52 protein-coding genes and 5 riboswitches (2 of these 57 only partly in view) are annotated in these 56950 nt (G+C 66.1%); of the genes, 27 read left to right on the top strand and 25 right to left on the bottom strand.

The window, feature by feature from the left end; translation table 11 throughout:
• Positions 1-963, bottom strand: the 5' portion of a protein-coding gene (locus tag Q7514_RS26170; protein WP_330136179.1) for a VWA domain-containing protein. Its footprint begins 933 nt before the window's first position; the window shows 963 of its 1896 coding nt (coding positions 1-963); it begins with the start codon at positions 961-963; the stop codon falls past the left edge of the window.
• Between the two features lie 34 nt (positions 964-997).
• A riboswitch (cobalamin riboswitch) is annotated at positions 998-1189 on the bottom strand.
• A 56-nt stretch (positions 1190-1245) separates the two neighbouring features.
• Here Q7514_RS26170 and cbiE point away from each other — a divergent pair.
• A complete protein-coding gene (gene cbiE, locus Q7514_RS26165; RefSeq protein ID WP_330136178.1) occupies positions 1246-2445 on the top strand; it encodes a precorrin-6y C5,15-methyltransferase (decarboxylating) subunit CbiE in 1200 nt (399 codons plus the stop codon).
• A complete protein-coding gene (locus tag Q7514_RS26160) occupies positions 2442-3197 on the top strand; it encodes a cobalt-precorrin-4/precorrin-4 C(11)-methyltransferase (protein ID WP_330136177.1) in 756 nt (251 codons plus the stop codon). The genes cbiE and Q7514_RS26160 overlap by 4 nt, the downstream gene beginning before the upstream one ends.
• On the opposite strand, the gene Q7514_RS26155 is transcribed toward Q7514_RS26160, so the two are convergent.
• From Q7514_RS26155 to Q7514_RS26140, 4 genes are read right to left on the bottom strand one after another with little or no spacing between them, the layout of a single operon-like run.
• A complete protein-coding gene (locus Q7514_RS26155) occupies positions 3190-4026 on the bottom strand; it encodes a mycofactocin-coupled SDR family oxidoreductase (RefSeq protein WP_330136176.1) in 837 nt (278 codons plus the stop codon). The two genes, Q7514_RS26160 and Q7514_RS26155, sit on opposite strands and share 8 nt — an antisense overlap.
• Before the next feature lies 1 nt (position 4027).
• Positions 4028-4513 (bottom strand): (2Fe-2S)-binding protein, encoded by a 486-nt coding sequence (locus Q7514_RS26150; protein ID WP_330136175.1) that lies wholly within the window; start codon positions 4511-4513, stop codon positions 4028-4030.
• A complete protein-coding gene (locus tag Q7514_RS26145) occupies positions 4510-5400 on the bottom strand; it encodes an FAD binding domain-containing protein (protein ID WP_330136174.1) in 891 nt (296 codons plus the stop codon). Before Q7514_RS26145 ends, Q7514_RS26150 begins: the two co-directional genes overlap by 4 nt.
• On the bottom strand, positions 5397-7721 hold the full coding sequence (locus Q7514_RS26140) for a xanthine dehydrogenase family protein molybdopterin-binding subunit (protein ID WP_330136173.1): 2325 nt from the start codon (positions 7719-7721) through the stop codon (positions 5397-5399). The genes Q7514_RS26145 and Q7514_RS26140 overlap by 4 nt, the downstream gene beginning before the upstream one ends.
• 237 nt (positions 7722-7958) lie before the next feature.
• Here Q7514_RS26140 and Q7514_RS26135 point away from each other — a divergent pair, with 237 nt between their 5' ends.
• Positions 7959-9398 (top strand): MFS transporter, encoded by a 1440-nt coding sequence (locus Q7514_RS26135; RefSeq protein WP_330136172.1) that lies wholly within the window; start codon positions 7959-7961, stop codon positions 9396-9398.
• A gap of 7 nt (positions 9399-9405) precedes the next feature.
• Positions 9406-9954 (top strand): TetR/AcrR family transcriptional regulator, encoded by a 549-nt coding sequence (locus Q7514_RS26130; protein ID WP_330136171.1) that lies wholly within the window; start codon positions 9406-9408, stop codon positions 9952-9954.
• Between the two features lie 20 nt (positions 9955-9974).
• On the opposite strand, the gene Q7514_RS26125 is transcribed toward Q7514_RS26130, so the two are convergent.
• Positions 9975-10541 carry a TetR/AcrR family transcriptional regulator gene (locus tag Q7514_RS26125; RefSeq protein WP_330136170.1) on the bottom strand — a complete coding sequence of 189 codons (567 nt, stop codon included), beginning with the start codon at positions 10539-10541 and terminating at the stop codon, positions 9975-9977.
• A gap of 133 nt (positions 10542-10674) precedes the next feature.
• Between Q7514_RS26125 and Q7514_RS26120 the strand changes: the two genes are divergently transcribed.
• Positions 10675-11067, top strand: a complete 393-nt coding sequence (locus tag Q7514_RS26120; protein WP_330136169.1) for an SPW repeat domain-containing protein — start codon at positions 10675-10677, stop codon at positions 11065-11067.
• Here Q7514_RS26120 and Q7514_RS26115 read toward each other — a convergent pair.
• Genes Q7514_RS26115 through Q7514_RS26105 form a run of 3 tightly spaced genes read right to left on the bottom strand, consistent with a single transcriptional unit; the run spans position 11064 to position 14340 of the window.
• Positions 11064-12581 carry a precorrin-2 C(20)-methyltransferase gene (locus Q7514_RS26115; protein WP_330136168.1) on the bottom strand — a complete coding sequence of 506 codons (1518 nt, stop codon included), beginning with the start codon at positions 12579-12581 and terminating at the stop codon, positions 11064-11066. The genes Q7514_RS26120 and Q7514_RS26115 overlap by 4 nt on opposite strands.
• Positions 12578-13228, bottom strand: a complete 651-nt coding sequence (locus Q7514_RS26110; protein ID WP_330136167.1) for a precorrin-8X methylmutase — start codon at positions 13226-13228, stop codon at positions 12578-12580. Before Q7514_RS26110 ends, Q7514_RS26115 begins: the two co-directional genes overlap by 4 nt.
• Positions 13225-14340, bottom strand: coding sequence for a cobalamin biosynthesis protein CobG (locus Q7514_RS26105; RefSeq protein ID WP_330136166.1), 1116 nt, complete (start codon positions 14338-14340; stop codon positions 13225-13227). Before Q7514_RS26105 ends, Q7514_RS26110 begins: the two co-directional genes overlap by 4 nt.
• 13 nt (positions 14341-14353) lie before the next feature.
• Positions 14354-14570, top strand: a riboswitch (cobalamin riboswitch).
• Between the two features lie 54 nt (positions 14571-14624).
• Between Q7514_RS26105 and cobN the strand changes: the two genes are divergently transcribed.
• Together cobN and cobF are read left to right on the top strand one after the other, a co-directional pair.
• On the top strand, positions 14625-18221 hold the full coding sequence (gene cobN, locus Q7514_RS26100; protein ID WP_330136165.1) for a cobaltochelatase subunit CobN: 3597 nt from the start codon (positions 14625-14627) through the stop codon (positions 18219-18221).
• On the top strand, positions 18218-18967 hold the full coding sequence (cobF, locus tag Q7514_RS26095; RefSeq protein ID WP_330136164.1) for a precorrin-6A synthase (deacetylating): 750 nt from the start codon (positions 18218-18220) through the stop codon (positions 18965-18967). The genes cobN and cobF overlap by 4 nt, the downstream gene beginning before the upstream one ends.
• 45 nt (positions 18968-19012) lie before the next feature.
• Here the strand turns inward: cobF and Q7514_RS26090 are convergent, their stop codons facing one another.
• On the bottom strand, positions 19013-19531 hold the full coding sequence (locus tag Q7514_RS26090; RefSeq protein ID WP_330136163.1) for an Rv2732c family membrane protein: 519 nt from the start codon (positions 19529-19531) through the stop codon (positions 19013-19015).
• A 99-nt stretch (positions 19532-19630) separates the two neighbouring features.
• A complete protein-coding gene (locus tag Q7514_RS26085) occupies positions 19631-19801 on the bottom strand; it encodes a hypothetical protein (protein ID WP_330136162.1) in 171 nt (56 codons plus the stop codon).
• Positions 19802-19923: 122 nt separating this feature from the next.
• Here Q7514_RS26085 and Q7514_RS26080 point away from each other — a divergent pair, with 122 nt between their 5' ends.
• From Q7514_RS26080 to Q7514_RS26065, 4 genes are all read left to right on the top strand, one after another.
• Positions 19924-20817, top strand: coding sequence for an SDR family oxidoreductase (locus tag Q7514_RS26080; protein ID WP_330136161.1), 894 nt, complete (start codon positions 19924-19926; stop codon positions 20815-20817).
• A gap of 24 nt (positions 20818-20841) precedes the next feature.
• A riboswitch (cobalamin riboswitch) is annotated at positions 20842-21016 on the top strand.
• Between the two features lie 54 nt (positions 21017-21070).
• Positions 21071-22117 (top strand): ABC transporter substrate-binding protein, encoded by a 1047-nt coding sequence (locus tag Q7514_RS26075; protein WP_330136224.1) that lies wholly within the window; start codon positions 21071-21073, stop codon positions 22115-22117.
• Positions 22117-23166, top strand: a complete 1050-nt coding sequence (locus tag Q7514_RS26070; RefSeq protein WP_330136223.1) for a FecCD family ABC transporter permease — start codon at positions 22117-22119, stop codon at positions 23164-23166. Before Q7514_RS26075 ends, Q7514_RS26070 begins: the two co-directional genes overlap by 1 nt.
• A 22-nt stretch (positions 23167-23188) precedes the next feature.
• Positions 23189-23965 (top strand): ABC transporter ATP-binding protein, encoded by a 777-nt coding sequence (locus tag Q7514_RS26065; RefSeq protein WP_330136160.1) that lies wholly within the window; start codon positions 23189-23191, stop codon positions 23963-23965.
• On the opposite strand, the gene Q7514_RS26060 is transcribed toward Q7514_RS26065, so the two are convergent.
• Both Q7514_RS26060 and Q7514_RS26055 read right to left on the bottom strand, forming a co-directional pair.
• Positions 23932-24228 carry a WhiB family transcriptional regulator gene (locus tag Q7514_RS26060; protein ID WP_330136159.1) on the bottom strand — a complete coding sequence of 99 codons (297 nt, stop codon included), beginning with the start codon at positions 24226-24228 and terminating at the stop codon, positions 23932-23934. The genes Q7514_RS26065 and Q7514_RS26060 overlap by 34 nt on opposite strands.
• Position 24229: 1 nt before the next feature.
• Positions 24230-25654 carry a short-chain fatty acyl-CoA regulator family protein gene (locus tag Q7514_RS26055; protein ID WP_330136158.1) on the bottom strand — a complete coding sequence of 475 codons (1425 nt, stop codon included), beginning with the start codon at positions 25652-25654 and terminating at the stop codon, positions 24230-24232.
• Between the two features lie 145 nt (positions 25655-25799).
• Between Q7514_RS26055 and prpD the strand changes: the two genes are divergently transcribed.
• From prpD to Q7514_RS26040, 3 genes are read left to right on the top strand one after another with little or no spacing between them, the layout of a single operon-like run.
• A complete protein-coding gene (gene prpD, locus Q7514_RS26050; RefSeq protein ID WP_330136157.1) occupies positions 25800-27302 on the top strand; it encodes a 2-methylcitrate dehydratase PrpD in 1503 nt (500 codons plus the stop codon).
• 1 nt (position 27303) lies between these two features.
• Positions 27304-28218, top strand: coding sequence for a methylisocitrate lyase (prpB, locus tag Q7514_RS26045; RefSeq protein WP_330136156.1), 915 nt, complete (start codon positions 27304-27306; stop codon positions 28216-28218).
• Positions 28218-29342 (top strand): bifunctional 2-methylcitrate synthase/citrate synthase, encoded by a 1125-nt coding sequence (locus tag Q7514_RS26040; protein ID WP_330136155.1) that lies wholly within the window; start codon positions 28218-28220, stop codon positions 29340-29342. Before prpB ends, Q7514_RS26040 begins: the two co-directional genes overlap by 1 nt.
• A gap of 104 nt (positions 29343-29446) precedes the next feature.
• Here Q7514_RS26040 and Q7514_RS26035 read toward each other — a convergent pair whose 3' ends face one another.
• The gene (locus Q7514_RS26035; RefSeq protein WP_330136154.1) at positions 29447-30406 is read right to left on the bottom strand and encodes an HpcH/HpaI aldolase/citrate lyase family protein; all 960 of its coding nucleotides are present in this window, start codon (positions 30404-30406) and stop codon (positions 29447-29449) included.
• A gap of 60 nt (positions 30407-30466) precedes the next feature.
• Between Q7514_RS26035 and Q7514_RS26030 the strand changes: the two genes are divergently transcribed.
• Complete coding sequence (locus tag Q7514_RS26030) at positions 30467-30979, top strand: flavin reductase family protein (protein WP_330136153.1); 513 nt, start codon at positions 30467-30469, stop codon at positions 30977-30979.
• Between the two features lie 6 nt (positions 30980-30985).
• Here Q7514_RS26030 and Q7514_RS26025 read toward each other — a convergent pair whose 3' ends face one another.
• Positions 30986-31696, bottom strand: a complete 711-nt coding sequence (locus Q7514_RS26025; protein WP_330136152.1) for a GntR family transcriptional regulator — start codon at positions 31694-31696, stop codon at positions 30986-30988.
• A gap of 107 nt (positions 31697-31803) precedes the next feature.
• Here Q7514_RS26025 and Q7514_RS26020 point away from each other — a divergent pair, with 107 nt between their 5' ends.
• Genes Q7514_RS26020 through Q7514_RS26010 form a run of 3 tightly spaced genes read left to right on the top strand, consistent with a single transcriptional unit; the run spans position 31804 to position 35337 of the window.
• A complete protein-coding gene (locus tag Q7514_RS26020; RefSeq protein WP_330136151.1) occupies positions 31804-33207 on the top strand; it encodes an LLM class flavin-dependent oxidoreductase in 1404 nt (467 codons plus the stop codon).
• Between the two features lie 22 nt (positions 33208-33229).
• Positions 33230-34435, top strand: a complete 1206-nt coding sequence (locus tag Q7514_RS26015) for a CaiB/BaiF CoA transferase family protein (RefSeq protein WP_330136222.1) — start codon at positions 33230-33232, stop codon at positions 34433-34435.
• A gap of 5 nt (positions 34436-34440) precedes the next feature.
• Entirely contained in the window at positions 34441-35337 is an 897-nt protein-coding gene (locus tag Q7514_RS26010; RefSeq protein ID WP_330136221.1) for an HpcH/HpaI aldolase/citrate lyase family protein, read from the top strand.
• Between the two features lies 1 nt (position 35338).
• Here Q7514_RS26010 and Q7514_RS26005 read toward each other — a convergent pair whose 3' ends face one another.
• The 7 genes from Q7514_RS26005 to Q7514_RS25975 form a co-directional block, all read right to left on the bottom strand.
• Positions 35339-36109, bottom strand: a complete 771-nt coding sequence (locus Q7514_RS26005) for an SDR family oxidoreductase (protein ID WP_330136150.1) — start codon at positions 36107-36109, stop codon at positions 35339-35341.
• Between the two features lie 130 nt (positions 36110-36239).
• A complete protein-coding gene (metE, locus tag Q7514_RS26000) occupies positions 36240-38540 on the bottom strand; it encodes a 5-methyltetrahydropteroyltriglutamate--homocysteine S-methyltransferase (RefSeq protein WP_330136149.1) in 2301 nt (766 codons plus the stop codon).
• Positions 38541-38688: 148 nt separating this feature from the next.
• Positions 38689-38893, bottom strand: a riboswitch (cobalamin riboswitch).
• Positions 38894-39077: 184 nt separating this feature from the next.
• On the bottom strand, positions 39078-39638 hold the full coding sequence (locus tag Q7514_RS25995; RefSeq protein ID WP_330136148.1) for a DUF7676 family protein: 561 nt from the start codon (positions 39636-39638) through the stop codon (positions 39078-39080).
• Positions 39635-40282: a (2Fe-2S)-binding protein gene (locus Q7514_RS25990; RefSeq protein ID WP_330136147.1), complete on the bottom strand. Its 648-nt coding sequence runs from the start codon at positions 40280-40282 to the stop codon at positions 39635-39637. The genes Q7514_RS25995 and Q7514_RS25990 overlap by 4 nt, the downstream gene beginning before the upstream one ends.
• The gene (locus tag Q7514_RS25985) at positions 40275-41135 is read right to left on the bottom strand and encodes an ABC transporter ATP-binding protein (RefSeq protein ID WP_330136146.1); all 861 of its coding nucleotides are present in this window, start codon (positions 41133-41135) and stop codon (positions 40275-40277) included. The genes Q7514_RS25990 and Q7514_RS25985 overlap by 8 nt, the downstream gene beginning before the upstream one ends.
• Positions 41132-42232, bottom strand: coding sequence for a FecCD family ABC transporter permease (locus Q7514_RS25980; RefSeq protein WP_330136145.1), 1101 nt, complete (start codon positions 42230-42232; stop codon positions 41132-41134). Before Q7514_RS25980 ends, Q7514_RS25985 begins: the two co-directional genes overlap by 4 nt.
• A complete protein-coding gene (locus Q7514_RS25975) occupies positions 42229-43431 on the bottom strand; it encodes an ABC transporter substrate-binding protein (RefSeq protein ID WP_330136144.1) in 1203 nt (400 codons plus the stop codon). Before Q7514_RS25975 ends, Q7514_RS25980 begins: the two co-directional genes overlap by 4 nt.
• 36 nt (positions 43432-43467) lie before the next feature.
• Positions 43468-43599: riboswitch (cobalamin riboswitch) on the bottom strand.
• A gap of 70 nt (positions 43600-43669) precedes the next feature.
• Here Q7514_RS25975 and Q7514_RS25970 point away from each other — a divergent pair.
• Positions 43670-44248, top strand: coding sequence for a TerD family protein (locus Q7514_RS25970; RefSeq protein ID WP_330136143.1), 579 nt, complete (start codon positions 43670-43672; stop codon positions 44246-44248).
• A 76-nt stretch (positions 44249-44324) separates the two neighbouring features.
• Here Q7514_RS25970 and Q7514_RS25965 read toward each other — a convergent pair whose 3' ends face one another.
• Positions 44325-45893, bottom strand: coding sequence for an ABC transporter substrate-binding protein (locus tag Q7514_RS25965; RefSeq protein ID WP_330136142.1), 1569 nt, complete (start codon positions 45891-45893; stop codon positions 44325-44327).
• A gap of 209 nt (positions 45894-46102) precedes the next feature.
• On the opposite strand from Q7514_RS25965, the gene Q7514_RS25960 reads away from it, so the two are divergent.
• The 3 genes from Q7514_RS25960 to Q7514_RS25950 are packed head-to-tail and all read left to right on the top strand — an operon-like array spanning position 46103 to position 50086.
• A complete protein-coding gene (locus Q7514_RS25960) occupies positions 46103-46846 on the top strand; it encodes a TetR/AcrR family transcriptional regulator (protein ID WP_330136141.1) in 744 nt (247 codons plus the stop codon).
• Positions 46843-49077 carry an arylsulfatase gene (locus Q7514_RS25955; RefSeq protein ID WP_330136140.1) on the top strand — a complete coding sequence of 745 codons (2235 nt, stop codon included), beginning with the start codon at positions 46843-46845 and terminating at the stop codon, positions 49075-49077. The genes Q7514_RS25960 and Q7514_RS25955 overlap by 4 nt, the downstream gene beginning before the upstream one ends.
• Positions 49078-49105: 28 nt before the next feature.
• On the top strand, positions 49106-50086 hold the full coding sequence (locus tag Q7514_RS25950; protein WP_330136139.1) for a TauD/TfdA dioxygenase family protein: 981 nt from the start codon (positions 49106-49108) through the stop codon (positions 50084-50086).
• A 14-nt stretch (positions 50087-50100) separates the two neighbouring features.
• On the opposite strand, the gene Q7514_RS25945 is transcribed toward Q7514_RS25950, so the two are convergent.
• Entirely contained in the window at positions 50101-50751 is a 651-nt protein-coding gene (locus tag Q7514_RS25945; RefSeq protein WP_330136220.1) for a hypothetical protein, read from the bottom strand.
• Between the two features lie 246 nt (positions 50752-50997).
• On the opposite strand from Q7514_RS25945, the gene Q7514_RS25940 reads away from it, so the two are divergent.
• Entirely contained in the window at positions 50998-52287 is a 1290-nt protein-coding gene (locus tag Q7514_RS25940; protein ID WP_330136138.1) for an adenylosuccinate synthase, read from the top strand.
• 67 nt (positions 52288-52354) lie between these two features.
• Positions 52355-52837: a hypothetical protein gene (locus Q7514_RS25935; protein ID WP_330136137.1), complete on the top strand. Its 483-nt coding sequence runs from the start codon at positions 52355-52357 to the stop codon at positions 52835-52837.
• A 27-nt stretch (positions 52838-52864) separates the two neighbouring features.
• On the opposite strand, the gene Q7514_RS25930 is transcribed toward Q7514_RS25935, so the two are convergent.
• Positions 52865-53752 carry an alpha/beta fold hydrolase gene (locus Q7514_RS25930; RefSeq protein ID WP_330136136.1) on the bottom strand — a complete coding sequence of 296 codons (888 nt, stop codon included), beginning with the start codon at positions 53750-53752 and terminating at the stop codon, positions 52865-52867.
• 99 nt (positions 53753-53851) lie between these two features.
• Here Q7514_RS25930 and Q7514_RS25925 point away from each other — a divergent pair, with 99 nt between their 5' ends.
• The 3 genes from Q7514_RS25925 to Q7514_RS25915 all read left to right on the top strand — a co-directional run.
• Positions 53852-54436 (top strand): TetR/AcrR family transcriptional regulator, encoded by a 585-nt coding sequence (locus Q7514_RS25925; RefSeq protein WP_330136135.1) that lies wholly within the window; start codon positions 53852-53854, stop codon positions 54434-54436.
• Between the two features lie 167 nt (positions 54437-54603).
• Positions 54604-56058: a MocR-like transcription factor YczR gene (gene yczR / locus Q7514_RS25920; protein WP_330136134.1), complete on the top strand. Its 1455-nt coding sequence runs from the start codon at positions 54604-54606 to the stop codon at positions 56056-56058.
• 148 nt (positions 56059-56206) lie between these two features.
• Positions 56207-56950 carry the start of a protein kinase domain-containing protein gene (locus Q7514_RS25915; protein WP_330136133.1) on the top strand. It continues 2529 nt past the right edge of the window, so only the first 744 of its 3273 coding nucleotides appear in the window; it begins with the start codon at positions 56207-56209; the stop codon falls past the right edge of the window.

Here is a 56950-nt window from a genome sequence, read left to right as displayed (position 1 = left end):
GGGGTTGTCGAACGGGTTGCGGCGCCGCCGATGCGGCAGCGCGAGCTTCGCGGCGACCGCAACGTCCTCGCGGGTCACGTCGTCACGACCGGCCCATGCCGCGTGCGCGACCGCGGTCTTGGCGGTGACGAGATCGGCGCGCATGCCGTCGACGTCGAACGCCGCGCAGATCTCGGCTATCGACACCAGAGCGTCGTCGCCCAGGCGCACCGTCGACACGCGTTCGCGCGCCGATGCGATCCGCCGGGACAAATCCTGCTCGGCCGCGGACCACTGCGCGACGAACGAGTCGGGGTCTGCGTCGAATGCCAGGCGGCGGCGCACGATCTCGACGCGCAACTGCGGGTCGCGGGGCGCTGCGACGTCGACGGCGAGCCCGAACCGGTCGAGGAGTTGAGGACGGAGCTCACCCTCCTCGGGGTTCATGGTTCCCACCAGCACGAACGTCGCGGCGTGACTCACGGACACGCCGTCTCGCTCCACCGTCGACCGCCCCATGGCGGCGGCGTCGAGCAGCAGGTCGACGAGGTGGTCGTGCAGCAGGTTCACCTCGTCGACGTACAGCACGCCGCGGTGTGCGAGCGCGAGCAGGCCCGGCTCGTACTCGGCGGTGCGAGCCGACAGTGCCTTGCCGAGGTGCAGCGATCCGGTGACGCGATCCTCGCTCGCGCCGACGGGGAACTCGACGAGCCGTGCGGGCCGGATGTGCGACGGCGCGTCGGCCGGATGCGGACCGTCGGGGCAGCGCGGATCGGGGGAGGACGGGTCGCAAGCGAACCGGCAGCCGTCGACTTCTGCGACCTGCGGCAACAGCCCCGCTTGCGCCCGCACCATCGTCGATTTGGCGGTGCCCTTCTCACCGCGCACCAGCACACCGCCGATCGACGGCGACACCGCGCACAGGGTCAGGGCCAGCGCCAGGTCGTCGGAACCGACGACAGCGCTGAACGGATACACGAGCACTCCAACCTCCACAGGCTCCCGCTGGGATGTCCACTTCGGCAACCGATCGAAGGCCGGTCTTCGGACTTCCCGGTCGAGCGTCGTGCGATCGCCTTCCCGAAATTCTCCGGTGGCTGCGCTCACGCGCATGATCGACGACTCCCGGGTCACCGCAGCGGGCCTGTGCCGGATTCTCACCGGCTTCCCGATTATCCCTGTGAAGGGCACCTTCGATGTGTCTTGCCGCGGCCGAGTCTATCCACACCCGCCCGTCTCCCGGGCCACGGGCTATCGTTCACGGCCATGGGTTCACGGATCACCGTCGTCGGAATCGGCGCCGACGGCTGGAGCAGCATGTCGGCGACCGGCCGCGAGCACGTGCTCGCTGCCGACGTCCTGCTCGGCGGCGAGCGGCACCTCGCGATGATCCCGCCGACCGACGCGGCCCGCGAGCAGTGGCCGTCCCCGCTGCTCAGCAGTCTCGACGACCTGCTGGCCCGGCACCCCGGCAGGGTCGTGGCGCTTGCCTCCGGCGACCCCTTGGTATCGGGTATCGGCTCGACCCTCATCCGTCGTCTGGGCAGGGACGCAGTCGAGGTGATCCCCGCCGTGTCGTCCGTGGCACTCGCCCGGGCCCGCATGGGGTGGTCGGCCGAGGAATGCGACACCGTCACCCTCGTCGGCCGCGACGTCGACGCGCTGCGCCGTTACCTGAGTCGAGGTCGCCGGCTGATCGTCCTGACCTCGAACTCGTCGAGCCTTCCGGAGATCGCGCGGCTGCTCGTGGGGGAGGGATTCGCCGATGCGGCAGTGACGGTGCTCGGCAACCTGGGGGCTGACGAAGACCGAATCGCCAGCACCGCAGGTGATCTCGTGGACACCGCGGGTCCGCAGCTCGGTCTCCTGTGCATCGAGTGCGTCGGGGCGGAGGGGCTGTCCACGACACCCGGACTCCCGGACGAATTCTTCGAGAACGACGGTCAGCTCAGCAAGCGACCGATCCGGGCTGCCGCGGTGTGTGCACTTGCGCCGCGACCGGGGGAACTGTTGTGGGACGTGGGAGCCGGTGCCGGATCCGTCGGGATCGAGTGGGCCCGCACCGATCCGCGTTGCCGTGCCATCGCGATAGAGAAGGACCGGATGCGCGGCGACGCGATCGCGCGCAACGCCGCCCGCCTGGGTGTGCCGTCGCTGCGGGTCGTGACCGGTGGTGCGCCCGACGCGCTGGCCGGGCTCGACGTCCCCGACGCGATCTTCGTCGGAGGTGGTGGAAGCAGGGACGGAGTACTCGAGGCCTGCTGGCATGCGTTGCGGCCGGGTGGTCGTCTCGTCGTGCATGCGGTGACCCTGGAGACAGAGGCCGTGCTGGTGCAGTGGTGGAAGAAATGTGGAGGCGAACTGTCGCGGTTGTCCGTCGAACAGGCCTCATCGATCGGAACATTCACCGGGTGGCAGTCGCTGCGACCGGTTGTGCAGTGGAGTGTCACGAAAGGCGAAAAATGACAGTACATTTCGTGGGATCCGGCCCTGGTGCCGCAGATCTGTTGACGCTGCGGGCAGTCGATCTGCTCCGCGCAGCCCCGGTCGTGCTCTACGCGGGGACGTATCTCGACGCCGAGATCCTCGAGCACTGCAAGGGCGACGCCGAACTGATCGACACCCAGCATCTCGACCTCGATCAGATCACTGCACACCTCGTCGACGCCGATCGTCGCGGACTCGACGCGGTGCGGTTGTGCTCCGGCGACCCGTCGCTGTATTCGGCGCTGACCGAACAGACCCGGCGCCTCGACGCCGAAGGCGTTGCGTGGGACGTGACGCCGGGGGTCCCCGCCTACGCTGCTGCCGCAGCGACGCTCGGTACAGAGCTGACCGTGCCGGAACTCGTTCAGACTGTCGTCCTCACGCGCACGCAAGCGCGGTCGACCTCGATGCCCGACACCGAAGCGCTCGCGCGCGTCGCGGGTCTCGAGGCGAGCCTGGTGCTGCACCTGGCCATCACCCGGATACGCGTGCTCGCCGCCGAACTCTCCGAGACCTACGGCTCGGACTGTCCGGCGGCGGTGGTGGCGTTCGCGTCGCGCCCGAATCAGATCGTGCTGCGCGGCACACTCGCCGATATTGCAGAGAAGGTCGAGGTCGCGGGGTTGAAGCACACCGCAGTGATTATTGTCGGGCGTGCCCTCGGGGTCCGGGACACACCCGACGTGGCGTGTTCACATCTCTACGATCCGGCGCGCGACCGGTCTATTTGAGCATCGCGCCGGCGTCGACCGGCAGCGAGACGCCGGTGATGAACCGCGATTCCTCGGACGCGAGGAACAGCACTGCGTTGCTGATGTCGATCGCGTCGACCCACGGGGTGGGCAGCACGTGCATCATCTGCGACAGGGGCGCGAAATCCTCCTTGGTCGGGTTCTCGAGGTCGGGTCGGAACATCTTGAACGTCGACTCGTTGAGAAGCATCGGGGTGCTCACCTGCGTCGGGCAGATGGCGTTGACGCGGATGCTCTCCTCGCCGAGCTCCATGGCGAGGGTGCGCATGATGCCGATCATGCCGTGCTTGGCGGAGACGTAGTGCCCGACGCTCGGGAGAGCCCGCAGGCCACCGACGGAGCTGGTGAGGATGATCGAGCCACCGTTGCCTGCTTCACGCATGTGCGGCACCGAGACACGCGTGGTCGCCCATACTCCGGTGAGGTTGACGTCGATCATGTCGCGCCAGCCCTTTTCGTCGAGGGCATCGAGACGATCACCCGAGCTCGCGAGACCCGCATTGGCGCAGATGATGTCGAGGCGACCGAACCGCGCGACACCGTCGTCGACGATGGCCTGCATCGCGGCCATGTCGCGGACGTCGGCCTGCGCGGCGTAGATCTTGCCGCCCGCCTTCTCGACCAGCGACACGGTCTCTTCGAGATCCTCGGGCGTCGACATCGGGATCGGCACCCCGTCCAGCTGCTTACAGACGTCGACCGCGATGATATCGGCACCTTCTTCCGCCAATCTCACCGCGTGACTGCGTCCCTGTCCGCGTGCTGCGCCCGTGATGAACGCGACCTTGCCTTCGACCCGTCCCGTCATGTCACTCCCCTGTGCTCGTTGTGGTGGCCGCGGCAGCTTTCACTGCCGCGATGATGCCCTGATATCCGGTGCATCGGCAGATGTTCCCGGACAGTGCTTCCCGGATCTCTCCGTCGGTCGGAGACGGGTTCTCATCCAGGAACGCCGTGGCCGAGACGATGAACCCCGGTGTGCAGAAACCGCATTGGAGACCGTGATGATCGCGGAATGCGGCCTGGACCGGCGACAATGTGCCGTCGTCGGACGCCATTGCTTCGATGGTGGTGACCTCGGCGCCGTCGGCCTGTACCGCGAAGACGAGGCACGCGCGTACGGCCTCGCCGTCGAGCAGGACCGTGCACGCACCGCACACGCCGTGTTCGCAGCCGAGATGTGTTCCGGTGAGGCCGCAGTCGACGCGTAGGTAGTCGGCGAGAGTCAGCCGCGGCGGCACCGAGTGGCGACGCGGGCTACCGTTGACATGAACTTCGATGTCTACATTGGTCATTCGGACCCCTCCCGGGCAGCAGTTGCCTCGTCCACCGCGCGACGCCACGCACGGGCTGTGATCGTCGCTCCCACCCGCCGGCGGTAGGCGGCGGGGCCGTGCAGGTCGTCGGAGACCGTGTCGAGCGAATCGAGTGCGCGCCGTCCGATCTCGTCGGCGTCGATCTCGCGGATGGTCCGACCGAGGAGTTCCGACTCCACCGCGGTGACGCGGACGGGCGTCGGGGCCACACCGAACAGCGTGATCGCGCATCGGTCGAGTGTCGACGCGGCATCGAGGCGGATCGCGATTGCTGCGCCGGCAAGTGCGAAGTCGCCGGCGCGTCGGGCGAATTCCTCGATCGCGAACCCGGATCGCCCGTTCCACGTCGGGAAGCTCACGCCGGTGAGCAACTCGTCGGCTTCGAGATCGGTGGTCCACATCCCGGTGAAGAACTCCGAGGCCGGGATGGTGCGGCTGCCTCGAGGTGACAAAGCCTCGATCTCGGCGTCCAGCGCCAATGCAACCGCGGGGTATTCGGCTGCGCCGTCGCCGTGCGCAATCGACCCTCCGAGGGTGCCACGGTTGCGGATCTGGAAGTGGCCGATCAACGGGGTCGCGCGGGACAGCAGCGGGACTGCGGTCGCGAGCTCGGTGGAGCGGCCGACTGTCGAGTGTGTGGTGCCCGCGCCGATCCACACCGCGTCGCCGCGCCGTTCGATGCCGCGCAGTTCTGCGAGTTTGCGCAGATCCACGAGGTGATCGAACACGGCGAGCCGCAGGTTGAGCATCGGCATCAGACTCTGCCCGCCCGCGATGAACTTTGCTTCGTCGCCCAGCCCTGCGATGAGCGCGACCGCGTCGGTAGCGGTGCCGGGTGCGTGATAGTCGAACGCCGAGGGCTTCATGCCTTCACCGCCTGGACCTCGTCGAGCATCTTGATGATCGTGGCGGGGGACAGGGGCAAGCTGGTCACTTCCACTCCGAAGGGTGCCAAGGCATCGGCGACCGCGTTGACCACGGCCGGGGACGCTCCGATCGCGCCGCCCTCACCGACGCCCTTGTAGCCGCCGGGTCCGGCGCTGGGGGATTCGACGTGCCCGATCTCGATGTCGGGAACGGTGTCGGTGGTGGGAAGCAGATAGTCCATGAACGTGGTGGTCACAGGGTTGCCGTCGTCGTCGTACGCGAGGTGCTCGTAGAGAGCGCCACCGATTCCCTGGACGGTGCCACCGTAGATCTGGCCTTCGACGATGTCGGGGTTGATCATCGGACCGCAGTCTTCTCCGACGATGAATCGGAGGATCTTCACGGCCCCGGTCTCGATGTCGACCTCGCACGTGCAGACGTGGCTGGCGTTGGCCCACAACATCATGGACGGCGAATGGTAGCGGCCGCTGGATTCGAGTCCCGGCGGCACACCCTGCGGCAGTGTCTCGGCCTGGAAGTAGGAGATCTCGGCGATCTCCTTCAACGTGATCCCGACGTTCGGGACGCCCCGCACCGTCGCGCGACTGTCCACGAACTCGATGTCCTCGACCGCGGCTTCGAGCTTGTGTGCGGCGATGGCGAGGATCCGGTCGCGCAGCACCGACGCGGTTTCCCGGACTGCTCCCGCAATCATCGACCCGGAGCGACTACCACCGGTTCCGGCACCGAACGGGGTGATCGCGGTATCGCCCTGGATGGTGTGGACATCGGCGATGTCGACACCGAGCGCATCGGCAGTGAGCTGCACGGCGGTGGTTTCGAGGCTGTTCCCCGACGACCCGCCTGCAACGTAGACATTGACCTTGCCCGAGGGTTCGATGCGAATCGTCGCACCCTCTGTGGCGTGGAACGGCGTTGCACCCGTGGTGGGTTCGATGTAGGTGCAGGTGCCGACCCCGATGTAGCGCCCTTCGGCGCGTGCGCGTTCCTGCTCCCGCCGGAATGCGTCGTAGTCGAGGATCGACAGAGCATGCTCGAACGTCTCGAGCGGCGTCGAATCGTTGTACGGCATACCCAGTGGGTTGGCGAGCGGCAGATCTGCGGCGCTGAGCATATTGCGTCGCCGGAGTTCGACGGGATCGATGTCCATCTGACGTGCCGCGACGTCGAGCAGCATCTCGCGCGCCAGGGATTCGAACTGCCACGGCCCGCGATACGCGACCCGGCCGACGGTGTTCGTGTACGTCAGCTTCATCGAGAACGCGGCGGCGGGCACTCGATAAGGTCCGGGGAACAGCATCCCGACGACCGCCCCGGACGTCACCGGCGAGGGAATCGGGTAAGCGCCGACGTTCTGGACGTGGTCGATCGAGGCGCCGAGCAGCTTGCCGTCGGCGTCGAACGCGAAACGCGCGTCGCCGCATTCCTGGCGGGCCATGCCGGCCGACATCATGTGTTCCTGTCGGTCTTCGATCCATTTCACCGCGGCCGGAAGTTTTCTTGCGGCGAGCAGCACGGCGATGTCCTCGCGCTGCGGAACGACCTTCTGGCCGAAGCCGCCACCGGTGTCTCGCATGATCACCCGGACGCTGTGCTCGTCGAGCCCGAGCAGGCGGGCGGTGAAGCCGCGGACCTCGTGCGGGGATTGAGTGGAGGCCCAGACGGTCATCTCGCCGGCCGACCATTCGGCGACGAGGCCGCGGGTCTCCATGGGGACCGCGATGTAGGCCTGCTGATGGATGGTCCGGGAGACCACGTGGGCTGCCTCGTCGAATGTCTTCGCCAGCTCGTCGGGGAGTGGACCGCCCATGGCCGCGGCGATATTCGCGGGGTGCGCGGCGTGGACCAGCTCGTCGGCCCGATCGGCGGCGGTGTAGTCGACGACCGGTGTCAGCGGGTCGTAGTCGACGGCGACGAGCTCGACCGCGTCCTCCGCGATGTACCGGTCGTCGGCCACGACCAGTGCGACGGGATCGCCGACGAAACGCACTTCGTCCTCGGCGAGCGGGGGCCAGTTCAGGGCCGGCATGTACGGCCCGTCGAGCGCGTAGGTCTGCTCGTGGATTCCGGGTGCCAGGTCGGCGGCGACGTACACCGCGTGGACCCCGTCGAGTGCGAGAGCCTCGGAGATGTCGATGTCGACGATCCGGGCGCGTGCGAACGGGCTGCGCACGAAGCATGCGTGGAGCATGCCGGGACGTGTCACGTCGTCGACGAACATGCCGGCGCCGGTCAGGAGTCGGGGGTCTTCGACTCGCTTGATGCGAGTCCCGACGTAAGCGGAAATGCTGGGCCTCATCACAGAAATTCTCACCTCGGCCTTCGGTGGATGCTGAGCAAGTGTCTAGCACCCCCCGAAGTGAGGTGTCAATCACATTCTCTTGAAGAGAGCATGTTCTTCTCGCAGGTGCGGGGCCCGGGTGTGCCGTGTGACGTCGCAGAACGGCGATGTGCGGGGTGGTTGACAGTCGCCCGGTGAACGTCGTTCACTGCGTGGGGTGAACGACGTTCACCGAAGTGGCGATGGAGGATCGGGATGGATACAGCGACCCCGTCGCGAAGTGCGGCGTCCAGCGGTGTGATCACGGCACTGTTGAGCGTCGCGGGTCTCGTCGTGGCTCTCCAGACCACTCTCGTGGTACCCCTGCTGCCGGATCTCCCGGAGCTGCTCGATGTCACCGCGGGTGATGTCGGCTGGCTCATCACCATCACCTTGCTGACCGGAGCGGTGGCCACGCCCATCGTCTCCCGGATGGCCGACATGTACGGCAAGCGCCGGATGATGGTGCTTTCGCTGTCGATGATGGTCGCCGGTGCGCTGATCGCGGCGATCGGAGGCGACTATCTGTTCGTTCTCATCGGACGCGGGTTGCAGGGGTTCTCGTCGTCGCTCATTCCGGTGGCGATGGCGGTCCTGCGCGATGTGCTTCCTCGCGAGAAGGTCGCCGGGGCTGTGGCGCTCACCAGCTCCACGATGGGAATCGGTGGTGCACTGGGCATGCCGGCGGCGGGCGCGTTGTACGACAACTTCGGCTGGACGTCCGTCTTCTGGGTGTCTGCGGCAGTCGGCACATTGCTCATGCTGGGCATCCTGCTCGTCGTTCCGGCCTCCGCGACGGGAACCCGGGGCCGGTTCGACATTCTCGGTGCGCTGTTGCTGTCGCTCGCCCTGACGGCTCTGCTTCTGGGGATCTCGAAGGGCCCGACGTGGGGCTGGTCGAGCGCGCAGACCGTCGCGTGCTTCGTCGCGGCCATCGCCATCGCGGTGGCCTTCGTGCCCTACCAGTTGCGAGTGAAGGCCCCGATGGTCGACCTGCGCGTGTCGGCGAGGCGCACGGTGCTCCTTGCCAACCTTGCCGGACTCTTCATCGGATTCTCCGCGTACGCCAGCCTGTTGGCGACCACACAACAGTTGCAGCTACCCGAGATTACCGGCTTCGGATTCGGGCTCAGCGCCGCAACGGCCGGGCTGTGCATGATCCCCGGCAGCCTGGCGATGTTCATGACCGCGCCGGTGGCCGGGAGACTCACCATGCGCTTCGGTGGGCGCTTCACCCTCATGCTCGGGACGATCGTCATGACCGCGGCCTACAGCTTCCGTATCGCCTGGGACGACACCGTCGCCCTGATCATCATCGGTGCGGCGATGGTGAGCATCGGCAACGCCTTGGCCTATGCGACCCTGCCGGCACTGATCATGGCTGCTGTTCCGGTCACCGAAACCGCGGCCGCGAACGGCCTCAACAGCCTCCTGCGCACCATCGGGATGTCGAGCATGAGCGCGGTGGTCGCCGCGTTGCTCGCCAGTATCACCATCGAGGCGTCCGGCGCGACCTTCCCCGCGCACGGCGCCATCATCGTGATCTTCGTGATCGCGGGTTCCTCCACATTCGTCGCCATGGTGTGCGCCGTGCTCCTGCCGAGGCATCGGCCGGTGCGCACGCCTCCGGTCGCCGATCCGACCGAGGCGGCGTGAGGCGGCGATGATCGAACGGACGACTCGCGACACCATTCTCGACGCTGCCCGGCCGCTGTTCGCCGAGCGGGGCTTCAACGGCACGACCATCAGGGATATCGCCGAGGCGGCCGGTGTCTCACCCGCCCTGGTGATGAAGCTGACCGGCAGCAAGGCGGAACTCTTCCAGGCCGCTGCGCCCGAATCTCCGGGACTCGCCGACCTCGATCCCGCTGAGGAACCGCCCGGATACCGGCTGGTGCGGGCCATCGTCGAACGCCGGAATTCGGGCGACTACGAATTCTGGGCAATGGCCCCGTATCTCGTACAGGAAGCCCCGGATCCCGAAACTGCCCGCATGAAGATGACGGAACGAGTGGTGCCTCGGATCGCAGCGGTGATCGGAGAGCAGACGCCCGACAAGGCGCGTGCCCGAATGGTCGTGACCCTGCTGCTGGGCCTGGCGAGCGGCCTGCGGACCTTCGAGATCCTGACGCCCCAGGCGATCGACAGCGCGAAGTTGATCGAGGCCTACGGTGCGCTCGTGCAGCAGATCATCGACGATGACGGATTGTGACCGCCTTGTCGCTCGGGGGGCTACCCGGCCGATGTCGAAGCGGCGAAGGTCGGGAGCAGGGTGTCGACGATCCGCTGTGCTCGGTTCGGTTCGAGTTCGGGACTGCGGGCGCGCTCGGCGGCGTAGGCGCCCACGAGGCAGTCCAGGAAGGCATCGAGGTCGAGGTCGGCGCGCACTGTTCCCCGTGCGATGTGGTCGCGGATGACGGCCGAGAGATTTCCGCGGTGCCGGACGAGGACCGCGCGGATCAGATGCGTGAATGAGGGGTCGGGATCGGTGAGGAGAGCGGAGAATCCGCCGAATCCGATGCCGATATCGATGGACTTCCTGGACTCGCGCACAAGCCAGGTCAAGACTTCGCGCGGTGTGGAGTCTGCTGCCGGCGGCTCGGGACGAGCAATCGGTTCGAGACCTGCAGTGAGCATCTCGTCGCGGTCGCGGTAGCGACGGTAGATCGTGGTGCGCGCCATTCCCGTGCGGTTGGCGACGCCTTCGATGGTGACGGCAGTGGGGCCCTTGATACGCAGGAGATCGCGGACGGCCTCGGCGATGCGCTGCTCGACGGACCCAGTTTCTGTCGCTGTCACGTCGGCCTCCTCGTCGGGTTCCTGGCGCGGGAATGTTTCCGTCACCGGGAACGCTACACTAGGTGTAGCTACACAACATGTAGCGAATCGAACCGCCCTCGTCGCGGGCCGACCACACGGAAGGAATCCAGCCATGATCGACACCCGAAAACCGGCCGGGGGAGCAGCTGTACTCCTCGGCCTCGTCACCATGTCTGCAGGGATCTGGGCAGATACCACACCGATCGGATCCGGGCTCACCCTCGGCTTCGGTGCCCTCGCGACGCTCTACGCACTGTGGTCGCTCATCGCCCGCAATCCCACGAAGGATCACTGGGCGCTGTCCGTCGTCGGTCTCGTCCTGTTCGTCCTGCCGTGGGTGGGCCAGTACGCCGGTGACGCCGCCGCGTGGACCTCGTGGATCTCCGGTGCCCTGATCATGCTGATCGCTGGAACCGCCTACGTGCAAGACGAATCCGACGATCTCACCGAGAAGGCCGAACGTCACGGCCGCGAAACCTATCGGGCTGAACACGCACGTGTCTAGGCTCCCACCGAGCGCGACGTCCACACCGAGCCGGACGGCAATGTGGAGGTCCCTGCCGCGCCGATGATGAGCAGGCACTTCATGTCGATGCTCGCGGGATCCAGTTTCTCGAGGGTGGTGACCTCGAGCGACTCACCCGGCCTGCCCACGTCCCGCCCGATCACGACGACCGTGGCGCCCGGCCGATGCCGCAGGAACAGTGAACGCGCGTCGGCGACCTGCGTCGTCCGCGACCGGGACGCGGGATTGTAGATCCCCAGCACGAGATCGGCTTCTGCAATTGCGGTGAGCCGCTTTTCGATCACGCTCCACGGCTTGAGCCGATCCGACAGGCTCATGACTGCGAAATCCCCGCCGATGGGTGCCCCTGCGCGGGCTGCGACGGCCTGCACTGCCGACACTCCCGGCAGCACGCGGATCGGCACGGACGAGTACTTCTGATCCTGCGCGGCCTCGAACACCGCCGACGCCATCCCGAACACCCCGGCGTCACCGCCGGACACCACGGCCACCTTCTCACCGGACAATGTCAGGTCGAGCGCGAACCTGGCGCGATCGACCTCGACGGTGTTCCCACTCGAATGTCGCTGCAGGCCGTTGCGAACCGGAACTCGATCGACGTAGGGACCGTATCCGACGACATGATCGACCGACGCGAGAGCCGCCGATGCCTCGGGAGTGAGCCATCTGTCGTCGGCGGGGCCGAGTCCGATCACCAGCAATTCGTGCGTCTCGACCGAGGTCTCGGCCTCGGGCGTGACGGGGCGGGATCGGTCGATCACTCCCCGGTTCCGAGGAGCCTTGTCTCCGGCTGTGAGGATCACCGAAAAGTACGGAACCGTATCGGGATCCACGTCTGCGGCTGCGACGATGCGTTGCCCGTCCATGGTTGCACGCTCGACGTACACGGCATCGTCGAGTCGTCCGGACTGTTCCAGGGCGCTTCGCACCGATCCGAAGGTGCGGCCCAGCTTCATGATGACCGCGCCGTCGGTATCGGCCAGTCGCCTCGCCAATTCGGGCTCGGGAAGGGTTCCCGGGAGGATGGTGAGTACATCGGTGCGGCGCACAAGGGGCTCGGCGGCCGCGGCTGCCGCAGCCGAGAACGAGGTGACCCCGGGGATTACCTCGGCAACATACTCTTTCGACAACCGGTCGTGGAGGTACATGTACGACCCGTAGAACAACGGGTCGCCTTCGCACAGAACGACGACGGTGCGATCGGCGTCGAGGTGGGTGGCAAGACGCGCAGCGCACTCGTCGTAGAAATCGGCGATCGCCCCGTCGTATCCGCCGGGGTGGTCAGTGGTGCCGACGGTGACGGGATACACCAGCTTCTCCTCGATCACGCCGTCCGGGATCAGTCCGGCCGCGATGCCGCGCGCGATCGACCGGCCATGCGTGCCCGAGTGGTAGGCGATGACGTCGGCCTCCGCGATCAGGCGAGCGGCCTTGCGGGTGATGAGTTCCGGGTCGCCGGGTCCGAGCCCGACCCCGTAGATCCTGCCGGTCATTCCGCCTCCTGAGCCAGTGCGTTGAGCGCCGACGACGCCATGGCCGACCCGCCCCGCCGACCCCGCACCACGAGATGGGGGATCTGCAGATCATGTGAGATCAAGGCATCCTTGGACTCGGCGGCGCCGATGAATCCCACTGGCACACCGACGATCGCTGCCGGACGCGGTGCGCCGGCATCGAGCATCTCCAACAGATGGAACAGTGCGGTGGGAGCGTTGCCGATCGCGACGACCGCGCCCTCGAGTCGGTCGGCCCACAGCGACACGGCTGCGGCCGAGCGCGTGGTATTCCATTGCTGCGCGAGTTCCGGCACCCGGGGATCGCCGAGGAGACACAGCACGTCGTTGTCTGCCGGAAGCCGTGTACGGGTGACCCCGGCGGCGACCATATTCGCATCGGCCAGGATCGGTGCGCCCGCGTTCAGGGCCGTGCGGGCCGCGGACACCAGATCGGGATGGATCACCAGATCCTTCGCCAGGTCGGTCTGCCCGCTCGCGTGGATCATCCGCACCGCGACCTTCTCGGCATCGTCCGGGATCGCCGCGAGGTCGGATTCGGCTCGGATCGTCGCGAACGAGCGGACGTAGATATGCGCGCCGTCCGTCTCGTACTCGTAACGGCGAGGTGGTGGCTGAAGGGTCACGTCGAGCTCCTGTGTGACGTCGAGCGGCTGGCGAAAACAAGGGTGTGCGGGGAATTCGGTGCACCGCAGGCACGTTCGCAGCCGACAATATGTAGGCGGTCTGCTGTGGTGCCGGAAGTGACGGTGCGACGGGCCAGAGCCCGGGTATCACCTCGGGCGAGGCTACACCCGGGAGATCCGGTGCACGCGGTGACCCGGGGCCACGCGGAGTCGTCCGACAAAACGAATCCGGCGTCGGACAACGCGGCCGGATCGGCGCCGGAGGGGAGTACCAGGCCGCGCCACGGGGTGACGATCACGTCGTCGTCGGGCAGGGCTGAAGCCATGGACGGCGATAGGATTCCCAGCGGGACCAGCGCCGATACGACACCGGCCAGCACTCCGTAGGGCATCGCATACGACGGGAGCGCGGGAACTCGGCCGGCACCCCCGAGTTCGGCGCCGCGCCCGGGGAGCTGCCGCACATGCCAGAGCGTCCCGCGTGTCTGCAGGAATCTGAGCGCCAGGTCGATCAGGGTGTCGATGACCTGCGATATCGGTACGGTCGGGCCGTCCAGTCCGCCGATCACGATTCGCATCGTCCGGCCAGTGTCGTTCCCCGTCGCTCCGCTGGCCTCGTCCGCAATGGCCGCGAGATCGCAGCGGAGCCCTGCGACGTCGCCGCGGCCGTCGTCGAGACCGAACAGGAACCGGCCGGGCAGCTCGGCGAGGGCCGGTTCCGCGCACAGCGCAGTATCGAGCGCACCGATCAGAGGCCTGATGTCGGCGACCCCGCCGACGAGCCCCGACAACGGCGATGCGACCACGTTGCGGACCCGCTCGTGCGAAGGTGACGGCAGGAAACCGGCGGCCACGATCGCGTCGGTGAGACCGGCGGGCACATTGCCGCAGTCGTCGAGAGAGATACCTCTGATCTGCAGGTTTCCGCGAGATGTGAGGTGCACGTCACCGTCGGCGAATTCCTGCGACGCGGCCGAGAGTCGCCCGAGCCCGCCGGACGGAACACGGCCTCCGGGAGCGCGCAGACGCACCAGCGCCCCGTCGGCTGCGACGTGCGGTCGCAGCAGCCCGGGGCAGCGGTCGGGGGGAAGATCGGGCGAGACGTGCTCCACGGGACCACATGGTTGCACATCCTCAGAAAATGGTGCGCTACGCTGGCGACGCCGTGGTTACGGGAAGCCGGTGAGAAACCGGCGCGGCCCTCGCCACTGTGAGCGGGTAGTTGCTCGCCCTCGTCCGTACCGGCCTGCCGGAACGGAGACCACTGGACGACAGTCCGGGAAGGTCGGCGCAGTAGCGATGATCCGTCAGCCAGGAGACCGGCCACGGCATGAGTACGTCCACGAGGGTTTTGGAGACTGAACATGGCCGTGTGCCTCGAGTTTCGGGTTGCGTCGTGACGCGCCTCGCTTTGCTGTCGACATCGGACACCGACCTGTTGTCGGCCCGTTCGAGCGGCGCCGACTGGGTGGTCGGGAACCCGTCGCGCCTCGACGTGGACGCAGATCTGGGCGGACTCCTCGACGGCGCCGACCTGGTCATCGTACGGATTCTCGGTTCTGCCAGGTCCTGGCAGAACGGGCTCGACGCCGTCCTCGGACGGGGTGTGCCGGTCGTCGTCCTGGGTGGTGAACAGACACCGGACGCCGAGCTCATGAGTTACTCGACGGTGCCGATCGGGACCGCTGCCGAGGCGCATCGCTATCTCGCCCACGGCGGCCCCGCCAACCTTGCGCAACTCCACGCGTTCCTGTCGGACACCGTGCTGCTCGGCGGTGAGGGCTTCGAGCCGCCCGCCGAACTACCCGAATGGGGTGTACTCGACCGGCCCACGCCGGCCGACGAGTCGCTGCCGCGGGTGGGGGTGCTGTTCTACCGCGCCCACCACACCAGCGGAAACGTGCAGTTCGCGCATGATCTGGCCGACGCGATCGACGCGACGGGTAAGGCCCAGGGAGTGGTCGTGCACTGCGCATCGCTGCGTGGTGCTTCCGACGACCTGCTCGCCGAACTCGGCAGCCTCGACGCGCTCGTCGTGACCGTCCTCGCCGCCGGTGGCACCAAGCCCGCAACGGTGAGCGCCGGCGGTGAGGACGAGGCGTGGGATGTGGGAGCCCTTGCCGCGCTCGATATTCCGATTCTGCAGGCCCTGTGCCTGACGTGGAGCCGCGACAGCTGGGCGGACTCCGACGACGGTGTGTCCCCGCTCGACTCCGCGACCCAGATCGCGGTTCCCGAATTCGACGGCCGCATCATCACGGTGCCGTTCTCGTTCAAGGAACTCGACTCCGACGGCCTGCCTCGCTACGTCACCGATCCGGAACGATGCCGTCGCGTGGCGGGCATTGCGGTCGCGCACGCCCGGCTGCGGCATGTCCCGCCTGCGGACCGGCGCATCGCGATCATGTTGTCGGCATATCCCACCAAGCACTCACGCGTCGGCAATGCCGTCGGTCTCGACACCCCCGTGTCGGCGATCAAGATGCTGCGAGCACTGCGCGATATCGGATACGACCTCGGCGCCGGATTCCCCGGGATGGACCTCGAGGACGACACAGAAGCCGGAAATACCCTGATCCACGCGCTGATCGACGCAGGCGGGCAGGACGAGGAATGGCTCACAGCCGACCAGCTGGCCGGTAATCCGGTGCGAGTCACCACATCCGATTACGTGGAGTGGACGAAGGACCTGCCCGACGAGCTCACCGACGCGATGACCGAGGCATGGGGGCCCGCGCCCGGTTCGTTGTTCGTCGATGGTGATGCGATCGTCCTGGCCACGTTGCAGGCCGGCAATGTCGTCCTCATGATCCAGCCGCCGCGCGGATTCGGTGAGAATCCGGTTGCGATCTACCACGATCCCGACATGGCACCGTCGCACCATTATCTCGCCGCATACCGATGGGTCGAGCAGGGTTTCGGTGCCGACGCCGTCGTCCATCTCGGCAAGCACGGCTCGATGGAGTGGTTGCCCGGCAAGAATGCGGGTATGTCGGCGTCGTGCGCGACCGATGCCGCCATCGGGAACCTGCCGCTGATCTACCCGTTCCTGGTCAACGATCCCGGCGAGGGCGCGCAGGCCAAGCGCCGCGCACACGCCACGATCGTCGATCACCTGATCCCGCCGATGGCCCGCGCGGAGTCGTACGGCGACATCGCGCGGCTCGAGCAGCTGCTCGATGAGTACTCCAATATCGCGGTGATGGACCCCGCAAAGCTGCCCGCGATCCGCGCGCAGATCTGGACGCTGATCCAGGCCGCGAAACTCGACCACGACCTCGGGCTCGACGACCGGCCGCACGACGCCGAATTCGACGATTTCCTGCTGCACGTCGACGGGTGGCTGTGCGAGGTCAAGGATGCTCAGATCCGCGACGGGCTGCACGTGCTCGGCGCCGCCCCCGAAGGCGAAGCACGCGTCAACCTGGTGCTGTCGATCCTGCGCGCCGCACAGGTATGGGGTGGTAAGAGCCACGCGGTGCCCGGGCTGCGGACTGCACTCGGACTGAAGACCGATGCGCCGCTGACCGAGGTCGATGCGATCGAGACCCAGGCTCGCGCGCTCGTGCAGGCGATGGAAGACGGCGGCTGGAGTGTCGATACCGCTCCGGCCACAGTCGAATCGGTACTCGGCCACGCCGACAGCGAGGTGTCGCGGGTGCTGACCTTCGCAGCCGAACAGGTGGTTCCGCGCCTCGCGCAGACCACCGATGAACTCGATGCCGTACTGCATGCCCTCGACGGCGGGTACATTCCCGCTGGTCCGTCGGGTTCGCCGTTGCGTGGTTTGGTCAATGTGCTGCCCACGGGCCGGAACTTCTACACCGTTGATCCCAAGGCAGTGCCGAGCCGACTCGCCTACGACACGGGTGTGGCGCTCGCGAACGCACTGATCGAGCGGTATCTCGCCGACGCCGGTGAGTACCCGCAGTCCGTGGGGCTGTCCGTGTGGGGCACCTCCGCGATGCGCACCGCAGGCGACGACATCGCCGAGGTACTCGCACTCATCGGCGTCCGCCCCGAGTGGGACCCCGAATCCCGTCGTGTCCGTGAACTCACCATCGTGCCGCTCGAGGAACTCGGCCGACCGCGCATCGACGTCACCGTGCGCATCTCCGGATTCTTCCGCGACGCGTTCCCGCACGTGATCGGCATGCTCGACGACGCGATCCGCATGATCGCAGCGCTCGACGAACCCGACGAACTGAACTACGTACGTGCCCACGCCACGCGCGACGAGGCCGAGCACGGCGACTCCGACCGCGCGGTGCGCCGAATCTTCGGATCCAAGCCGGGTTCGTACGGTGCCGGAATCCTCCAGCTCATCGACTCCGGAAACTGGCGCACCGACGCCGACCTCGCCGAGGTGTACACAGCGTGGGGCGGATTCGCGTACGGGCGCAACCTGCACGGCGTCGCCGCTGCCGACGACATGCGTGCCAATTACCGCCGGATCGCAGTGGCCGCCAAGAACACCGACACCCGCGAACACGACATCGCCGACTCCGACGACTACTTCCAGTACCACGGCGGCATGGTCGCCACGGTGCGCGCGCTCACGGGCAACGATCCGAAGGCGTACATAGGGGACTCGACGATCCCTGACACCGTGCGCACCCGCTCGCTCAGCGAGGAGACCGCACGTGTGTTCCGTGCGCGCGTCGTCAACCCGCGCTGGATATCTGCGATGCGCCGACACGGCTACAAGGGCGCGTTCGAACTCGCCGCGACCGTCGACTATCTGTTCGGGTACGACGCCACCGCCGGTGTTGTCGAGGACTGGATGTACGAGTCGCTTGCGCAGAACTACGCACTCGACTCCGAGAACCAGGAGTTCCTGCGCGAGGCCAACCCGTGGGCGCTGCGTGGCATCGTCGAACGTCTCACCGAAGCAGCCGATCGTGGATTGTGGGCGGATCCCGATCCGGAGACCCTGAAGGCGCTGCAACAGGCCTACCTCGACGTCGAAGGTGACCTCGAGGATCGCGGATGAGGTTGCGGCTGATCGGGATCGGGCCGGGTGGTCCGGACGACCTCACAGTCGCGGCGGTCAAGGCGCTCGAGAGCGTCGACGTGTTCCTCGTCGCCGACAAGCAGCGCGGTGTGGACGATCTCGTGTCGGTGCGCGAACAGATTCTCGGTCGCCACACCACCGGACGGTATCGCACCATCGTGGTGCCCGACCCGCCGCGCGACCGCGCACCCGAGCAGTACGGGACGGAGGTGCGCGACTGGCACGCGGCCCGGGCGCACGCGTACGAGGCGGTGCTGCACGCAGAGGTCCGCGACGACGAGACGGTCGGATTCCTCGTGTGGGGCGATCCGAGCCTGTACGACAGCACCATCCGAGTCGTCGAACGCATCCGCGATCGTGGTGTGCTCGACATCGACTACGACGTCGTTCCCGGCGTGAGCAGCATCCAACTTCTGGCCGCGCGACATCGGCTGGTGTTCAACAGGATCGGCGGACCGATCACGATCACCACCGGTCGGCGCCTCGGCACGGAAGTCGCGTCGGGCGCCGACAATATCGTCGTCATGCTGGACGGGCAGCTCGCCTGCCGCGACCTCGACGGCGACTGGGACATCTGGTGGGGAGCGAATCTGGGGACGAGCGACGAGGAGGCCGTCGCGGGACGCTTGAGTGAGGTGCTCGACGCCATCGACTCTGCGCGGGCTCGGGCCAAGGCCGCACGCGGCTGGGTGATGGACACCTATCTGCTGCGCCGGGCAGAATGAGCTGCGCAGCAGCCGGGCAGAATCAGTCGCGCACAATGATCGGGGTCAGTGAGACCGGATCAGCGTGGGTCGCGGCCGTGTGTCGGTGGGGGACCTGCTGAGTACGATCGGTAGCCACTGCGAGGTCATCGCGATCATGACGAGCCAGTTCAGGATCATGCCGATGCCCGGTGCATGTGGTCCGTCGGCGATCATCCCCGCCTGCGACCAGTAGCCCAACAGCCCGAACAACGACGCGAGCCCGGAGCCGAGCATCGCCGCCGACGCGAGCCGCCAGCGGCGCAGGCACAGCGCGGCAGAAGAGACCAGCACACCGAACACCACGGTCAACGTCATGAAGACCCGCATCAGCATCGAGACCGCGGCACTGTCGCCGTACCAGCCCGCGAGAACTGTCCACGACCAGGCCGACGACGTCTGCGGAAGAACAAGCCCGACGATCAGCAGCGCGATGCACCCGGCGAGCACCCAGCGCCGTCGCCCTGGGTCGAACTCCCCGGCGATCCTCTTCTCGATCCGCGCGAAGTCTCTCCGATACGCCGACAGGTTCTCACTCACGTGCATGCCTCCTCGTTCGACCACACGAGAAGCCATTATGGCCGCCCACACCCGAGTCGGTAGAAGGTGTCGGTTACCAGGGTAAACCCCGGGTGGGTAGAGGCGTCAGTCCTTGTCCGTATCGGTTGCAGGTCCTGATGGTGTCGCGCCGCCCTCATCCGTCCAGTCGGAGGAGCCGTCCTCCGTCGACTGCGCGGGGTCGGATACCACGTCGGGCGCTGTACCGTCCTTGTCGCGCGCGGTGCCGGCCGTTTCCGGATCCTTGTGTGCGCTCACGCCGGTGTCCTTCCGTCGAGGTGTGCCTGCCTCGCATACCCCGAAGCTGCCGTCTCCAACCGTGTGTGCCGCCGCGGTCGACCGGGTACGGAGAAGGCACACGCGATGTCCGGGAGGATCCGATGTCAGATCAGTACCGCATGCAGCACCCCGGGAAGCAGTACCGGACGCCACCGCTCGCCGAACAGGAAGAGATCCCGTATCCGGGGCGCACCTCCGAGATGGTGTCGGAGCCGGACCACGGAGAGCGAACGTATAAGGGCGGCGACCGCCTCGACGGCAGACGCGCCCTCGTCACCGGCGCGGATTCGGGCATCGGCCGTGCCGTCGCCGTGGCGTTTGCACGCGAAGGCGCCGACGTCGTCGTGAGTTTTCTCGACGAGGATGATGATGCGCGCCGCACGACGGAGTTGGTCGAGGAAGCGGGGAGCAGAGCAGTGACGGCACCGGGGGACATCCGGTCCGAGGAGTTCTGCCGCGAACTGGTCGGCACCACCGTGTCCGAACTGGGTGGGATCGACATCCTCGTCAACAACGCCGCCTACCAGCACATGGAACCTGGCGGTATCGCAGACATGACCACCGGCCAGTTCGATCGCGTGATGAAGACCAACCTGTATGCGCTGTTCTGGCTCTGCAAGTACGCGGTGGCGGAGATGCGTCCGGGTTCGGCGATCGTGAACACCACGTCGATCCAGGCCACCACACCGTCACCCGGACTGCTCGACTACGCGACCAGTAAGGCCGGGATCGTGAACTTCACCAAGGGCCTGGCCGCGGATGTCGCACCCAGGGGGATTCGCGTCAATGCGGTTGCACCGGGACCGATCTGGACGCCGCTGATCCCGGCGACGATGACCCGCGGCGCCTACGAGCAGTTCGGCGCCGATGTTCCGCTCGGTCGTCCGGGACAACCTGCCGAGCTTGCTCCCGCGTACGTCTTCCTCGCGTCGCAGGAGGCGAGCTACATCACCGGTGCTGTCGTCGCGGTGACCGGTGGCGTGCCGTTCACCTGACTGCGCCTCGCGGTGCGCATGCTCGGGTCTTGTACTGTTCGACGCGACGTAGGGAACGCCGGTGCGAATCCGGGGCTGTCCCCGCAACTGTCACCGAGGAGCGATCTCCCACATCGTGGTCACGGCCCGCACGGGTTGGAAGGCCGGGAGAAAGCGTCGATCCGGGAGCCAGGACACCTGCGCCGACCGAGGCAGTACCACGAGGATGGATATGAACAATTCGATTTTCGCCGCCCGTAAAGGGCGGCGCACAATGCTGTGCACCGGTATTGCTCTGGTGGCAGCGGTCGTGACCGTAGCCGGCTGCTCGTCGAGCGCCACAGACCCGGACGCCACCGATCACCAGGACACGAGCGCCGCGTCGGGGTCGACGAACTACCCGCTGAGCATCCAGAATTGTGGCCGCGAGGTCACCGTCGACGCGCCACCGCAGCGGGCCGTGTCGCTCAACCAGGGGTCGACGGAAATCCTGCTGTCGCTCGGCCTGGCCGACCGCATGGTCGGCACCGCGACCTGGACCGACCCGGTGCGCGAGAACCTCGGCGCCGAGAACGAGAAGGTGCCGCGCCTCGCCGACAACAATCCTTCCTTCGAAGTCGTGCTCGACACCGAACCCGACTTCGTGTCGGCTTCCTTCGGGGGCACCCTCGGCGAGGGCGGCGTCGCGACATCGGAGCAGTTCGAGCAGCTCGGAGTCCCGTCGTACCTGTCGCCCACCGATTGCGACGGTAAGGACGACAACAGCGTCAACTCCGACGGCAACCGGACCGAGCCGCTGACGATGGATGCGGTGTACAAGGAGATCCGCGAACTAGCAGCGATCTTCGATGTCACCGAGCGCGGTGACGAGTTCGTCGCCGAGCTTCGGCAGCGGTACGAGACCGCCGCGGGTGATGTCGACGGCGCCGGGGTGTCTCTTGCATACTGGTTCGCCGACACCGCCACCCCGTATGTCGCGGGGTGCTGCGGTTCGTCGGGCATCATCACCAACTCCGTCGGCGCGAAGAACGTCTTCGACGACACCACGAACGAGTGGCCGCAGGTGAGCTGGGAGTCGATCCTCGATCGTGATCCCACGGCACTCGTACTCGGCGACCTGAGTCGGCGCAGCATCGCGGGCGACGCACTGGACAGCAAGATCGAATTTCTCGAATCGAATCCGGTCACCCGGCGTCTGACGGCTGTGCAGAACAAACGGTACATCGTCGTCAATGGTGCCGACATGAACCCGTCGATCCGCACGGTCGACGGAATCGAGAAGGTGGCCGGCGCTCTGCGCGAGTGGAATCTCGCGGGCTGATGGTGTCGGCGACGAAGTACCGGTCGCCTGCCGAAGGTGCCCCTGTCGCAGCGGTCGTCGTCGTGGTCGGGCTGGTGGTACTGGCGTTCTCGATCGCAGTGACCGTCACGATCGGCCCGGCCGAACTCTCGGTGCCGGACGTCTACGCTGTCATCTTCGACCGGTTGGGGTTGGCAGACAGTTCGGTCAGCGCGATCCGTGAGGGGATCGTCTGGGAGCTGAGGCTGCCACGGACCCTGCTGGCCGCGGTGTGCGGCGCGGGTCTCGCGGTGTGCGGTGTGATCATGCAGTCGCTGCTGCGTAATCCGCTGGCGGATCCGTTCGTGCTGGGGATCTCGTCGGGTGCGTCGACCGGTGCCGTGATGATCGCGGTGCTGGGCATCGGTGGTGGCGCCGTGTCGTTGTCGGGCGGTGCCTTCCTGGGCGCACTCGTGTCGTTCGCGCTGGTCCTGTTGCTCGCCACCGGCGCGGGCGGAGGTACTTCGCGCGTGGTGCTCGCGGGTGTGGCGGGGACTCAGCTGTTCTCGGCGTTGACGTCGTTCATCGTCATCTCGTCTGCCGATGCGGAGCGGACCCGCGGGGTGCTGTTCTGGTTGCTGGGGTCGCTGTCCGGGGCCACCTGGAGTGATGTGGCGCTCTGCGGCGCGGTGTGTGCGCTGGGCATCGTCGTGTGTCTGGTCAAGGCGTCCTCTCTGGACGCATTCACGTTCGGTTCGTCGACCGCGGCGACACTCGGCATCTCGGTGGCACGTACCCGGCTGATGTTTCTGTTGGTGACCGCTCTTATCACCGCCGTGCTGGTGAGTGCCGCGGGCGCGATCGGATTCGTGGGTCTCGTCCTGCCGCACGCGGCACGATTCCTGGTGGGCCCCCGGCACAGTCATCTCGTGCCCGTCACCGCTGTGGTGGGTGCAGTCTTCATGGTGTGGGTGGATGCGGTGGCCCGCACCGTGTTCGCACCGCAGGAGGTGCCGGTGGGTGTGGTGACCGCTCTGATCGGCGTGCCCGCCTTCGCGCTGATCCTGTTCCGTACGAGGAGTACGCCGTGACATTCCGTACGAGGAGTACGCCGTGACACTGTCCGCAAAGTCGCTGCGGTGGAGCCGCGGTGGGAATCTTGTCGTCGACGACGTGACGATCGAACCCGTGCAGGGGGAGACGATCGGGCTGTTGGGGCCGAACGGGTCGGGTAAATCATCCCTGCTGCGCGTGCTCGCCGGCATCGATCACCCCGATGGTGGGACGGTGGCTCTCGATGGAAGGGACATCGGGAGTCTCGGGCGCCGCGCTCTGGCACGCCGGGTCGCGATGGTCGGGCAGCACGCGCACACCGAGGTCGACATCCGTGTGCGGGATGTGGTGCGACTCGGCAGGATTCCGCACGCCGATGTGTTCGGGCGCGACGACGGCGGCGCGGACGCCATCGACCGTGCCCTTGCCGTGACGGGGATGGCCGAGTTCGCCGACCGGTTGTGGCGTTCGATGTCGGGTGGTGAACGTCAGCGTGCGCAGATCGCCCGGGCCCTAGCTCAGGAACCGGAAGAACTGCTGCTGGACGAGCCGACGAACCACCTCGACATCCAGCACCAGCTCGACATTCTCGAACGAATTGTGTCACTTCCTGTCACGAGTTACGTGGCGTTGCACGACCTCAATCTTGCGGCGATGTTCTGCGATCGGGTGGTGGTGCTCTCGAAGGGGCGCATCGTCGCGCACGGGACACCGACCGAGGCGTTGACGGCCGAGCTCATCGAGCAGGTGTACGGCGTGCGTGCCACCATCACCGATGACGCCGGGACATCCGTGATTCGTTATCACCGGCTGTGCACCTCTGTAGCCCGTCCGTGATTCACGCGGGTGCGAAGGTTTTTCCGCTCCCGCTCGGAGGTACCACCCCAGATCCCGAACGGCTCGCCCGCGTCGAGTGCGTACCGTAGGCATTCGTCGGCGACGGTGCAACCGGCGCAGATCCGTTTGGCGTGATTCTCGCGACGGAATCGCTCGGTGGGAGTTTCGGTGTCGGGTCCGAAGAAGGGTGACGGCCCGAAGAATCGACAGTCGGCCTGCGCCCACCAGCGAACGTCGTGATCGAGGTGCCGTTCGTCGCGCATCTCACAGCTCCTCTGCGGCGGAGTAGGGCGCGAGGCCCGCGTTGTTCTCGTCGATCCGGATGGTGCGGCCCAGATGTGGGAACGCCCGCTGGGTGCAGGACGGGCGGTCGCACACCTTGCAGCCCGCGCCGATGGGTGTGGTCGTGTCAGGATCGTCGAGACGCAACCCTCTCGAGTAGACGAGTTTGTCGGCGTAGCCGAGATCGCAGCCGAGACCGATCGCGAAATCCCTTTTGGCGGCGAGATACCCGGGCGTGCCTTCATGGGTGGTGCGGGCGATCCAGAGGTAGGTGCGACCGTCCGGCATCTGCGACACCTGCGTCAGGATGCGACCCGGTGAGGTGAACGCATCGTGCACAACCCATAGTGGACAGCTACCGCCCACACGGGAGAAGTGGAAAGCGGTGGCGGACTGACGCTTCGAGATGTTTCCGGCGCGGTCGGTGCGGACGAAGAAGAACGGCACCCCGCGCTGCCCGGGTCGTTGCAGTGTCGACAGCCGATGGCACACGGTCTCGAAGCCCACCTCGAACTTCGCGCCGAGAAGATCGATGTCGTAGTGCAGGGCCTCGGCGGAGCGAAGGAACTGGGTGTACGGCAGGATCAGCGCTCCGGCGAAGTAGTTGGCCAGGCCGACGCGAGCAAGGGCACGTGACCGTTCGGGCAACGTCTCGGCGTCCGCGACGATGGCGTTGATGGTGTCGGCGTGCGCGATGAACGCGAGTTGTGTCGCCAGCTGGAATGCGCGTTGGCCCGGGGTCAGGCGTCGCGCGAGGGTCAGGACCTTCGCAACCGGGTCGTAGGCGCGTTTCGGTCCGATGCGGTCGGGTTCGTCGGTGCGGATGATCACGGTGATGCCGTGTTCATCCTGCAGCAGACTGCTCAGCTGCAGATCAAGCCCGCCAACGGTCAGTCCCCGAGCGGTGAACAGTTCCTCTGCGGCATCGTCGAGTTCGGCGATGTGGTTGCGGCGGTCGTAGAAGAAATCGCGGACCTCCTCGTAGGGTGTCGTCGCGGACTGGTCGGCGACGACACCGGGATCGTCCGGGGCGAGCTGCTCGAGCTGTTCTGTGGCGCCGCGCAGCCGCCGGTGCATCGACACCAGTGCGCGTGCCGCGAACGGAGTGCGTGACAACAGTTCGTCGATCTCGGCGGCCGTGACAGCAGCGGTATCGGGGTTCTCCGCGAGTACCTCCTGGAGGTCCGCGAGGAGGCGGGCATCGGTGTCGGCAGCGAAGAACGCCATGTCGAGGTCGAACATCGAGTTCAAGCGCAGCAGTACCGGAACGGTGAGGGGCCGGTGGTCGTTCTCGAGCTGGTTGACGTAACTGGTGGACAATCCGAGCGTGGTCGCCAGTGCGGTCTGGGTCATCCCACGCTCGTCCCGTAAGCGGCGCAGACGAGCCCCGGCATACATCTTCTGCATGGCTGTGAATCTAACATCTTCGACTTACACAACATTTACAAATTTGCTCGATGTGCTTCGCAAAAATAGGCATATGCAAGGCATTTCCAACTTTGTGAAGTCTGCGTAGCGTGCAAATCGAAGCACCAACGTTCGGAGGATTCCAGTGAAAACACATCTCGTACGCACTCGTCGGTCCGCGGAAGAATTTCCGAAGGAAGAGCACCTCGCGTGGCGGATCGCCGAGGTGGCCACCGACTCGGTGGAGGTTCCGGACGACACGGCGGGCATGATCGTCAATCGCATCATCGACAACGCCTCGGTCGCGGCCGCATCGCTGACCCGTCGTCCCGTGTCGAACGCTCGCGCCCAGGCGCAGGCCCACCCCTACACCGCCGGCTCGGCGGTGTTCGGTGTCGACGGCACCTTCTCTCCGGAGTGGGCGGCATGGGCAAATGGTGTGGCCGTGCGCGAACTCGACTTCCACGACACGTTCCTCGCCGCGGAATACTCGCATCCCGGCGACAACATTCCGCCGATCCTCGCTGTGGCCCAGCACACCGGACGCAGCGGCGCCGATCTGATCCGAGGTCTCGCCACAGGATACGAGATCCAGGTCGACCTGGTCCGCTCGATCTGCCTGCACGAACACAAGATCGACCACGTGGCGCATCTCGGCCCGTCTGCCGCGGCCGGCATCGGGACGCTCCTCGGGCTCGACACCGAGACCGTGTACCAGTCCATCGGACAGGCCCTGCACACGACGACGGCCACCCGCCAGTCCCGTAAGGGGGAGATCTCCAGCTGGAAAGCCTACGCACCGGCGTTCGCAGGCAAGATGGCCGTCGAAGCCGTCGACCGTGCCCTGCGCGGCGAGGGTGCACCGTCGCCCATCTGGGAGGGCGAGGACGGCGTCATCGCGTGGCTGCTCGGCGGACCGAACGCCGAATACCACGTGCCGCTCCCCGGCCCGGGCGAGGCCAAGCGCGCGATCCTCGACACGTACACCAAGGAGCACTCGGCCGAGTACCAGAGCCAGGCCCCGATCGACCTCGCCCGCCGCATGCGAGAGCGCATCGGCGACCTCGAACAGATCGAGTCGATCGTGCTGCACACCAGCCATCACACCCATGTCGTGATCGGCACCGGTTCGAACGATCCTCAGAAGTTCGATCCGTACGCGTCCCGCGAGACCCTGGACCACTCGGTCATGTACATCTTCGCGGTGGCGCTGCAGGACGGTACTTGGCACCACGAGCGGTCGTATTCGCCCGAGCGCGCGCAGCGCCCCGACACGATCGAACTGTGGAACAAGATCTCCACCGCGGAGGACCCGGAGTGGACGCGCCGCTACCACTCCACCGACCCCGCGGAGAAGGCATTCGGCGCCCGCGCCGAGGTCACGCTGAAGAACGGCGAGGTCGTCGTCGACGAACTCGCCATCGCCGACGCACATCCGCTCGGCGCGCGCCCGTTCGCTCGCGACCAGTACATCGAGAAGTTCCGGATCCTCGCCGAGGGCGTTGTTGCTCCCGCAGAACAGGACCGCTTCCTCGACGCGGCGCAGCGCGCCCCCGAATTGAAGGCCGGCGATCTGCATCAGCTCACCTTCACCGTGTCCGATGACGTGCTCGCCCGTGCTCCGAAGTTGCAGAAGGGACTGTTCTGACATGACCGGTCTCATCGCCGCCACCACGTCGGCTGCGGACAAGCGCATCGCGTTCCGTGCCGGACTGACCTCCGGGAAGATCCAGCGTTTTCCCGGAGCAATCAATCCGCTGACGGCAAAGCTCGTCCAAGAGATCGGCTTCGAGGGCGTCTACGTCTCCGGTGGGGCGTTCTCGGCGGGGCTCGCCCTACCCGACATCGGGTTGACCACGCTCACCGAGGTCACCGCGCACAGCGCCCAGATCGCTCGGGTCACCGACCTGCCGGTGCTCGTCGACGCCGACACCGGGTTCGGGGAGCCGATGTCCGCGGCGCGCACCGTGACAATCCTCGAGGACGCCGGGATCGCCGGGTTGCACCTGGAGGACCAGATCAACCCGAAGCGGTGCGGTCACCTCGACGGCAAGGCGATCGTCGGCACCGACGAGATGGTGCGGCGTCTGCGCGCCGCGGTATCGGCGCGCCGTGACCCGAACTTCGTGATCTGCGCTCGCACCGATGCCGCAGGAATCGAAGGTATCGATGCGGCGATCGATCGCGCCACGGCCTACGCGGAAGCAGGGGCCGATCTGATCTTCACCGAAGCTCTGTACACCACAGCCGATTTCGAGAAGTTCCGCGCTGCAGTGGATGTGCCGTTGCTCGCGAACATGACCGAGTTCGGCAAGTCGCAGCTGATCCCCGCACAGGTTCTGGAGAAGATCGGCTACAACGCGGTGATCTACCCTGTGACCACGCTGCGGTTGGCCATGGGTGCCATCGAGAAGGGACTGCGGGTCATCCATGAGGAGGGAACGCAGGAGACCCTGCTCGACGAGATGCAGACACGCTCGCGGTTGTACGAGGTGCTCGAGTACGAGCGCTACAACGAATTCGATTCCGGGATCTTCAATTTCACCCTCGACAGGAGGCAGTGATGACAGACACCGCTGTTCCGACGACTTTCAAGGGATTGGCCGGCGTCGTCGTCGACACCACCGCGATCTCCAAGGTGGTGCCCGAGACGAACTCCCTGACATACCGCGGCTACGCTGTGCAGGATCTGGCCGCCCACTGCAGTTTCGAACAGGTCGCCTACCTGTTGTGGAACGGTGAGTTGCCGACCGACGCCGAACTGACGTTGTTCATGCAGCGCGAACGCGCCGAGCGGAGGGCAGATCGCTCGCTCCTCGGGCTCGTCGCGAAGCTACCCGAGAGTTGTCACCCGATGGATGTGGTGCGCACCGCGATCAGTTATCTCGGGGCCGAGGATCCCGCCGAAGCCGACGCGTCGCCCACCGCGAACCGTGCAAAGTCGTTGCGCATGATGGCGGTACTGCCGACCATCGTCGCGGCCGATCATCGTCGACGCCGCGGTCTCGACCCGGTAGCGCCGCACCACTCGCTCGGGTTCGCCGAGAACTTCCTGAACATGTGTTTCGGGAAGGTTCCCGATGCGGAGATCGTCAAGGCGTTCGAGGTCTCGCTGATCCTGTACGCGGAGCACAGCTTCAACGCCTCGACCTTCGCGGCGCGCGTCGTGACGTCGACGATGTCGGACATCTACAGTGCCGTCACCGCGGCGATCGGAGCGCTCAAGGGTCCGCTGCACGGCGGTGCCAACGAGGCCGTCATGCACGACATGCTCGAGATCGGCGAACCGGACCGTGCCGAGGAGTGGATGCGCGGCAAGCTCGCCCGCAAGGAGAAGGTGATGGGCTTCGGTCACCGCGTGTACAAGCACGGTGATTCGCGCGTCCCCACCATGAAGGAGGCGTTCCGGGATGTCGCCGCTCACACCGACGGTGAGAAGTGGGTGCGCATGTACGACATCCTCGAGAAGACTATGGGTGACGCCACCGGGATCAAGCCGAACCTCGACTTTCCCACCGGACCTGCCTACTACTTGATGGGCTTCGACATCGAGGTGTTCACACCGATCTTCGTCATGAGCCGCATCACCGGCTGGACGGCACACATCATCGAGCAGAGTGAATCCAACGCACTGATCCGTCCGCTCAGCGAATACACGGGTGTCCCGCAACGGTCCGTCGTGGCCTGACACTCGCACAGCGGCGCCCCCGGGCTGTTTCCGTCACCGTCTCCTGTCCCGGGGCGCGCTTCTGAGGTAACCCGCACCGACGACCCGGTGCGGGTTACTTCACGTCATTGCGGAGGTTGCCACACCGACGTTCGCGTCATACCCGCCGCGCGTCCTTTGCCGGAGATCACCAGTGCCATCTTGCGGGAGGCCTCGTCGATCATCTCGTCGCCGAGCATCGCCGCGCCGCGGGACCCACCCGCTTCGGACGTGCACCAGTCGTACGCGTCGAGGATGTTCTCGGCATGGTCGTAATCGTCCTGGCCGGGGTTGAAGACCTCGTTGACCACGTCGACCTGGGAGGGATGCAGCACCCATTTGCCGTCGAAGCCGAGTGCGGCGGCTCGGCCTGCCACACGTCCGAGGCCATCGAGGTCCTTGATCGCGAGATACGGGCCGTCGATGGCCTGCTTACCGTGGGCGCGGGCCGCCATGAGGATCGACATGAGGATGTGGTGGTAGGCATCGCCCACGTCGTATCCGGGTGGTTGCTCGCCGACGACGAGTGACTTCATGTGGATCGACGCCATGAAATCGGCGGGCCCGAAGACGAGCGTTTCGATTCGTGGGCTCGCCTGGGCAATGGCATCCAATGCGATGAGCCCCGAGGCAGTTTCGATCTGCACTTCGAGGCCGATCCGGCCGACCTCGAGTCCGACCGACTTCTCGATCTGCGTCAGGAGCATGTCGAGCGCGTGGACCTGTCCGGCGTTCTGGACCTTGGGGAGCATGATGCAGTCCAGGTTCGCGCCGGCACCTTCGACGACGTCGACGACGTCGCGGTACGTCCAGGGTGTGGTCCAGTCGTTGACACGCACGGTCCGGATCTTGTCGTCGAATCCTCCCTCGTTGAGGGATTTGACGATGATCTCGCGGCCGTCGGCCTTGGCGTTCGGTGCGCAGGCATCCTCGAGGTCGAGGAACAGCGCATCCACGGACAACCCGCGGGCCTTGTCGATCATCTTGGGATTCGATCCGGGTACCGCGAGGGTGCTGCGCCTCGGGCGGATGGTGCGGGTGCTCATAGGACACCTTTCGTATATCGAGACTGTACTGATGTATCTGATTGTGATTAATATACGTTTGTGCCCACGACTTCAACCCCGCTCCGTTTCACGGCTGCTTTCCGCGCGCACCCGGCAGGTGTCGCGCTCGTCACCGCGGACGCGGGAGCCGGGCCTGCGGCGCTCACGGCCACGTCGGTGGCATCGGTGAGCGTCGATCCTCCGATGCTGATGTTCTCCGTCTCCGACGCCTCGTCGAGCTCGCCGACGGTTGCTGCGGCCGACACCGTCGTGGTGCACCTACTTGCGGCGGAACAGCTGCACCTGGCGAAACTCGGCGCCACCAGCGGGATCGACAGGTTCGCCGACGCCTCCCTCTGGAGCCGGCTGCCCACCGGGGAGGTGTACTTCCTGGACGCGCCGATCCGGATCCGTGCCCGGGTGGTGGAACGGCTGAGGGTCGGCACCTCGTCGGTGATGGTTGTCGAGGCGCTGGATATCGACGGATTCGGGACCGATCCCGGGTCGACCGCTCCGCTGGTCTATCACGACCGCGGGTGGCACAGTCTGGGCGACCATTCGCGGATCGAGTAGGCGGCGCTACTTCAAGGGCGTGCCGTTGCGGGTGGCCTGGGCGATGTAGGTACTCAGCATCTGTGAAGCTCCGGCGAAGTGCTGCTCGGTGATGCGCCGGGCCTCGGCTCCGTCGCCACGCGCGAGTGCCCCGATGAGGGCATCGTGTTCGTCCAGGCTGCAGGGAACACGCTCGGGGAAGAGTTCGAAGTATCGCTGCGGGATCATCCGTCCGGCGTCGCCGAGCATTCCCTGCAGGCGCGTCGACCCGCACGATTTGTTGATCTCGCGGTGAAACAGCCAGTTGAGCGTGGCGATGTCGTCGCCGGAGGCTGCGGCCACGCGGATCTCGCGATGCAGCTCACGTACACGAAGAAGCTGTTGGTGGGTGATCCGACCCGCGGCCCACTGCGATGCGACCCCGGACAAGGCGGCCATCAGCGCGAAGTTCTCGACGATCGTCTCGGGGGAGACTCCGATGACGGTGATGCCGCTGCGCTGTGCGACGCGGACCAGGCCTTCCTGCGCAAGGGCCAGGCAAGCCTCTCGTACCGGAGTGCGGCTCGTCCCGAACTCCTCCGCGACGGCGTCCAGGTCTATGCGGTCGTTGGGGGAGAGATCGCCGGACAGGATCCGATGACGTAGCGCTGCGCGCACACGTTCACGGCCCGTCTGCTTCGACGATGTCTCGTCCGATGTCTCGCCGACGATCCACGGACCCCGGTCGGTCTCCGTCATCGCGACCTCTTTTCCTGACACGCATTCTCGGTGTTGACAATCTATCACCGAGCATTAAATATATCAGTTGACATCAGATGTGTTTATTTCGCTGAGGGAGTCTTTCCATGACAGAGCGCAGAACCGACCAGATGACGCTCGTGGCGTTCATGCAGGCGTCGAACGTGTCCGTGTACTCGGGGTCATGGCGATACCCGAACGCGGCGCAGGACTACTTGAGCCTGGCCTACTACCAGCGGATCGCCCGGGTCCTCGAAGAAGGCAACTTCGACCTGATGTTCTTCGACGACCGGCTCGCGATGCCCGGGATCTACGGCAACTCCGTCGCCGACGCCGTCCGCTACGGCGCGCGACCGATCAAGCTCGATCTCACCGCGATTCTCGGCGCTGCAGCGGCCGCGACCACGCATCTGGGGCTCGGAGCCACCTACTCCACCACCTACTACCAGCCGTTCCACGTCGCACGTACCTTTGCGACACTCGATCATCTCAGTGGCGGACGCGCCGCCTGGAACATCGTCACCTCGGTGAACGACGCCGAGGCGCGCAACTTCGGTGTGGACAAGCACTTCGATCACGACAAGCGCTACGACCGCGCCGAGGAGTTCGTGGAAGTGGTTGCAAAGCTCTGGGATTCGTGGGAAGACGACGCGATCATCGGCGACAGGGAATCGGGGATCTTCGCCGACGCAGAGAAGGTCCACGAAGTCGATCACCACGGTGAGTTCTTCGACGTCCAGGGCCCGCTCACCGTGCCGCGAACGCCGCAGGGCCGGCCGGTCCTGATCCAGGCGGGCCAATCCGGACGCGGGCGACAGTTCGCCGCCAAGTGGGCCGATCTGATCTTCACCGGCGACCCCAGTCAGGCCGTCGCAGCCGAGCATTACGCGGATCAGAAAGCATTGGTCGCTGAGCACGGCCGGGCGACCGACTCCGTGCGGGTTCTTCCGATGGTCTACGTCATCCCGGGGGAGACCGAGGAGATCGCGCAGCAGAAGGAAAGCATCTTCCTGCACGAGCTCGTCCACCCCCAAGCGTCGCTGACCCTGTTGTCCGAGGTCACCAACCACGATTTCGCGGGTCACAGCCTCGACGACGTCGTCACCGACGAGCTGATCGAGAGCGTCTCGGGCATTCGGGGCCTCGTGCAGGGCGTCAAGCGCCACATCGGCGATCAGGTATTGACCCTGCGCGTCCTCGCCAACCACCGCGCCACCCTGCTGCAAGGCCCTCGTTTCGTGGGCACCGGGGCCCAGATCGCGGAGCAGATGGAGGGGTGGTTCCAGTCGCGTTCGTGCGACGGATTCGTCATCGCCGCAACTCATTTCCCCGGAGCATTCGAAGACTTCGTGCGGCTCGTCGTGCCGGAACTCCGTGCTCGCGGGCTCGTTCGTGAGGAGTACACCGGTTCCACACTGCGGGAGAACCTCGGCCTCGAGCGCCCCGAGAACCTCATGACGGCAAGTGCGCAGACCGAACTCGTCGACGACCGGGTGGTCGAGCATGCCTGACCCAGAACCGTCGCGCAGCACGATGCTGCACGGTATCCGGGTTCTCGACCTCGCAACCCTGGCTGCCGGACCACTCGCGGCCACCTATCTCGGCGAGTTCGGCGCCGACGTGATCAAGGTCGAGCAACCGCAGGGCGGCGACCCGATCCGAGGATGGGGAGTCCAGAAGGACGGTATCGGGCTCGTCTGGAAGAGCATCGGACGCAACAAGCGATCCGTCACGATCGATCTCCGCACCGACGACGGCCAAGAGCTCGTACGACGTCTCGCGGCGGAATGCGACGTCGTCGTCGCGAACACCCGGCCGCATACTCTCACCCGGTGGGGCCTCGACTACGACGCACTCCGCAGGATCAACCCCAAGATCGTGATGCTGCATGTCACGGGATTCGGTCTCACCGGTCCCAAGTCGTCGCGCCCGGGATTCGGTACCCTCGGTGAGGCGATGAGCGGATTCGCGCACACCACAGGCGAATCGGACGGGCCTCCGACGCTGCCCTCCTTCATGCTCGCCGACGGCGTGGCATCGCTCAACGCCGCGTATTCGATCATGATGGCGCTGTATCACCGGGACGTGCACGGTGCGGACGGTCAGCTGATCGACGTCAACCTGGTGGATCCGCTGGCGCGGCTGCTCGAACAGTCGCTGCTCGCCTACGACCAGACCGGCGAGATCGCACAACGGACCGGAAACCGGTGGGGTATCTCGGCGCCCCGCAACACCTACCGGACGAAGGACGACAAATGGCTCGCGATGTCGGCCAGCTCACCGAGCATCGCGTTGCGGGTGTTCAAGGCGATCGGACGCCATGACCTCGTCGACGATCCGGACTTCTCGGATGCGCAGCGGCGCCTGAAGCGGTTGGACGAGGTCGACGAGCTCGTCGCAGAGTGGGTAACGCAGCACACCCTCGACGACGCGATGGCCGTGTTCGAAGCGGGGGAGATCGCTGCGGCGCCCGTCTACGATGTCTCCCAACTCGTCGAGGACGAGCAGATGATCGCTCGCGAGGTGTTCGTCCGGGTCGAGGATCCGGATCTCGAGAGCATGCTCGTTCAGGCTCCGGTGCCGCGATTCTCGGGAAATGCCGGAATCGTCGACAACCTGGGGCCCGCACTGGGGGCGCACACCGCGGAAGTCCTCACCGAGGTGCTCGGCCTCACCGACGCGCAGATCGCCGATCTGTGCGACCGACACATCATCACGTCCGGAAGGAACGCTTCATGACCTCGATGCCACGTCCGATCCGGCGGTCGGAACTCGCGACACCTGCGTCGAACGAGCGGATGTTCGCGAAGGCTGCCGCCTCCGACGCCGACCTCGTGTTCCTCGACCTCGAGGACGCCTGTGCCCCGGCTGAGCGGGAAGGAGCCCGCGGCAAGGCCGTTCGCGCACTCAACGAGTGCGACTGGGGGCGCACGGCCCGGGCGATCCGTATGAACGGCATCGATACCCGCTGGGCGTACGGGGACGTCGTCGAGGTGCTCACCGGCGCCCGTGAGAACCTCGACGTGATCATCGTGCCCAAGGTGACCGCCGCACGGGATGTCTGGTGGGTGGACACCCTCCTCACGCAGGTCGAGGACACGCTCGGGATGACGAAACGTATTCGGCTCGAGGTGCTCATCGAGGATGTCGCGGGGGTGGCGAACGCAGAAGAGATCGCCACGTCAAGCGGTCGTCTCGACGCACTCATCTTCGGTGCCGGTGATCTGTCGGTGTCGCAGGGCGCTCGCGTCGACACGAATTTCCGGCCCCGCGACGACTACCCCGGTGACTTCTGGCATTACGCGCGGATGAAGGTGCTCACGGCTGCTCGGATAGGGGGCCTGCGCGCGATCGACGCGCCCTACCCGGACTTCAAGGACGAAGCAGGGTACGAGCAGGATGCACGGCATGCCGCATCGCTGGGATTCGACGGGAAATGGGCCATCCATCCGTCGCAGATCGCGATCGCCAACACCGTATTCTCGCCGACCGAGGAGGAGATCACGCGGGCGAAGCGCAATCTCGAAGCCTATCGGGAGGCCGAAGCGCGCGGGCTGGGCGCCACCAGCGTCGATGGCCGGTTGGTGGACGCCGCACATGTGAAACTTGCCGAGGCAATCTTGGCGCAGGCAGGGATGTGACTCACGGTCGGAGGGTCAGGTACTCGCGGAAGGTCCGGACTCCGACCGCCCGCTCCGGGGTCAGGTTGTTTCCGGCACGAAACGCCGCAAATGCGCGCCCGGGGAGCCGGATCGGCCAGATCCTCTTTCGTGCACCGATCGACGCGGCGTAGGTTCGGGCGAGATCGCGGGCGTCGATGATGTCGGGTCCGCCGACCTCCGGTACCCGACCGGCGGGTGGAGCCGCTGCCAGCCGGGCAAGCTCGTCGGCAACTTCGGCAGCGGCGATCGGCTGGATCCGGATATCCGGGGTGAGAAGAACGGGTAGGCGCCTCTGGCGGGTGAACAGGCCGGCCACCAGCTCGTGGAACTGTGTGGAGCGCAGGATGCTGTAGCCGAGCCCGGATCGTTCCAGCAGGTGTTCGACCTCCACTTTGCCCGTGTAGTACCCGAAGGGTATTCGGTCCACACCGACGATCGAGATGAGCACGACGTGCTCGATTCCGGCGACTCGTGCAGCCGAGAAGAGGTGCCGAGCGGCGCGGACATCCGCACGTCGGGAGTAGCCGGTCGCGCAGTGCACCACGGTGTCTGCTCCTGTCAGTGCGCGCTCGATGCCATCGTCACGTACCAGGTCGGCGACCGCCCACTCGAGGGCGCTTCTCGTGTCGCCGGATCGGTCGTGACGGCTGACGACCCGCACCTGATGCCCTACCCCGAGCAGGCGCTCGACGACATGGTGGCCGACCGTACCGGTGCCGCCTGTGACGACAATCGGTGAGGTTGCATTCATCAGGATCCCTCCGCTCATCCGACACGCATCCGAAACAAAGTTTCCTCCCTTCACCCGGGTTGTCGTCGGTTCTGAACCAACGACAACCCGGGTAGGTGGAGGAAATCTCTCGACTGCCGCCTGGGAATCGTTATCGGTCCAGCTCGGACCGAACCTTTGCCGCCGCGGCGACGAGGTTCGTCAACGACGCCGTGACCTCGTCGGTGCTGCGCGTCTTGAGTCCGCAGTCCGGGTTGACCCACAGTCGCTCGGCCGGAACGGCTCGCAGCGCTTCGCGAAGAGACTCGGCGATCTCGTCCGCGCCCGGAACTCGCGGTGAGTGGATATCGTAGACCCCGGGCCCGACGCCGAGATCGAACCCGACCGCATTGAGGTCGTCGAGCACCTCCATGTGCGAACGTGCAGCCTCGATGGACGTGACGTCGGCGTCGAGCTCGGCGATCGCCTCGATGACCTCGCCGAATTCCGAGTAGCACAGATGGGTGTGGATCTGGGTCGAATCCGCTACGCCCGACGTCGCGAGCCGGAAGGCCCCCACGGCCCACCTCAGGTACTCCGCCTGCTGGGAGGCGCGGAGCGGCAACAGTTCTCGCAGAGCGGGCTCGTCGACCTGGATGATACGGACTCCCGCGGCCTGCAGGTCCACCGTCTCCTTGCGGATGGCCAGGGCGATCTGATCGGCGGTGTCCGCGAGGGGCTGGTCGTCGCGGACGAACGACCACGCAAGGATGGTCACGGGACCGGTGAGCATGCCTTTGACCGGCTTCTCGCTGAGCGACTGCGCGTAGGTGATCCAATCGACGGTCATGGCGTCCGGGCGCGCGACATCGCCGTAGAGGATCGGCGGACGCACGCAACGGCTGCCGTACGACTGGACCCAGCCGTTCTCGGTTGCGAAGAAACCGTCCAGCTGCTCGGCGAAGTACTGCACCATGTCGTTTCTCTCCGGCTCGCCGTGCACGAGCACGTCGATTCCGAGCTTCTCCTGCAGTGCGACCACCTCGGCGATCTCGTCACGCATCCGCTGCAGGTACTCGGCCCGCTCGATCTCGCCCTTGCGCAGTGCAGCTCGGGCGACGCGGATCCGGGTGGTCTGCGGGTATGATCCGATCGTGGTGGTCGGCAGCAAGGGCAGGTCGAGGTGCCGGCGCTGGATCTCGCGGCGCTGATCGGCCGGCGTGCGAGTGCGGTTTCCCACGATCGAGTCGAGCATGCCGCGCACCTGGTCGTTGCGCAGGCGAGGATCGGACGCGCGCACTTCGGCGGCGACACGAGCAGCGTCGAGTTCGGAAGCCACGGCGTCGCGGCCCCTCCGCAGTGCTTTCGACAGCGTGGCAATCTCGGTGACCTTCTCCGTGCCGAATGCCAGCCACGTGCGCAGCGACTCGTCGAGGCCCGATTCTGCCTCGATCGTGTACGGAACGTGCAGCAATGAGCACGACGACGACACAACCACCGAGCCTGTGGAGCCGAGTAGTGTCGCGAGCGTCGCCAGGGCCTTCTCCAGATCCGTGCGCCACACATTGCGGCCGTCCACCACGCCCGCCACGATCATCTTGTCCGCCAGGGCCGGCAGTCCGGCGATGTCTGCCGAGTCACCTGCGACCAGGTCGACCGCGATGCCCTCGACACCGGTGCGGGCGAGTGCACCGAGCGCGGGACCGAGGTTGCCGAAGTAGGACGCGACGAGAATCGCGGGACGGTCCTGCGCCTGCGACAGCGTGCCGTACACCTGCTCGACCGCGGTGACGGTCGCGTCGTCGAGATCGCGGACGAGTGCGGGCTCGTCGAGCTGCACCCACTCGACCCCGGCGGCGGCGAGTTGCGACAAGAGGTCCTGATAGAGCGGGACCAGCTCATCGACACGGTCGAGGAGCCGGTCATGTTCGCCGGTGGACTTCGACAGCAGCAAGAACGTCAACGGGCCGACCACGACCGGTCGGGCCGGAACACCGAGCGCGCGGGCCTCGGCGACCTCGCCGAGAACCTTCGACGCGTCGAGCGTGAAGACGGTGTCCGGGCCGATCTCGGGTACGAGGTAGTGGTAGTTGGTGTCGAACCACTTCGTCATCTCGAGCGGTGCGACGTCGTCATTTCCTCGCGCGGCCGCGAAATAGCGGTCGAGGTCGTCGGCGATACCCGACACCCGCGGCGGCAGTGCTCCGAGCATCGCGGCGGTGTCGAGGACGTGGTCGTCGAACGAGAACGTATTGACGGGAATCGAATCGAGCCCGGCGTCGTGCTGCGCAGTCCAGGTGCCGGCGCGCAGATCGGCAGCGACCTTCTCCAGGGCATCGCGATCGATCTTTCCGCCCCAATAGGATTCGACGGCTTTCTTGAGCTCGCGGTTCGGTCCGATCCGTGCGGATCCGAGGACGGTGGCATGGAAAGCCGGTGCAGCGTGGAAGACAGAGGCAGGGGATGTAGACACTGGTGGTACTCCGGTGGTCGGTCGTGGATGGCCTACCGCCCGTAGAGTGCGTGAATCCGACCGAGCCCCGGTGTCTCCGACTGTGTCGGAGCGAAAGCACAGTGGGTCCGCGCGCCCAGGTCCTCGAGGCGGCACACCGCCGGGCACGGCGTGCCCGGCGCAGATGGCAGGTATTCGGACTTGCAAGCACCCGAGCCAGGGGCCCGTACCTACTGACCGTCGCTTCCCGGGATGGTGCCCAGTGCTGATGACGGCGGTCGTTCCTGCATACCGCTGCGGGACAGTCCCGGATTCTCACCGGGTTCCCTCTCCGCATCCCGATCGGGGGATGCGTCGACGCCGCCACGGTCTTCGGGGCTCCTCATGACCGGCACGGCAAACCAACTACATCCCGGAGTATAGCCACGTCCTCGCTCGAACGGGCAAAGCAGACAGGATCGTTTACAACGCAATCAGACAGACGCGACCAACGTCGAAGGGTTGTATCTGTCTGTGCAGGTTGTGTTTACGTCGGTGCGTTTCTGTCGGCTGTGCTGGTCAGGAGTGGCGGAAGCCTTTGCCTGTTCGGTCACGGGGATCCGGCTCCAGGCCGAGGAACTCCGACCGAATACGGTCCCATGCTTCGAGGTGCGCCCATACCGGTTCGTCGGTCAGTTGCTGCATGTTGGTGAGGAACGGGGTGGGCAACATGACGGTGAGCATCTGTTCGTCGCGGCCGTTGAACAGGCGTACACCCCACGACGTCGGTGCGTCGTCCTTGCCGATCCTGCGGTACAGCTCTGCCCGCCCACAACGACGGATACGGCCGAGCTCCGGTCCGCTCGCGGTGTGTTCGCCGATGCACAGGTGAAAATGCCAGCGACCGAAGTCGACGGTTGCATATCCGTCGTACATCGAGATCTTCTCGGGGGCATTGGGGGCCGCGACCTCGAGCGCCGAACCTTCGATGAGCAGGCCGAACCACATGTCGTTCCAGTACTCGTCGAACAGCAGCCGGATCAGGCGCAGCAGTGAGTCCTCGTCGGTGGGAAGCGGCCAGCGCTGTTCGCGACCACCGTCCTCTGTGTCGACGAGCTCGGGGTCGAATGCGACTGTCACGGAATCTCCTTCGTCGAAGCTTTCGGTGGGCTGGGGAAGACGCAGTCGCCGCACACGCCGCCGCCCGGGACTCGGTAGTACAGGCAGCAACTGCGACGCCGGGCGGTGGATCGGACCATCGTGCCGTCCAGACGTGGATCGTCGAAGAGGGTGTCGATGTGTGCCTGCGCTGCGTGACCGATCACCCGTCCGGCCCCGATCAGCGCGGACGCGGAGTTACCCCACATCACACCCGGCGCGACGACGTCGCTCCACGCGACGATGAGCGGTTCGAGCTGGGTGTCGAGGATTTCGCCGGCGGCCGACCCGAAGTCGGGATCGACGATGTGCAGCTGCAGACCCCCGTCGTTGCACCACAGCAATGTGTCCGGATCGAGTCGAACGCATCGGCCGGAGTCGACGACCGACCCCAACGCAACCGACCACATCCTGGCGGCGTAGCCGAAGAAGAGAGTCGACGCGGCCACTCGCGTCTCGCCGGTTCCCATCCGCTGTGCGGTGTCCGATACCAGCGGATCGCGAATCATGCTGTCGCGCAGCGTAGATGTCGGCAGCCACAGGCCGTCGGGTACAGGGCCGGTGCTCACTGCGAAGTAGGGACTCAGCGCGGTGATGCGCGCCAGTACTGCAGCAGCGTCAGGCACGGCTGTCCCCACTGTCGAGAGCGACGGAATCGAGGTCGAACACCAGTGTGCGCGGATCGAAGCGCATCCGTCCACGATCGAATGTTGCCCCGATCCGACCGGACTCGGCCAGAGCTGCTGGGGAGTCGCACGTCAGCGTGCGATCGGCGTCGAGCAACCACATTCGGTCCGACACACGCAGCGCGAGCTCGAGCTCGTGGGTGGACATGATCACGGCGAGGTTCTGTTCGACGGCGAGGCGCCGCAGTACGTCGACGAGTTCGACCCTGGACGGCACATCGAGGAACGATGTCGGCTCGTCCAGCACCAGCAACGATGGGTCCTGAGCGAGGGCGCGGGCGGTGAGAGTGCGTTGTCGCTGTCCGTCGGACAGCTCGCTGAACTGCCGGGACGCCAGGTCTGTCGCGCCGACCGCGTCGAGCGCCCAGTCCACCGCGGCATTGTCCTCCGGTGAGAGTCGTGCGCCGGCCGAGAGGTGCGGGGTGCGTCCGAGTGCGACGAGTTCGCGCACCGTCAGCAGGCCGGGATCGATGCGTTCGGTGAGGACGACGGAGATCCGGGTCGCGAGGTCTGCCGGTCGAACAGACGACACGTCGTCGCCGTCGATGAGAACCTGTCCGCGCAGCGCCGGTTGCAGGCCACACAGGGTGCGGATCAATGTCGACTTCCCTGCACCGTTGGGACCGACCAGGGCGGTGAGCTCACCGGGGCGAGCGACGGCGTCGAGACCGGTCGCGATCTCGGTGATGCCTCTCTTCCGTAGCGCGCGGCGGCGTGTGTAGCCGATTGTGACATCGCGCAGCTCCACACCGTTCACAACACCGTCGCTGTTCGCAGGGTCGTCGCTGTTCACAGGGCCGCCCCCAGTGCCCCACGCCGGCTGCGGACGAGGACGACGATGACGACCGGCGCGCCGACGAGCGCGGTCACCGCATTGAGCGGGAACACCGTGTCGGTGCCAGGCATCTGGCTCACCACGCCGCATACCAGCGCCACCACCGCACCGAACAGTGCGACTCCGGGCAGCAGCACTCGATGGTCGGAGGTTCCGAATGCCATGCGCGACAGGTGCGGAACGATGAGCCCGAGGAATCCGATGGGTCCACAGAAGGCTGTGGTGACGCCCGCGAGCAGTGCGGCCGATACCACCGTGGTCAGCCGGACGACGCGGATATCGATTCCCATCGACCGGGCATAACCTTCACCGAGGAGCAGCGCGTTGAGGGCCCGTACCGTCAGGAGCGCCACGGCTATGCCGCCGACCACGACGGGCACCAGCAACTTCAGGTCCGACCACGTGGTCGCAGTGAAACTGCCCAGGCCCCACACGAGGAACTGCTGAGCGCGCTGCGGGTCGGCGTAGACGAGGAGCACGGAGACGACGGCCGTGGTCGCCGACCCGAGCATCACGCCGATGAGCAGCAGCGTCACCGCCGAACGTACCCACCTCGACAGCACCACGATCAGCATCAGCACGGCCGCCGCGCCGAGCGCGGCAGCGATGACGACTCCGGTGCGGCCGAGCCCGGCGAGATTCGCTGTGAATCCACTGGCTCCTCCGCCACCTGCCACGACGACGAGCGCGACACCGAGACTCGCGCCGGAGCTCGCGCCGAGGATGTACGGGTCGGCGAGCGCGTTGCGGAACAGGGTCTGCATCTGCAGGCCGGCGATGCCGAGTGCCGCACCCACCGCGATCGCGGTGAGCGTGCGAGGTAGCCGGAGGTCTCGGATCACCATGTCCCAGCGGGGATTCTGCGCGTCCTGCCCGAGCAGGACCCGGAGAGTCTCGTCGAGTGGCACCGTGACCGATCCCACCGTCACCGATACGACGGTGGCGACCACGAGCGCCGCGATCAGTGCGGCGAACGCCACCGCCACGCGCCGGGCACGGACCGGGGGAACGGAGGTCTCAGTGACTGCCGGTGCCGCGTCGAGCACGGTGGTCATGCCGGCAGTTGCTGATAGAACGTGAACTCGTGATCGGGCAGCAGCTCGGGATGCAGGACCGCGACCAGGTCGGACAGGACCAGATCGGGTCGCAGCACCCCACGTTCGTAGAAGTCGTTACCGCCGCCCGGTCCGAGCGCCTTGTTCGCGTTCCACACCTGACCGGTGCCGACCGCCGCGAGGTCACCGTAGCGTTCGTCGTCGGCCAGGGCGTCGCCGATCGAGGTCCAGCTGTTGACGACAAGCCAGGTAGGTGCGTCGGAGGACTCCGCGACCACGGCCTCGAAGTCGAGGGGCAGTGACCCGGTACCGGTGACGTCCTGCCACGGCCACGTGGCTCCCGCATCGCTGAACAGGCGGCCCATGTAGCTGCCGCCCGACGACATGTACCACGTTCCCTGCGACATCCCGCCGAGCAGCACCGGTGAGGGTTCCGCTCCCGCGGCCTTGTCGGCGACCTCCAGGTAGTCGCGGCGGATTCCGTCGTAGACCTCGGCTGTGCGGACCTCAGTGCCGGTCAGTGCCGCCATCACCTTGATCCACTCGGCGCGACCCAGCGGCGACGCTTCGAGCCACTCGGCGTTCGCGACCACACCGATCCCGGCTTCACGCAGCTGCGCGTATGCGGGGTCGTCGGTGCCACCGGTCATCACGACGTCGGGTGCGGCGACGACGACGGCCTCGGTGTCGATAGTGCCGCCGGCCGCGTATTCGGCGACGTCACCGGACGCGATCCGATCGACGACCGAGGTGTCACTTACATAGGATCCGTTGGACACGCCGGTGAGTACGTCGAGCACGCCGAGTTCGGTGACGAGCGGCAAGTGTGTCGTCGAACCCGAATACAGGCTGTCGACCGGCACCGAGATCTGCTGGGCGTCGGCCAGATCGTCCGACAGGTCCGGTGCCGGTGCACCACACTTGACCAGCACATACGACTCCGGTTCGGCGCCCGAGTACGGCTCGTCGACAGTGAGCACCTGGTAACTGTTCTCGTAGGTGATCGAGAAATTCTCTGCGTCGACGACCTCGGACTTGTCGGGGAAGTAGTCGACGCTCGGATCGAAATCGGTGATACATCCGTCGGGGGCGGCGGTGTCGGTGTCGGTGTCGGTGGTGGCGGTCGAGCAGCCGACGAGGGCCAGACCCGCGACTGCCGCAGCGCTGAGAAATCTGAGTGGAACGGCGCGAGCGCGCATGGCGAAGACGCCCTTTCTCGGGGAGGTCCGCCCCGTCCAGGTGAGTGCGGCGACGTGAGTATCTGGCTCCCGGGAGAGTTGCTCCCCGGTCACAGTGGCGGGACCGCGCCGGAATCGCACCGGCTTCCTCATGTGTCGTCGCATACGACGTCGGGAACCTAACACGGACCAAGACGGCAATACGGACCGGGTTCTTCATGGTTATCGTGGAGGGACCACAACGATCGAAAGGACCGGTATGGGTGTCAGCTTGGCCAAGGGTGGAAACGTCTCGCTTTCGAAGGAGGCGCCGAATCTCACGGCGGTGACGATCGGACTGGGCTGGGACGTCCGGGCCACGACGGGAAACGACTTCGATCTCGACGCCAGCGCACTCCTTGCGAGCGCGGCCGGCAAGGTCCTCTCCGACCAGCACTTCGTGTTCTACAACAACCTGCGTTCTCCCGACGGTGCGGTCGAGCACACCGGCGACAACCTCACGGGTGAGGGTGACGGCGACGACGAGTCGATCAACGTCGATCTCGTTGCACTTCCTGCCGATGTGCAGTCGGTGGTGTTCCCGGTGTCGATCCACGACGCCGACGCGCGTGGCCAGTCGTTCGGACAGGTGCGTAACGCATTCATCCGCGTCGTCGACCGTTCCAACGACCGCGAACTCGCCCGCTACGACCTGACCGAGGATGCCTCGACCGAGACCGCGATGGTCTTCGGTGAGCTGTACCGGCACGGCGCCGAGTGGAAGTTCCGCGCAATCGGCCAAGGCTACGCATCCGGGCTCGCGGGGATCGCTCGGGACTACGGCGTGAACATCGGCTGACCCGGTAGCGGTCCGCCGACGAGGCGTGTGGGGTGCCCGGCGACTGCCGGCACCCCACACCTCGTTTCGGTCGGGCTCAGTTCTCGATCCACAGCTCCTCGGGCAGCGGGGAGCCCAGCGTGTAGAGACGCAGACCGTGGACCTTCTCGCCCACCATCACGGACGGTGACGATCGGACATACCAGACGCCCGGGTCGAGTTCGGCAATCCGCGTCTGGACGACGTCGTAGGCCTGCTTGCGTTCGTCGATGGTCTCTGCTGTTCTGCCGGCGTCCAGCGCGTCGTCGAGGCGGGGGTCGGAGACCCCCATGAAGTTGCCGGTCGACTCGGAGTGGAACGCCGTCCAGAGCGCGTAATCCGGGTCCTGGGTGATCGCCGACGAGACCATCATGTCGAAGTCGTGAGCACCGGCTCTCGCGGCGCCCGTGGGGAAGTCCACCACCTCGACGCCGACCTCGACATTGTCGTAGGCGTTGAGCTGTGCCTGCAGGGCTTCCGCAGTGGCCTGGTTGTCGACACCGGTGTAAGTGGTGAAGGTGAACTCGACGGGCTTCCCGTCGGCTGCAAGTTCGTCGAACAAGGTCTGGGCGGCCGCCTGGTCCTGCTGCGGTAGCGCGATATCCGAATAGAACGGTGAGTCTTCCGGGAACAGGGTTTGTGGCACCTCGCCGTCACCGTTGAACACGATGGAATTGATCATGTCGCGGTCCACGGCCAGCGCTACTGCCCGGCGCGCTCGTTCGTCGTCGAACGGGGCGCGCCGCAGGTTCATTCCCAGGTACTGCCCTCCGCCGGCGGACACGGTGGACACCTGTGCTCCCGCGTTCTGGGCCCTGATGACGCTCGACGGATTCGTTTCTGTGGACAGGTCGGCGTCGCCGGTGGTGATTGCGTTCACCCGCTGGTTGGTGTCCGCCACCGAGCGGATCGTGATCGCGTCGAGGTAGGGTTTCGGCGCATCCCAGTAATCGGGGTTGCGTTCGAGTTCGATGGCGCCCTGCCGCATCCATCGCGTGAGTTCGAATGGTCCGGCACCGACAGGTGCGTCGTCGAATGATGCTCGGCCGTTGCCGAGTGCGGTCGGTGAGGCGATCCAGTTCATGGATGTGGCGAGCATCCCCTGCGGGAAACTTGGATTCGGTTCGTGCAGAACGACCTTCAGCGTGGTCTCGTCCACCACCTCGGTCGCTGCGACCTGGGAAACCTGGCGGATGGCAGTGGATCCGAGTGCCGGGTCGCGGAGCCGCTCCCAGTTGAACTGGACTGCAGCAGCGTCGAGCGGCGTGTCGTCGGTGAACATGAGCCCTGGGCGAAGCGTGAGTTCGTACGTGGTACCCCCGTCGGTGCTGTCGAATCCCGTCGCCATGGTGTATTCGATCTCGTTGGTGTCGGGATCGTTGATCATCAGGGTGCCGTAGAGGGCGTTGCCCAGCAACGGTTGGTGTACCCAGGTATTGGAGAGTCCGGCGGGATCGAGCGTTCGGGGCTCGCCGATCTGGAGCGCGCTCAATCGCCCCCCGGTCGCCGGGTTTCCGGTCGTGGCCGAGGTGGGTGATTCGCTGGGGCTCGAGCCGCAGGCAGCCAGAACAAACACCGAGATGGCTGTGACGAGCACGGATGTTGCGGGATGGGGTCTGATCATCATCAACCTCTCGGGCGGCTTGCTCGATGGGCAAGCGCAGAGGGCGGCCGGCGGGTGCCGGGCGCGTCGGATCGATCCGAAAATAGGTGTCGACCATTGGTTGAGTCAACCGTTCGAACCCGAATCCCTGAAATTCCCTCCCGATTCAAGGATTCTTGATTCGAACAGTTGACTTAACCAAAACTCGGGGATATCTTGCGATAATCGATCGAATGAAACCGGAGACCGGTGTGGCGAAAGACTCGAAGAGCATGCAGGATTCGAATACCCTCCGGCCTGTCGACGGATCGAAGACCCGTTTGCTTCTGATTTCTGCGGCAGAGAAGCTGGTGGCCGAGAACGGCCCCGAGGGAGTGTCGTCACGGCAGATCGCCGCTGCTGCCGGCCAGACCAACAATTATGCGGTGCAGTATCACTTCGGGAGTAAAGAAGGACTGCTCGACGCGGTGTTCGCACATCGCCTCCAGCGCGTCGATGCAGTGCGCGCCGAATTGTTCGACACCGTGTCGTCCAGTGGGGGAGAGCCCTCGGTGAGGAGATGGCTCGACGTCCTGCTCCTTCCCTTGGCCAACGAAGTAACCGCCCCGGAAAGCCGGTACGTCAGCTTCCTCGCACGTGTATTCCTGTACCGGTTCAACGAGATCCCCCTGTGGTTCGGGGGTGGTGAACGGCCGATCAGCCCGATCGCGATCCGTGCGGCCGAGATGATCAGAGCGCAGATCTCCTACGTGCCCGAGGCTGTCCGGAACCGGCGGATACACGTGGTTCTCGCGCAATGCCTGCTCGCTCTGGCGAGTTTCGAGCAGCAACTGGCGAACGGCGAGACCCCGGATCTGCCGTTCGACGTTTTCGTCACAGACTTGTTGGATACCGCCGCGCAAGGACTTGCCACGCCCCTGTCGGAGGCGACGGCGAGTGCTCTGCGTGCGCACGAAACCCGATTGGAAACCTCATGAGTACACCCCCGAAGCGCGCGCCGGAGGGAGCCCCCAACGTCGTCGTCATCCTTCTCGACGACCTCGGATTCGGGCAGATAGGTTGCTACGGGTCCGATATTGCGACGCCCAACATCGACCGACTCGCTTCGGACGGATTGCGATTCAATCGTTTTCATGTGACAGCACTGTGTTCCCCCACCCGCGCGGCGCTGCTCACGGGTCGCAATCACCACGCTGTGGGGATGGGCTTCCTCTCCGACATTCCCACCTCCGAACCCGGGTACACCGCGAGCATTCCTCCGACGGCGGCAGCACTGCCGCGGATTCTGCGTGACGCCGGATGGAGCACCATGGCGGTGGGCAAATGGCACCTGACCCCACCCGGGGAACGCAGCAGCGCGGGTCCGTTCGACCGGTGGCCGCTGGGGATGGGTTTCGAGAAGTACTACGGTTTCCTTCGCGGCGACTCCAATCATTGGGCGCCGGAGCTGGTGCGCGACAACACCTATGCCGATCCGCCGCGCGGACCACGCGACGGGTACCACCTGACCGAAGACCTTGCCGACGAAGCGATTCGGATGGTCGTCAACCAGCAGGAGTCGGCACCCGGCAAGCCCTTCTTCCTGTACTTCGCGACCGGGGCCATGCATGCGCCGCATCACGTCGAACGATCATGGGCGGATGCCTACGCAGGAAAGTTCGACGGCGGATGGGAGAGGTGGCGCGAGGCCGTGTTCGAGCGGCAACTCACGGCCGGGGTCGTTCCGGAGGGAACGACGCTGACCGAGCGGCCGTCGTGGGTGCCCGACTGGGATTCCCTGACCGACGAGGAACGCCGGGTCTATGCGCGGATGCACGAGGTCTACGCCGGATTCCTCACCCACACCGATGCGCAGATCGGGAGGGTCGTCGACAGTCTCGACAAACTCGGTGTCCTCGACAACACACTCGTCTTCGTGATGTCGGACAACGGTGCGAGCGCCGAGGGTGGGGTGGGCGGCACCTACAACGAACACCGCTTCACTCATAACATTCGCGACGACGCCTCGGAAAGCATGGCACTCCTGGATGATTGGGGTGGACTCGACGGGTATCCGCACTACGCGTGGGGTTGGGCGTGGGCGGGCAATACCCCGTTCCGTCTGTGGAAGCGATACACCTGGCTCGGTGGCACCCGTGTTCCCATGATCGTGCACTGGCCCAGTGGAATCCGCGATGCCGGTGGGGTTCGTGATCAGTTCGCCCATGCGATCGACATCCTGCCCACGATCCTCGACGCGTGCGGCGTGACGATGCCGGATACGGTCGGTGGTGTCGACCAGCTTCCGGTCCACGGGGCGAGCCTGCTCCAGTCCTTCGGAGATGCTGCCTCGCCGTCACCCCGATCGACCCAGTACTTCGAGATGCTCGGGTCCCGATCGATTGTCGCCGACGGTTGGAAGGCCACGACCGACCACGTATCCACCGGCGTCCTCGACGAGGAGTTGCTGATGGAGGGCAGCAGGGACTTCGATACGGACACGTGGTCGCTTTTCCGGCTCGCCGAGGACTTCTCCGAGGCGCACGATGTGTCCGACCAGCACCCCGAAGTGGTTCGCGCCCTCGAACGGCAGTGGTTCATCGAGGCCGGCCGCAACAACGTGACCCCGCTCGCCGACAGCCTGCGAGGTCGGGCCGGGGCCATCAGGTCGCGTCTGTATCCGATTCCGCAGCGTCTCACGTTGTATCCGGAAGGCGGACCGGTCTCGGATGATTCATTGCCGCGGATGGCGGGTGGTGGCCGGGTTCTCGCAGAGGTGGACGTGCCGGACAGTGCCCCCGAGGGAGTCTTGTTCGCGCTCGGTGACTGGACAGGAGGTTTCGCCGGATTCGTCGACCGAGGCATCCTGACCGTGGTCGCCGCAACACCGGGCGGTGAGATCCGGGCGGTCGCGAACCGTCCACTCTGCGGGGGACGTCACATCCTCGGATGCGCATTCCGGCTCGCGTCGAACGGGTCGCTGCGAGTGGAAGCACTCATAGACGATGCCGTCGTCGGAGCTGCAGACAGCGACTACGAGCTGCCTCACGCGTGGCAGCACGGCGGCGCGTCGTTGGTCCTCGGACACGACAGGGGGCTGCCGGTATGCAAGGGCTACGAGCCGCCCTTCGCATGGAACGGTGTGCTCCATCGCGTGACCGTCGAAGCAGCCCGAAGCCGGCCGGTGGTGGAGGAGGACATCATTCGCGTTGCAATGCAGGTCGATTGACGAACCGACACAGAAGGAACCTCGAATCATGATCGACTCGACCATCGACACGACCGCCGCCGCGTCGGAAATCTACGCGAACGGGGGAGTCACGATCCGCAAGGTCGGCCACCACCTCGGGGCCGTCATCGACGGTGTCACGCTGTCCGGAGACATCTCCGGCGACACGTCCCTCGCAATCAGGTACGCGCTCGCCGTGAACAAAGTGATCTTCTTCCGAGGCCAGCACCATCTGACGGACGAGATCCAATACGAGTTCGGTGCGCGTATCGGCATTCCGACCACCGCCCACCCGTCTCTGGGCGCGGACGACAGCAAGACCCTGGTCCTGGAAGGAGCCGCGAGCGGTTGGCACACCGACGTCACCTTCGTGGACAGGATCCCGAAGGCCTCGGTTCTCCGTTCGGTGAAGGTGCCACCCTACGGCGGTGCCACCACGTGGGCGTCGACGACGGCGGCCTACGGTCAACTGCCGGAACCACTGCGGGTGCTCGTCGAAGGTCTGTGGGCGGTGCATTCCAACCGGTTCGACTACGCCGCGGCACTCGCACCCGAGAAGTTGAGCGGAAACTACTCGAAGTCGAAGCGGGATTTCCGCAGTGGGTTCGCGAAGACGACGTTCGAAACGGAGCACCCGGTGGTCCGTGTGCACCCCGAAACGGGCGAGCGAAGCCTGCTCCTGGGCCACTTCGTTCGTGAGTTCGTGGGTTTGAAAGCTGACGAGAGCAATGTGCTCTACCAACTCCTGCAGAACCGCATCACCAAGCTCGAGAACACTGTGCGATGGACCTGGGCGGACGGGGACCTGGCGATCTGGGACAATCGCAATACCCAGCACTACGGTGTCGCCGATTACGGCGATCACCCCAGGGAATTGCGGCGGACAACCCTCGCGGGTGACGTGCCCGTGGATGTTCACGGACAACCGAGTCGAGTCCGTAGCGGAGACGCCTCGAACTACTCCGTCGTCGACGATGCTGCACGGCTACCGGGATTCGCGAGCGTGTAGACACTCGACTCGTGTCAGCGCACCAGTCTCCACTTCGTCTCGTGGCGGTAGAACGTCGACCGCTTGAGCGCGCGAGGGTTCGGGACACCGTCGCGGGTGAGGAATGCGGAGGGAGAACCGAGCTGCACGGCGCGTCCCGTGAGCCACTTGTAGCCGCCGAACCAACGCGCTCTGTCGACGGCTGCGCGTAGTCCCGGCATCTGTGGCGTCGGCTCGATCCGGATGCCGGGCACCGTGCCCGAGAACAAGCGGGTGTCGTCGACATAGGCTTCACCCACGAGCGAGTTCTCCTCGCCGCGGACGAGCGCGCGTCCGACGAGGGCCACACCGGCGTCGTCGCGGATGAGCGGGATCGACTTCGCCTCCCCCTGCAGCGCGATGGACGCGGCCTTCGATCCGGTGCGTAATCCGTAGGCTTCGGTCGCGGGCGTACGCGACTCGGGGACGAACGCGACCTCGGTCGCGAGGCGGTCGGTGCGCATCAGCCGGGTCAGTGTCGCCGCGAACGCTGCGTCGTCGCCCACGATGATCAGTCGTGGGTCGTCCACCGACTCGGTGTGTGCGAACACATCCTCGAAGTCGTCCTTCTCGGGAATCGCAGGAGCCGACAGTGCGGTCACGGAGGTGAGTGCCAAGGGGAGTGGCACATCGCCGCATCTGAGCACTACCGGGGTCAACTGATCTCCTTGCTGGTCACGATCGGGCGGCCGTCGGTCAAGCGTCCACTGTAATCCGAACCCGTGCCGGTCGTGGGGACCCCGGATCATGGCGGGCCGGACCGAGCATTCGGATACCGGAACCGGACCTTCGCCGAAGGTGGACTACACTGTGGTCCCGGCTGCTGCCCGGATCCGGGCAGGACCCTGCAGGCGAGACCGCCCGCACGAACAACCCTGCCTGAGGAGCGCGAAATGCCGGCAATCGTCCTGATCGGAGCCCAGTGGGGCGATGAGGGCAAAGGCAAAGCAACCGATCTGTTCGGCGGTCGTCTGCAATGGGTCGTGCGTTATCAGGGCGGAAACAACGCCGGCCACACCGTCGTGCTGCCGAACGGCGACAAGTTCGCGTTGCACCTGATCCCGTCGGGCATCCTCACGCCGGGCGTCACGAACGTCATCGGAAACGGTGTCGTCGTCGACCCGGGTGTACTGCTCGAAGAGCTCGCGGGCCTCGAAGAGCGCGACGTCGATACCTCGCGTCTGTTGCTGTCGGCCGACGCGCACCTGATCATGCCGTACCACGTGGCCATCGATAAGGTCACCGAACGTTTCCTCGGCGCGAAGAAGATCGGCACCACCGGCCGTGGTATCGGCCCGTGCTACCAGGACAAGATCGCGCGTGTCGGCGTCCGTGTCGCCGATGTCCTGGACGAGAAGATCTTCACCCAGAAGGTCGAGGCGGCTCTCGAGTACAAGAACCAGGTGCTCGTCAAGATCTACAACCGCAAGGCCCTGGACCCGCAGCAGGTCGTCGACGAGGTCCTCGGCCAGGCCGAAGGATTCAAGCACCGCATCGCCGACACGCGTCTGCAGCTGGGCGAGGCGCTCGAACGCGGCGACACCGTGCTGCTCGAGGGCTCGCAAGGCACGCTGCTCGACGTCGACCACGGCACCTACCCGTACGTGACGTCGTCGAACCCGACCGCCGGCGGTGCAGCCGTGGGGTCCGGTATCGGACCCACGAAGATCACCACGGTCCTGGGCATTCTCAAGGCCTACACCACGCGTGTCGGCTCCGGCCCGTTCCCGACCGAGCTGTTCGACAACCACGGCGAATACCTGGCCAAGCAGGGCGGCGAGGTCGGCGTGACCACGGGCCGTGCCCGCCGGACGGGCTGGTTCGACGCGGTCATCGCCCGCTACGCCACGCGTGTCAACGGCATCACCGACTACTTCCTCACCAAGCTGGACGTGCTGTCCGGCCTCGACACCGTGCCGATCTGCGTCGGCTACGAGGTCGACGGTGTGCGCGTCGACGACATGCCGATGACGCAGACGGACATCCATCACGCCAAGCCCATCTACGAGGAGATGCCCGGATGGTGGGAGGACATCTCCCACGCCCGCGCCTTCGAGGAACTCCCCAAGAACGCGCAGAACTACGTGCTGCGCCTCGAGGAGCTCTCCGGCGCGTTCATCTCGTGCATCGGTGTCGGGCCGGGCCGCGACGAAACGATCGTCCGGCGCGACATCCTCGCCTGATCGGGGCATTTGCCCGGAAACGCCGAATGCTGGACGCGACCCGGGCGGACGCGCGACAGTGGAGTGCATGGTTCGTACAGCAGAGGTGAATGCAGCGGGGCCGCGTAGGGCACGCTCGAGAGCTCTCATGGTCGCCGTCACCGCCGCGGGACTGATTGTGGCGGGGCAGGGCACCGCGCAGGCTCAACCGGAATCGACGCAGCTGGCGCCTGCCTACACGATCGGCCACGGATCCCTCGGGTCGATCGCGGTATGTATCGGCCGGCTCGACGTCGAGGTGTACCCGTCCGCGGACGGCCCTCAGCCGTACGTGGTCCGGCTCGAGAGCAACTTCGTCGGTGTCACACCCGTCTGTTTGGTCGACGGCACGTTCACCTGGCACAACCTCGATACCGGCGCCTCCGGATCGGATGACTGGGCGCTGTCCGGCTGGGATGGGCCGGAAGCGGGTACCGTGCGCTATTTCGACCCCGGGCCGGGACGCGTCGAGGTCACGATCGCGCCGGCGACACCACACCTGCCGGGTGGTGGCGAGTTCACGGCGGCCTGAGCGCGAATATTCGAGGGAAGCACGGAGTTACGGCTGGTCCTCGATTCGGTCGTGTCTCTCGACGAAACTCAGGAAGCGCGGGATCACCTGGTCGGGATTCGCCCACAGCAGATCGTGTCCCACTCCCGGCTGAATCTCGACGTCGGCGGACGGGATGTGCTTGCGGACGCGCGCTGCCTGGATCTCGGGATTGTTGGTGATCGTCTCAGCTCCGAACAGGACCAGTAGCGGCGCCGAGACACGGGCCAGTTCGTCGTCGGTGATGGTGCGCTCCCATGGCACGCCCATCCGATACTTCAGTCCGGCCACGATCATCGCGAATTCTTCGTCGGTGTGCTCGTAGCCGGGCATCATCCACTTGTGGAACTTCCGGAGTCGCTCTGGCGTCGGTCGGATTCCCATGAGGAGGAACTTCAGCAGAACGCTCACGCGCGGCCTGGCGAAGGTGGCACCGCCCGGTTCGAACAGGGTGACGCTCGCCAGTCGCTCCGAGTGATGCACCGCGATGTTCATGGAGATCCAGGCGCCCATCGAGTTCCCGGCGAGGTGGATGCGCTCCTCGCCGAGTCCGTCGAGTAGTTCGGCCATCCACCGGGCCAGATCTGCGCCGTCCGCGAGAGGTGCTGTCTGTGTGCTGCGTCCCGCCCAGCCGATGACGTCCGGCGTGTAGGCGACACGGTCGCGGCAGAGGTCCTCGATGAAGGGGGCCCAGATCTGTCCGTTGCCGGAGATGCCCGGAACCAGGAGCAGCGGTGCGCCGTCCCCGCTTCCGGATCGGCGCACATACGTTGTGCCGAAAGATGTTTCGACGTCGATCTCGGTCGACGGTAGGGGCCATTGCGCTGCGAGAGTGTCGTACGCGCGTACGAATTCGTCCCTGGCCTCGTCGTTCTCGAACTGCCCGATCCTCGGCAAGCTTCCCCTCCTATTTTAGTGGTATGTGCGTATCACGTTTATGATACGCACATACCAACATGCTGGGGAAGATGTCCGGGACGAAAGGTTGGGGAGCTCGTGCCACGATTGGTCGACCATGAGGTGAGGCGCCGGGAGATCACCGACGCCGTGCGCCGTGTCATCGTCGCGAGCGGGCTGGAAGGAGTGACCTTCCAATCGGTCGCGGCGGAAGCGGGTATCTCCGTGCGTCTCGTCCAGTACTACTTCGGAACCAAGACCGAATTCCTCCTGGCCACCCACAGATCGGTGATGGAAGACGCCGGAGCCAGGTTCGGTGAACGACTCGCGGCGCAGAGCGATGCGGCCCCGCGTGAGGCGATCCGCACGGTCCTCACCGAACTGCTTCCGCTCGACGATCGTCGCCGAGAAGAGGCGATCGTGCTCGGAGCGTTCAATTCGGCGGCGATCGTCGGCCGGGGCCTGGCCGCCGAGGAGACCCATGCGGCCCCGCGCGCGCTCGTCACGATCGTTACTCACCATCTGAGGCGAGCGGGGAATCCGCACGGCACGACCGATCTCGATGCCGACCTCGTCCTCGCCGCCGTCGGTGGCCTCGCGCAGGGCGTGCTGTCCGGCATCTACACCGAAGACCGCGCGGTCGAACTCGTCGACCACCTACTCGATCGGACGGTGCATTCCTGATCTTGATCCTTGCGGATCACGTCGTGTTCACCGCACGTCGGCATCGGCAGGGGGTGAGGTCCTGCTCGACGGCGACACTCGTGAAAGGCGGGTGGACCCGCTCGACGCCACCGGAGCTGTCCCACTGGCCTGTCGTGCAGCAGTCCACTATGCGAGATACTGGACCGGTGATCACACGCGCGATAGGGGCCGGTTCACTGGTCCGCGACCTCGGAAACTGGCAGGACACCGGTGACGTGCGCCCTGCGTACAGGGCCCTCGCCGACGGCATCCGTCTCCTCGTTCACGACGGCCGTGTCCCGCAAGGCGTGGCACTGCCGAGCGAGCGTGAGCTCGCGTCGGCCTTGTCGCTGAGCCGCACCACCGTCACCTCGGCGTATTCGGCGCTGCGTGACGAGGGTTATCTACGCAGCCGGCAAGGTGCGCGCAGTACCGTCGCGATGCCTGCCGGTCGGTCGCGCGGTCGCGATGCGGTCAGGTCGGGGGTGCTCGGAAACGACGCGATCGATATGAGCAACGCGTCGCTCCCGGCTCCGGCAGCCGAGATAGAGGCCGCGTACGAACTGGCCTTGCGATCGATGTCGACGTACCTGGCGTCGCACGGGATGGAACCGATCGGTGTGATGGCCCTGCGCGAGGTGGTCGCGCGCCGGTACCGCGAACGCGGGCTGCCCACCTCACCGGAACAGATCATGGTCACCAGCGGCGCGCAGCACGCGATGCGGCTGTTGCTCGGTGTCCTCACCGATCCGGGCGACCGCGTGATCGTCGACCATCCGACCTACCCGAATGCGCTCGAGGCGATCCGGCGGCACGGTGCCCGGCCGATCCCCGTCGCGGTCCGTCCGGAGGCGGGGTCGTCCGGAGGGTGGGATCTCGGTGCGCTTGCCGGTGCCGCGCGTCAGACTGCCGCACGCACAGCTTTTCTCGTCCCCGATTTCCACAACCCCACCGGTCTGTGTCTGGACGCGGACGGTCGCGGCGAACTCGCGCGCATCATGTACGACGCCCGAATGACTCTGGTGGTGGACGAGACGATGGTGGACCTGTGGCTCGACGCCCCGCCCCCCGCGCCGGTCGCGTCGTTCCCGGCGGGCTCCTCGGTGGTGACGATCGGATCGACCGGTAAATCCCTGTGGGGTGGGCTGCGCGTGGGCTGGATCCGGGCCGACCGCGAGTTGATCGCCCGGCTGACCGGAGCCCGGTCGGGTGTGGACCTCGGTACACCCGTCATGGAACAGTTCGCGGCCGCGCACCTGCTCTCGGATGTCGAGGACCTTCTCGAACAGCGGCGCGCACAACTCCGTGAGCAACGGCAGGCGCTGTGTGAGGCACTCGATGACCAGCTGCCCGAGTGGCAGTACACCCCGGGACAAGGTGGGATGTCGCTGTGGGTGCGGATGCGGGAGCCGGTGTCGACCGCGCTCGCTGCCATCGCGCCCAGCCACGGTGTATTGCTCGCGGCCGGGCCACGTTTCGGGGTGCAGGGCGCATTCGAACGATTCGTGCGGTTGCCGTACACACAACGCCCCGGCGCACTGCGCGCTGCCGTCTCGGCTGTGGCAGACGCGTACACGCAGGTGGCGCAGGGCGGCGACCTGGAGTCGAGGCTTGTCGTCTGACCCGACGTCGTGTTTCGCGGCGGTGCCGGCGTCGGCCGGAGACCGACCTGATCTATCTCGGCCGACCTGCCGTGGAGTGTCGGTCGTCGGCGATATCGTGGACACAGGACTCGGACAGGGTCTGTGCTCGACGAAGTGAGGGTCGATCGTGGCCGCGCAGGATCCGCTGCAGACGCAGCGCGACGCCGGACCCGACGTCGCTGCGGAGTTGGCTGCGGCCGGATTCGTCGAGGCCAAGGAGATCGGTCGCGGCGGGTTCGGAATCGTGTACCGCTGCCGGGAGGCCGCGCTGGACCGGATCGTGGCGGTCAAGGTCCTCACTTCCGATCTGGACGTCGACAACCTCGAACGTTTCCTGCGCGAACAGCGCGCGATGGGTCAGCTCTCGGGACACCCGAACATCGTCAACGTGCTGCAGATCGGCACTACCGGATCGGGGCGCCCCTTCCTGGTGATGCAATATCACCCCCGTGATTCGCTCGACGCGCTGATCCGCCGGTCCGGCCCGCTGCACTGGCACGACGCGCTCCAACTCGGTGTCAAGCTGACCGGTGCCCTGGAGACCGCCCACCGGCTGGGCATCGCGCACCGCGACGTCAAACCCGCCAACATCCTGCTCACCGAATACGGCGAACCACAGCTCACGGATTTCGGGATCGCCAGGATACGAGGGGGATTCGAAACCGCGACCGGAGAAGTCACCGGGTCGCCCGCGTTCACCGCCCCGGAAGTGCTCTCCGGACGTCCCCCGACCCCCTCGTCGGATGTCTACAGCCTTGCGGCGACGATCTTCTGCGCACTCACCGGCCACGCCGCGTTCGAGCGCCGCAGCGGCGAGCGCGTCGTCGCGCAGTTCGTGCGCCTGACCACCCAGCCGATTCCCGACCTGCGG

The sequence above is a fragment of the Rhodococcus artemisiae genome (genome assembly GCF_036327795.1).
GTDB classification, from domain to species: domain Bacteria; phylum Actinomycetota; class Actinomycetes; order Mycobacteriales; family Mycobacteriaceae; genus Rhodococcus; species Rhodococcus artemisiae.
Note: the sequence above shows the minus strand (reverse complement) of the source record. Positions and strands in the feature narration are given on the sequence as shown.

What these genes read in the sequence shown, in the direction of transcription:
- cbiE (WP_330136178.1), top strand. Translation starts at nt 1,246, where the DNA reads ATGGGTTCACGGATCACCGTCGTCGGAATCGGCGCCGACGGCTGGAGC.
- Q7514_RS26160 (WP_330136177.1), top strand. Translation starts at nt 2,442, where the DNA reads ATGACAGTACATTTCGTGGGATCCGGCCCTGGTGCCGCAGATCTGTTG.
- Q7514_RS26155 (WP_330136176.1), bottom strand. Translation starts at nt 4,026, where the DNA reads ATGACGGGACGGGTCGAAGGCAAGGTCGCGTTCATCACGGGCGCAGCA.
- Q7514_RS26150 (WP_330136175.1), bottom strand. Translation starts at nt 4,513, where the DNA reads ATGACCAATGTAGACATCGAAGTTCATGTCAACGGTAGCCCGCGTCGC.
- Q7514_RS26145 (WP_330136174.1), bottom strand. Translation starts at nt 5,400, where the DNA reads ATGAAGCCCTCGGCGTTCGACTATCACGCACCCGGCACCGCTACCGAC.
- Q7514_RS26140 (WP_330136173.1), bottom strand. Translation starts at nt 7,721, where the DNA reads ATGAGGCCCAGCATTTCCGCTTACGTCGGGACTCGCATCAAGCGAGTC.
- Q7514_RS26135 (WP_330136172.1), top strand. Translation starts at nt 7,959, where the DNA reads ATGGATACAGCGACCCCGTCGCGAAGTGCGGCGTCCAGCGGTGTGATC.
- Q7514_RS26130 (WP_330136171.1), top strand. Translation starts at nt 9,406, where the DNA reads ATGATCGAACGGACGACTCGCGACACCATTCTCGACGCTGCCCGGCCG.
- Q7514_RS26120 (WP_330136169.1), top strand. Translation starts at nt 10,675, where the DNA reads ATGATCGACACCCGAAAACCGGCCGGGGGAGCAGCTGTACTCCTCGGC.
- Q7514_RS26115 (WP_330136168.1), bottom strand. Translation starts at nt 12,581, where the DNA reads ATGACCGGCAGGATCTACGGGGTCGGGCTCGGACCCGGCGACCCGGAA.
- cobF (WP_330136164.1), top strand. Translation starts at nt 18,218, where the DNA reads ATGAGGTTGCGGCTGATCGGGATCGGGCCGGGTGGTCCGGACGACCTC.
- Q7514_RS26090 (WP_330136163.1), bottom strand. Translation starts at nt 19,531, where the DNA reads ATGCACGTGAGTGAGAACCTGTCGGCGTATCGGAGAGACTTCGCGCGG.
- Q7514_RS26080 (WP_330136161.1), top strand. Translation starts at nt 19,924, where the DNA reads ATGTCAGATCAGTACCGCATGCAGCACCCCGGGAAGCAGTACCGGACG.
- Q7514_RS26075 (WP_330136224.1), top strand. Translation starts at nt 21,071, where the DNA reads ATGCTGTGCACCGGTATTGCTCTGGTGGCAGCGGTCGTGACCGTAGCC.
- Q7514_RS26070 (WP_330136223.1), top strand. Translation starts at nt 22,117, where the DNA reads ATGGTGTCGGCGACGAAGTACCGGTCGCCTGCCGAAGGTGCCCCTGTC.
- Q7514_RS26060 (WP_330136159.1), bottom strand. Translation starts at nt 24,228, where the DNA reads ATGCGCGACGAACGGCACCTCGATCACGACGTTCGCTGGTGGGCGCAG.
- Q7514_RS26055 (WP_330136158.1), bottom strand. Translation starts at nt 25,654, where the DNA reads ATGCAGAAGATGTATGCCGGGGCTCGTCTGCGCCGCTTACGGGACGAG.
- prpB (WP_330136156.1), top strand. Translation starts at nt 27,304, where the DNA reads ATGACCGGTCTCATCGCCGCCACCACGTCGGCTGCGGACAAGCGCATC.
- Q7514_RS26040 (WP_330136155.1), top strand. Translation starts at nt 28,218, where the DNA reads ATGACAGACACCGCTGTTCCGACGACTTTCAAGGGATTGGCCGGCGTC.
- Q7514_RS26035 (WP_330136154.1), bottom strand. Translation starts at nt 30,406, where the DNA reads ATGAGCACCCGCACCATCCGCCCGAGGCGCAGCACCCTCGCGGTACCC.
- Q7514_RS26025 (WP_330136152.1), bottom strand. Translation starts at nt 31,696, where the DNA reads ATGACGGAGACCGACCGGGGTCCGTGGATCGTCGGCGAGACATCGGAC.
- Q7514_RS26020 (WP_330136151.1), top strand. Translation starts at nt 31,804, where the DNA reads ATGACAGAGCGCAGAACCGACCAGATGACGCTCGTGGCGTTCATGCAG.
- Q7514_RS26015 (WP_330136222.1), top strand. Translation starts at nt 33,230, where the DNA reads ATGCTGCACGGTATCCGGGTTCTCGACCTCGCAACCCTGGCTGCCGGA.
- Q7514_RS26010 (WP_330136221.1), top strand. Translation starts at nt 34,441, where the DNA reads ATGCCACGTCCGATCCGGCGGTCGGAACTCGCGACACCTGCGTCGAAC.
- Q7514_RS26005 (WP_330136150.1), bottom strand. Translation starts at nt 36,109, where the DNA reads ATGAATGCAACCTCACCGATTGTCGTCACAGGCGGCACCGGTACGGTC.
- Q7514_RS25980 (WP_330136145.1), bottom strand. Translation starts at nt 42,232, where the DNA reads ATGACCACCGTGCTCGACGCGGCACCGGCAGTCACTGAGACCTCCGTT.
- Q7514_RS25975 (WP_330136144.1), bottom strand. Translation starts at nt 43,431, where the DNA reads ATGCGCGCTCGCGCCGTTCCACTCAGATTTCTCAGCGCTGCGGCAGTC.
- Q7514_RS25970 (WP_330136143.1), top strand. Translation starts at nt 43,670, where the DNA reads ATGGGTGTCAGCTTGGCCAAGGGTGGAAACGTCTCGCTTTCGAAGGAG.
- Q7514_RS25965 (WP_330136142.1), bottom strand. Translation starts at nt 45,893, where the DNA reads ATGATGATCAGACCCCATCCCGCAACATCCGTGCTCGTCACAGCCATC.
- Q7514_RS25960 (WP_330136141.1), top strand. Translation starts at nt 46,103, where the DNA reads ATGAAACCGGAGACCGGTGTGGCGAAAGACTCGAAGAGCATGCAGGAT.
- Q7514_RS25955 (WP_330136140.1), top strand. Translation starts at nt 46,843, where the DNA reads ATGAGTACACCCCCGAAGCGCGCGCCGGAGGGAGCCCCCAACGTCGTC.
- Q7514_RS25950 (WP_330136139.1), top strand. Translation starts at nt 49,106, where the DNA reads ATGATCGACTCGACCATCGACACGACCGCCGCCGCGTCGGAAATCTAC.
- Q7514_RS25940 (WP_330136138.1), top strand. Translation starts at nt 50,998, where the DNA reads ATGCCGGCAATCGTCCTGATCGGAGCCCAGTGGGGCGATGAGGGCAAA.
- Q7514_RS25935 (WP_330136137.1), top strand. Translation starts at nt 52,355, where the DNA reads ATGGTTCGTACAGCAGAGGTGAATGCAGCGGGGCCGCGTAGGGCACGC.